The sequence below is a fragment of the Methylomarinovum caldicuralii genome (assembly GCF_033126985.1).
GTDB lineage: Bacteria > Pseudomonadota > Gammaproteobacteria > Methylococcales > Methylothermaceae > Methylohalobius > Methylohalobius caldicuralii.
The window spans coordinates 1,117,768-1,174,275 of sequence record NZ_AP024714.1 but is presented as its reverse complement, the minus strand read 5'-3'; the positions used below and the strand labels follow the sequence as shown (position 1 = coordinate 1,174,275).

Sequence of the window (56,508 nt, the reverse complement as noted above, 5' to 3'; positions counted from 1 at the left end):
GAACGCCGCTACGATCCGGTTCAACGGCAGCACCCGGTCCGCCAGACCGGCCTCGGCCACCGCCCGGGGCATGCCGTAGACCACACAGCTGGCCTCGTCCTGGGCCCAGACTTTCGCTCCCCGGGCTTTCAGGCGTCGGGCACCGGCGCAGCCGTCGGCACCCATGCCGGTCAGCACCACCGCCAGTACCCGGCCGCGGAAATGCTCGGCCACGGAGGCGAAAGTGACGTCGGCGCTGGGGCGGTAAATCTCCCCCTCCGCCGGCTTGCGCAGGTGGATACGGCCGCCGCCGTCCAAGGCCATCTGCATGCCACCCGGAGCCAGCAGGGCGGTGCCGGGACGCAACCGGTCGCCGTCAACAGCCTCCCGTACCTGGATGCGGGCCGTCTGGTCGAGACGCTCGGCGAAACCAGGGGTGAAATTCGCCGGCATGTGCTGCACCAGCAGCAACGGAAAGGGGGTGCGCTGCGGCAGGGCGGCCAGAACTTTCTGCAGGGCCACAGGGCCTCCGGTGGAGGCGGCGATCACCACCATCCCGGGGCGGCCGAGCGCCACCGGAACATCGCCCTGCATCTTCGGGGCGCTCTCCCGTATCGGGCGCCGGCGGACCACGGTCCGGATGCGCTGGCGCAGGATCAGCTTGGCGGTGCCCTGGTCGCTGTGGATGTCCTCCAGCCGTTTGGGCAGGAAATCCACCGCGCCGGCTTCCAGGGCGTCGAGGGTCGCCCTGGCGCCGGCGTGGGTCAGGGCGGAGAACATCAGAATCGGGACCGGATGCTGGCGCATGATCCGCCGGACCGCCTCGATGCCGTCCATGACCGGCATCTCCACGTCCATGAGCACCACGTCCGGCCGGATACGTCCGACCTTGCGCACCGCCTCGGCGCCGTTGGCGGCCGCGTCGGCCACGCACAGGTGGGGGTCCTCCTCGAGGATCTCGGTCAGGCGCCGGCGCATGAAGGCCGAGTCGTCCACCACCAGCACCCGGATCGGGGCGGCGGCGGAATGGGAGCCATTGCGGAAGACGGTCTCAGGCCGCATAACGTTTCATCAGGCTGGGGACATCCAGAATCAGGGCGATCATGCCGTCACCGGTGATGGTCGCCCCGGCCAGACCGTCGAGACCGTGGAGCTTTGCTCCCAAAGGCTTGACGACCACCTCTTCCTGGCCGATGAGATGATCAACCACGAAGCCCGCATGGCGGCCGCCGACGTTCACTACCACCACATGGCCGCCGTAACAGTCGCCGTCGCTGCAGCCCCCGTGGATGAGCCAGTGCTTGAGATGGAACAGCGGCAGGGCCTGATCGCGGACGATGACCACCTCCTGGCCATCCACGACGTTGGTCTTGTCCAGATCGAGATCCAGGATCTCCACCACGCTGGCCAGCGGCAGGGCGAAGGCCTGATCCTCCAGTTTCACCATCAGCGTGGGCATGATCGCCAGGGTCAACGGCACCTTGATGGCGATCTTGGTGCCCTTGCCCTTGACCGAATCCACCTCGACGCTGCCGTTCATCTGGTCGATGCGGGTCTTGACCACGTCCATCCCCACCCCGCGGCCGGAGATGTCAGAAATCTCGCTCTTGGTGGAAAAGCCGGGCATGAAGATGATCTGATAGCATTCCTTGTCACTCATGCGGGCGGCGCTTTCCCCGTCCATCAGTCCCTTCTCCACCGCCTTGCGCCGCAGCACTTCGGGATCCATGCCCTTGCCGTCGTCCTCGATGGTCAGCTCGATGTGGTCACCCTCCTGGGCGGCGGTCAGCAGCACCGTCCCTTCCCGGGGCTTGCCCGCCTTCTCGCGCTCGTCGGGCATTTCGATACCGTGGTCGACGGCGTTGCGCACCAGGTGGATCAGGGGATCGGCGAGGGATTCGACCAGGTTCTTGTCGAGATCGGTCTCCTCCCCCTGCATCTCCAGACGAACCTCTTTCTTGAGGCTACGCGCCAGATCCCGCACCACTCGGGGGAAACGGCCGAAGACCTTTTTGATGGGCTGCATCCGGGTCTTCATCACCGCCAGCTGCAGGTCCGAGGTGACCACATCCAGGTTGGCCACCGCCTTGGCCATCTCTTCGTTGTCCAGCAGCGCCCCCAGGGTCTTGAAGCGGTTGCGCACCAGCACCAGCTCGCCGACCATGTTCATGATCTCGTCGAGCCGCTGGGTATCAACGCGGACGGTGGATTCGCCCTGGGGCTTTTGCGGCTTGTGGGCATCCGCCCCGCCGACCACCTTCAGCCGCGGTTCCTTCTTGGCCGAGGCGGGTTTTTCCGCCGTGCTCTGTGGCGTTTTGGGTTTATCCTGGGCCGCAGGTTTGGGGGCGGGTTGCGCCGCCGGCGCGGCGGTTTTCTCCGGCGCGCCCCTGAATTTTCCCGGACCATGCAGCTGATCCAGAAGCGCTTCGAACTCCTCCTCGGTGATCTCGTCACTGTCACCGGCCTCGGGCTTTTGCGGTGCCGGCCCGGTCTTCTTCGGTTTGCCGGGGGCGCCACCCTCACCGTGAAGGGCGTCGAGCAACTGCTCGAATTCCTCCTCGGTGATCTCGTCATCGCCACCTGTCTGTTTCCCTTCCGCCGCCTCAAGCATGGCTTCGAATTCGGCCTCTACGGGATCGGCGGCAGCCTGTGTTTCAGCAGCAGGCGCTTCCACTTCGGATTCAGGGACTGAAGATTCCGGTGCGGGGGCTTCGGTTTCTTCCGATTCCGGCGTGGCGAAACCCAACAGGGTTTCCAGCAGCTCGGGATCGGCCGCCTCCGGCTCCTCTCCGGCGCGGATCTGCGCCATCATGTCGTTGATGACATCGAGGGCCTTGAGCACCGCATCCATCAGCGGCGGGGACACCTTGCGCTCTCCCTGGCGCAGCACGTTGAAGACGTCCTCGGCCTTGTGGCACAGATCCACCAGCGCGGTGATGCCGAGGAAACCGGCTCCGCCCTTGACGGTATGGAAGCCGCGGAAGATGGCATTGAGCAGATCGGCGTCTTCGGTGCTTTGCTCCAGATCCACCAGCTGCTCGCCGAGCTGCTCGAGAATCTCGCTCGCCTCCACCAGGAAATCCTGGAGGATTTCGTCATTGAGATCGATCGCCATCGATGCCTCCTTAGAACCCCAGACTGGAAAGCAGATCGTCCACCTCGTCCTGGCTGGTGACCGCCCCACTCTGATCCACCTCCGGCACCACCGGACCCTGGGCTTCGATCTTCTTGTCCGCTTGTTCCGCTTTCTTCTCGGTTTTGACCGCTTGCCCGCCCCCCTGTCTGGCGGCGAAGCGGATCAGCTCCACCAGACTGTTCTCGACTTCCTGCACCAGATCGATGACGCGGCGGATGATCTGACCGGTCAGATCCTGGAAGCTCTGGGCCATGAGCACTTCGTTGAGCTGCCCCTGCACCTGGCTCAGGCCGCTGTCGAGCTCGTCGAGGAAGGTACTGATGTCACGACTGAATTCCCTGAATTCCTCGAAGGACATCTCCCGTTGCAACAGGCGGCGCCAGCGCTGTGACAGCGAAGACGTCCTGGCGCTAAGATCATCGACCATCGGCAGCACCTGCTCCACCACGTTGAGAGTGGTGTTGGCGGCCTGCTCGGTCAGGGTGATGACGTATTTGAGGCGCTCGCGGGCATCAGGCATCTCCCGTTCGGTCAGATCCGCCAGCCTGTCGTCGAGCATGAAGCCGGTGAGGGCATCGTGGAGCTGGCGGGTCAGGCGGCCGATCTCCTGGAACAGCATGCTCTGACGCACCCGGCCGATCTCGTCCAGCACCCGGTCCGCCTCGTCCTCGTCCCCCTGTTCCAGCGCCGCCACCAACGCATTGGCCCGGGCCAGGCGCGCCTCCAGGGAAGCATCGAGTTTTTCCACCGCTTCCGTCATTGCCTCAGGCCTCCAGCCGTTCGAAGATCTTTTCCAGCTTTTCCTTCAGGGTCGCGGCGGTGAACGGCTTGACGATGTAACCATTAACTCCGGCCTGGGCGGCGGCGACGATCTGCTCGCGGCGGGCTTCGGCGGTTACCATCAGCACCGGGAGGTTGGCCAGCTTCTCGTCGGCCCGCACCGCCCGGAGCAGGTCGATGCCGGTCATGCCTGGCATGTTCCAGTCGGTGATGAGCAGATCGAAATCCCCGGCCTGCAGCTTGGGCAGGGCGGTCTGGCCGTCGTCGGCCTCGGCGACGTTGGTGAATCCCAGATCCCGCAGCAGGTTCTTGATGATACGGCGCATGGTGGAAAAATCGTCCACCACCAGGATTTTCATGTTCTTGTCCAAAGCCAAACCCCTCTGGTCCGTTAAACTTGCAGTTGTTGTCTCTAAATATAGACGGTTTTCCCGGTTCAGCCGCCGAGCCAGTCGCGCATCCGGGCCCGCAGCCGCAACAATGCCTGGCTGTTGATCTGGCACACCCGCGATTCGCTCACCCCCAGCACCTGGCCGATCTCCTTGAGGTTCATTTCCTCTTCGTAATACAGCGAGATCGACAGGCGCTCGCGTTCCGGGAGGCTGGCGATGGCGTCCGCCAGCGCCGCCTTGAAGCGCTCGCGGCTCAGCTGTTCCACCGGCAGGTCGGCATCGCCGCCGCTGTGGTCCTCGAGGAAGGCGTCGCCGGTTTCGCTCAACTCCTCAATGCTGAACAGGCGGCAGCCGACCGCGTCCCGGAGGATTTTGTGGTATTCGTCGAGGGAGATGCCCAGCTCTTCGGCCACCTCGGTATCGCGGGCGTCGCGGCCGGTGCGGCGTTCGATGCGGTACATGGCCTCGGAGATCTCCCGCGCCTTGCGGTGGACCGAGCGCGGGGTCCAGTCGTAACGGCGCACCTCGTCGAGCATGGCGCCGCGGATGCGGATACCGGCGTAGGTTTCGAAACTGGCGCCCTGGCTGGCGTCGTACTGGCGGCTGGCCTCCAGCAGACCAATCATGCCGGCCTGGATCAGATCGTCGATCTGCACGCTGGCAGGCAGACGGCCCTTGAGATGATGGGCGATCCGCTGTACCAGCGGCGTATAGCGGGACACCACGGTGTCGAAATCCAGCGCCTGTACCTGAGCGTAGGCGACCGCCCCTTTCATGCCGCGCCCTCCACGGCGTACTGGATCATGCGTTCGAAGAAAAAGGCCAGCTGACCGGAGGGGGTGTCCTGCACCGGCCATTGCTCGACCTTGTCGGCCAGCTTTTCGATCGCCCGGGCCGCGGGACTGGCGGGGAAGGCAGTGACCACCGGCCGCTGCAGCTGTACCGCCTGGCGCACTTTGTCGTCGTAAGGCACGGCGCCGAAGTAGTGCAGGGAAACGTCCAGATAGCGTTCGGTCACTCGGCACAGCTTGGCGAACAGCTCCCGCCCCTGGGCATCGCTGCGCATTTGGTTGCAGAGAATCTGGAAATGGTAGATGCCGTAATCGCGGTTGAGCAGCTTGATGAAGGCGTAGGCGTCGGTGAGCGAGGTGGGCTCGTCGCAGACCACCACGACGATTTCCTGACAGGCACGGGCGAAATTGACCACGGTGCCGGAAATGCCGGCGGCGGTATCGACGATCAGCACCTCCAGCGGCACCTGCAACTCACTGAAGGCTCGGATCAGGCCGGCCTGCTCCATCGACGACAGTTCCGCCATCTGCTGGAGACCGGAGGCTGCCGGCACGATCTTGATGCCCGCCGGGCCTTCCACCAGGATCTCGTCCAGGCTGCGCTGACCGGAAATCACGTGGGAGAGGTTGTAGCGGGGCTGCAAACCGAGCAGGATGTCCACATTGGCCAGCCCCATGTCGGCATCGAGCAGGGCGGTCTGGCGTCCCCGCAGGGCCAGCGCTACCCCCAGGTTCACCGCGACATTGGTCTTGCCGACCCCACCCTTGCCGCTGGCAACGGCGAAGACGCGTATCGGCCGCGTATCGCTCAACCGGCGAATGCCGGCGGCTTGATCTGTATTAAACGCTTGCATGGTTGACCCAACCCTCAAAGGCAAAATCCACGTCCGCCGGGGGATGCTCGTCTGCTGTCAACGTCGCAAAAGCCCTGGCGATCAGATCATCGCTGCGGGCGGGATGCAGATCCTCCGGCACCTGCTGCCCGTCGGTGACGAACGCGGCAGGCAGGCCGCGTTCCACCAGGGATGACAACACAGGCCCCATCACCCCTGCTTCGTCAAGTTTAGTCAAGATGCAGGCCTTGGGCTGGAAGCCGGCAAAGGCGTCCAGGGCCTCGTAGAGGCTGGGCAACTGGCTGGCGGCGGAAAGCACCAGATAGGTTTCGATGGCGACCCGGCTGTCGCGCAGCAGGGCGAACTGCTCCGCCAGCCGCAGGTCCCGCTGGCTCATGCCGGCGGTGTCGATGAGCACCAGTTTCTTGTCCATGAAACTGCGGACGATGGCCTGAAGCTCGTCCGGATTGCCCGCCACCCGCACCGGCACGCCGAGGATGCGGGCATAGGTGCTGAGCTGCTCGTGGGCGGCGATGCGGTAGTTGTCGGTAGTCACCAGGGCGATCTGGCGGGGACCGTGCTTGAGCCGGAAACGGGCCGCCAGCTTGGCGATGGTGGTGGTCTTGCCGACCCCGGTGGGCCCCACCAGGGCGACGATGCCGCCGTAGTCGAGCAGCGGGTCGTCCATCACTGGCAGTCGTTCCGCCAGCAAGCGGCGCACCAGGGCAAGGGCGTCTTCGACTTCCGCCTCGGCACCGGCCTGCTGAGCCAGGCTCATTGCCAGGGAGCGCGAGAACCCTTGTTCGTTCAGAAGCCGGAACAGCGCCAGCGGGACGGGATGATCGCGCAGGCTTTCCTGCCTGGCGTCGCGAGGCAGATGGCGGTCGAGCAGACGGCGCATTTGCTTCAGCTCCTGGCGGACCACTGCCAGAGCATCTTCCTGCTGCGTTCCTGCCGGGTGCTGACGCGGTTCATCCTGAAGGGAACCCGGCTGGCTGGATTCGGCAGACTGGACCTTGGGGAATTCCGGCTTGTAAATCCGCGCCTTGGATTTGGGCGCAGGACGTGTCCGGTCGGCCACCGGTTTCGTGTCGCGGGCGCTCGCCTTTGACTTGGGTGTGGCGCCTGCCCGTTTGCCCATCTCCGCCACCGCCGAATACCCTTTGGCGGAGAACGCCGGCTTGGGGGTCACCTTCCCCGCTCTGACCTTAGACGCCGGCTTGGTTTTGGATACCGCTTCGGGTTTGGGCGCCTTGGACACGGAATCGACGATTTCCACATCGAAGTCACGGGCGGCGACGATCTCCACCCCGTCATCGGTCTTGCGGTTCGACAGGATCACTGCATCCGGCCCCAGTTGCTCTTTGACCTGCTGCAGCGCCTGGCGGATGTCCGGCGCCAGGAAACGTTTGATCTTCATGCTTCATGCTCCCCCTTCTGGGCTCAGGCCCGCTGGCCGACGACGCCGACCACCTTGACCTGCTGATCTTCAGGCACCTCGTTGTAGGACAGGACGTGGAGGCCGGGAATGGTGTGGCGCACGAAACGCGCCAGCCACGACCGCAGCATCGAGGACACCAACAGCACCGCCGGCTTGCCGGCCGTCTCCAGCTTCCTTGCCTGTTCCTCGAGCAACTGGTGAATCCGTTGCGCCAGTCCCGGTTCCACACCGGCGCCTTCGGCGCCGGCACTCTGCAAAGTCTTTTGCAACAACTGTTCCAATTCGGGATCGAGGGTGATGACCGGCAGTTCTTCGGCCAAGCCGTTGATCTGCTGGACGATGGCGCGGCCGAGGGCGGCGCGCACCGCGGCGGTCAAAGCGTCGGGATCCTGACTGGTGCGCCCGTATTCCGCCAAAGTTTCGGCGATGGTGATCATGTCGCGGATGGGAATCTTTTCCTTGAGCAGGTTCTGCAAGACCTTCACCAGCAGGGTCAGCGGAATGGTGTCGGGCACCAGGCTCTCGGCCAGCTTGGGGGCGACCTTGGCCAGATTGTCGAGCCACTGCTGGGCCTCCTCGTGGCCGAACAGCTCGTAGGCGTGATCCTGCAGCACCTGGCTCAGATGGGTGGCGATCACCGTCTCCGGGTCCACCACGGTATAACCAAGCGCCTGGGCGTGGTCCTTCTGGGCCGGCTCGATCCACACCGCATCGAGACCGAAGGCCGGGTCCTGGCCCTCGATGCCCTGGACCGAACCGAACACCTGTCCCGGATTGATGGCCATTTCCCGGTCGGGATGGATCTCGGCCTCGCCCACCGTGACGCCGAGAATCTGCAGGCGATAGGCGTTGGGCGGCAGATCCAGGTTGTCGCGAATGTGCACCGGTGGGATCAGGAAGCCCAGCTCCTGGGACAGCTTCTTGCGCACTCCCTTGATCCGCCCCATGAGCTGCCCTCCCTGCTGCTTGTCCACGAGCGGGATCAGCCGGTACCCCACCTGGAGGCCGATGCGGTCCACCGGCATCACGTCCTCCCAGGTCAGCTCCTTGACCTCGGCCTCCCCACCGGCCGCCGGCGTTTCCGCCACCGGCCCCGCCTCCACCGCCGCCTGCCGGGCCCGCTGCATCAGCCACCAGGCGCTGCCGCCGAGCAGGGTCCCCAGCAGCAGAAACGGTAGGTGCGGCATGCCGGGGACCAGACCGAGCAGCAGGATCACCCCGGCGCTGATGGCCAGGGCCCGGGGATGATTGAGAAACTGGGCGCTAAACTGCTGCCCCACGTCCTCGCTGCCGCTGCCGACCCGGGTCACCAGAATCGCCGAGGCCACCGACAGCAGCAGGGAGGGAATCTGGGCCACCAGACCGTCACCGATGGACAGCAGCACGTAGCGTTCGGTGGCCTCCGCCAGGGGCATGTCGTGCTGCCCCATGCCGATGGCCAGCCCGCCGATGACGTTGATGAAGAGGATCAGGATGCCGGCGATGGCGTCGCCGCGGACGAACTTGCTGGCCCCGTCCATAGCGCCGTAGAAATCCGCCTCGCGGGCGATCTCCTCGCGGCGGGCGCGGGCCTCGTCGGCATCGATGAGGCCGGCGTTGAGATCGGCGTCGATGGCCATCTGCTTGCCGGGCATGGCGTCCAGGGTGAAACGGGCGCTGACCTCGGACACCCGGCCGGCCCCCTTGGTAACCACCACGAAGTTGATGATCACCAGAATGGCGAACACCACCAGACCGACGGCGAAGTTGCCGCCGATGACAAAGGCACCGAAAGCCTCGATCACCTTGCCGGCGGCATCGGGGCTTTCGTGACCCTCCAGCAGCACGATCCGGGTGGAGGCGACGTTGAGCCCCAGGCGCATCAGCGTCGCCACCAGCAGCACCGTCGGAAACACGGCGAACTCCAGCGGCTTGGCGGTGTAGATCACCACCAGCAGGATAATGAGCGACAGGGCGATGTTGAAGGTGAAGAACAGGTCCAGCACGAACGCCGGCAGCGGTATCACCAGCAGCATCAGGATCAGCAGCACCAACAGGGGCGCCCCCAGACCGGCACCGCCGAGCTGGCGCAGGCGGGACAGGATCGCAGTCCGATTCATCGTGTCGGTCTCCCGGGCTCAATCTCCGTAAACAGGGCTGGAACCGGGAGGGACGGGATCAGTCGGCCGCCTCCCCCTGGAGGAACTCGTCCGGAACCGGCAGGTCCTTGGGCGGCGGGGGGCGCTCGCCCGGACCCCTGGCGGCCTTGAGCTGATAGACGTAGGCCAACACGTGGGCCACCGCCAGATACAGCCCTTCCGGAATTTCCTGTTCCAGCTCTGTGCTGTAATACAAAGCCCGTGCCAACGGTGGCGCCGCCACCAACGGCACCCCGGCCTCGGTAGCCCTGCGGCGGATCTGGGCGGCGATCAGATCGACCCCCTTGGCCACCACCGTCGGCGCCCCGCCTTGGCTTTGGTCGTAACGCAGGGCGACGGCGAAGTGGGTCGGGTTGGTAACCACCACGTCCGCCTTGGGCACCTCGTCCATCATCCGCTGCTGGGCCCGCTCGCGCTGCAGCTGACGGATTTTCGACTTCACCTCGGGACGGCCTTCCGACTCCTTGAATTCGTCCTTGACTTCCTGCAGGGTCATCTTCAGCTTGCGGTGATGGTCCCAGAGCTGATAGGGAACATCGATGGCCACCAGCACCACCAGCCCCGCCGCCAGCAGCAGGCTGGAGAGCCAGAGAAAATCCAGACCGCGGGCCAGCGCCTGATGCAGATCTTCGTCCGCAAGGCGCAGGACCTCGTCCCCGAAGACCTGGAAAATCAGGGCCGCCACCGCCGCCAGCAGCACCACCTTGAGCAGCGACTTGAGCAGCTCCACCAGGCCGCGGACCGAAAACATGCGCTTGAATCCGGCCAGAGGATTGAGTTTGTCCAGCTTGGGGCTCAGACTCTCCCAGCTGACCACCCAGCCGCCCAGAGCGATGGGGGCGAGCAGCGCCACCACGGTCATCAGCCCCAGAAACGGGGCCAGCAGCAGCAGGCCGTCGAACAGGGTCGCCAGGCTGTGTTCGGCCAGGGCGCGGGGCTCGAAGACGTCGGCCCGGTCGAGACGGAAGTTGCCGCGCATGATCCGCTCCAACCGTGCCGCCATGTACTGGGCCAGCAGACCGCAGCCGGCCACCCCCGCCATCACCACCGCGAAGGTGTTGAGCTCCCGCGAGCGCGGAATCTGTCCTTTCCTGCGGGCGTCCTCGAGGCGTTTGGGGGTAGGGTCTTCTGTGCGTTCCTGGCCGCTGTCCTCCTCCGCCATGTCACACTCCCAGCAGTTTGCGGACCAGTTCGAAAGCGGCCGGCAGCCCGGCGGCGAAACGCTCCAGGACCTGCGGCAGGGTCAGCCAGATCAGCCCCAGCCCCAACAGCAGGGTGATCGGGAACCCCACCGAGAAGATGTTGAGTTGGGGGGCGGCGCGGGTGGCAACCCCCAGGGCGATGTTGACAAACAGCAGGGCGATGACGATGGGCAGCGACAGCAACACTCCAGCGCTGAACACGGTGGCGCTCCAGCGCACCAGCAGCCACAACTGGTCGCGGCTTACCGCCCCCAGCCCCGGCGGCAGAACCTGGAAGCTGGCGGCGATCATCTCGATCATCACCAGATGGCCGTCGAGCCCCAGAAACAGCAGGGTCGCCAACAGCAGATAGACCTGGGAGATGATCGGCACCTGGACCCCGAGCTGGGGATCGAGCATGGCGGCGAACCCCAGCCCCATGCTGTAGGCGATGTTCTGACCGGCGAACACCAGGGCGGCGAAGCTCACCTGGAGGACGAAGCCGATGGCCAGGCCGATCACGGTTTCCCGGATCGCCACCAGAACGGCCTCCAGGCCGATCAGCTCCACCCGGGGCGGCGGCGGCAGGAGCGGCAGCACCGCGACGGTCACGGTCACCGCCAAGATCACCCGCACCCGCATCGGCACCGAACGGCTGTTGAACACCGGCATCGCCGCCAGCAGGGCGCCGATGCGGATCAGGGGCCACAGGAAGCGGGCCAGCCAGTCGAACAGTTGGGCTTCCGTAAACGCCATCACCGCCTCCGGGATTGCCTTCGGGACCACCGCCAGGGTGCCGGTGAGGCGGGTCCGGGGGCGTACTCGGCCCGGACGGCCGAGTACCGAGCGTCCAGGGATGGATTCACCGCGTCCCCCGGACCCGGCTCCCCGGCACCTTCATAGCCCCTCGGCCGATCCACCATCGTCAGCCGATCAACGCCGGAATGTTCTCGAACAGCGCCCGGGTGTAGTCGGTCAGCAGGCGCAGCATCCAGTGGCCGGCCAGCACCAACACCAGCGCCACGACGATGAGCTTTGGCACGAAAGTGAGGGTCATCTCGTTGATCTGGGTCGCCGCCTGGAACATGGCGATCACCAGACCGACCGCCAGCACCGCCAGCAGGATCGGCGCCCCCAGCTTGAGGGTGACCCACAGCATGTCGTGGGCCAGGGTCATGACGGTGCTGCTGTCCATCTTCCCGCTAGACGGTGTAGAAACTGGCCGCCAGGGTTTCCATCACCAGGGCCCAGCCGTCCACCAGCACGAACAGCATCAGCTTGAACGGCAGCGAGATGATGACCGGCGACAGCATCATCATCCCCATGGACATGAGAATGCTGGCCACCACCAGGTCAATGACCAGAAACGGCAGGAACAGCATGAAGCCGATCTGGAACGCGGTCTTCAGCTCCGAGGTCATGAACGCCGGCAGCAGCAGGGTCAGGGGAACGTCGTCCATCGATTCCAGGTCCTCGCGCCCCGACAGCCGCACGAACAGGGCCAGATCGCTCTCGCGGGTCTGACGCAGCATGAACTTGCGCAGCGGCACCAGCGCCCGCTGCAGGGCCACGCCGGCCTCGATCTTCTCCTCCAGGTAGGGCTCGACCCCGCTCTTATAGGCCTTATCGAACACCGGCATCATGATGAACAGGGTCAGCAGCAGCGACACCCCCAGCAGGATCTGGTTGTTGGGGGTCTGGCCGGTGCCCAGGGCCTGGCGCAGGATCGCCAGCACCACCATGATGCGGGTGAAGGCGGTCATGGACAGCAGCAGCGCCGGCAGCACCGTCAGCGCGGTCATCAGCGCCAGCACCTGGATGGAGATGGTGTAGCGGGTGCCGCCGTCCGGCGCGGCGGTCACCTGCACCGCCTCCAGCCCGGGCGCCGCCCACGCCGCCCAGGGAAGGAGCAGCAGCAATCCCGTGATCGTCCACCTTTTCATGACGTCTGTCGCTTGTTCAGAACCTGTTGCAGCTGTCTGGCGAAAGGGGGCGTGGCCGGTTCCCCGGCATGGAGACGGCGTTCCCCTTCCAGAACGTGCAGGGTCTGCACCCTTCCCGGGGCCACCCCCAGCACCAACTGGGTCTCCCCCACCTCCACCACCAGCAGTTTTTCCCGGCCGCCGAGGGCGATCCCCCCCAGCAGCCGGATTTTCCCGCCGGCCGGCGCCTGCCACTGGGTCAGGCGCTTCAGACCCCACAGAGCGAGGAAAACCAGGAGCACCACCACCACCAGACCGGCCAGCCACTGCCCCGCCGCCACGGGCGGCATCCCGCCGGCCGGGGCAGCGGCGAGCGCGGGAGAAACCGTCATCATGGCGATCGGCCCCAGACTCCGCATCAGCGCAACCGCCGTACCCGTTCCGCCGGACTGATGACGTCGGTCAGGCGGATGCCGAACTTGTCGTTGACCACCACCACCTCGCCGTGGGCGATCAAGGTGCCGTTGACCAGCACGTCCATCGGCTCCCCCGCCAGGCGGTCCAGTTCCACCACTGAACCCTGGTTGAGCTGGAGCAGGTTGCGGATGCTCAGGCGGGTGCGGCCGATCTCCATGGAAATGGTCACCGGAATGTCGAGAATCACGTCGAGGTTGACATTGTCCTCGCCCTCCTCCCGGGTCTGCAGCGCCTGCCTCTGGTCCCCCTCCTGCTCCAGCGTTTCATAGTCGGCCCGGGTGATCTCCGGCGCCTCTTCCGCCTGGCCGGATTCGGCCTGCTCCGCCAGCGCCTCACCCCAGACATCCTCCAAGGATTCCTCGCTCCCGCCTTCCGGGTTCTGTTCTTCCTCAGGCGGATTTTCCTGGGATTCGAATTCTTCCTCACTCATCGGCGTCTTCCTCTGCTTCGATCTGATCGATAATCTGCGTCACCGGGGTGACATCGGGCCCCCGCTCCACCTTCTCCTGAATCTTGACCGCGTAATTGCCGTTGGAAACCCCGACCCGGCCATGGAAAAGCGGGACGTCCTCCGAAAACAGGGTCACCTGTTCGGGAATCTCCACCGGGATCACATCCCCCGGTTCGAAGTTCAGCACGTCCTCCAGCGTCAGCTGTTTTTCCAGCAGGATGCCGTAGACTTCCACCTGGGTTTCCATGACCTCGTAACGCATGGCCCGTTGCCAGCGATCGTCGATGTCGCCGCGCTCGCTCTGGATGGAATCGAGCAGTTCACGGATCGGCTCGATCATCGAATACGGCAGGCAGATGTGAAAATCCCCGCCCCCGCCTTCCAGTTCGATGTGAATGGTCGAGGTGACGACGATTTCCGGCGGGCTGACGATGTTGGCGAACTGAGGGTTGACCTCGGAGTTGAGATACTCGAACTGCACATCCATGACCGGCCGCCAGGCTTCCTTGAGATCCTTGAAAGCCATTTCCAACAGGATCTGGATGATCCGCATCTCCGTGGGGGTGAATTCGCGCCCCTCGATCTTGTTGTAGAACTGGCCGGTGCCGCCGAAATAGTTGTCCACCGCGGTGAACACCAGCGTCGGTTCCATGACGATCAGGGCCCTGCCCCGCAACGGCTTGAGGCGGATCAGGTTGAGATTGGTGGGAACGAACAGGCTGTTGATGAATTCGGAGAACTTCGACACCTGGATGCCGGTGAAGGTGACCTCGGCGGTGCGGCGCAACAGGTTGAAAAGACTGATGCGGAAATAGCGGGCGAAGCGTTCGCTCACCATCTCCAGGGTCGGCATCCGCCCGCGGACGATGCGGTCCTGACTGGTGAAGTCGTAAGAACGCACGCCCTCGGGGGAGAAATTGCCCTCTTCGTCCTCGGTCTTGACCTCGCCTTCGTCGACGCCGTGAAGCAGGGCGTCGATCTCGTCCTGGGAAAGCAGATCGTCCAGTGACATGGCCCTTACTGCATCACGAATTGGGTGAAGAAGACGCCCTCGACCTTGCCGCCGTCGCTCTGCAGATCGAGTACCTTCTGGATTTCCTCGGTGATCCCCTGACGCAGCGCCTCCTTGCCCTGGGCGCTGTTGAGATCCTCGGGCTTGTAGCGTCCCAGCAATAACAGCAGATTGTTGCGCATCATCGGGGCATGCTTTTGGATCGCCTCAATGGAATCCTCGTCGAAGGCCAGCGCGCTGAAACCGACCTGCAGATAGCGGGCCCCGCCCCCCGGGGGAAAATTGACGATGAACGGCTTGAATTCGTAAAAGTGGGCCTCCTTGGGGCTTTTGCCGGGCTTTTCCGCCTCCTCAGCGGCCGTTTCATCGTCTGCCGCTTTGGTCCCGCCGCTGAAAGGCGGCAGCCCGAGGAAGAACAGGGCCGCCCCACCGCCGCCCAGCAGCAGCACCAGCACTGCGGCGATGATGAGCCACTTTTTGGAGGACTTCTTTTCCTCCCCCAGATCCAGATCGTCGTTTTCTGCCATCGTTATGACCTCCTCGGAGAGTTCATAAGCATATTACGGGCCAACTTTACCGAAGCCCCTTCACGCCCAGACGATGGACGTCAAGCTCTCTACGAGCATAGCCGAATCCGGGCGCTTACCGGTTCTCGGTTGGGCAGCCCTCCACCGTTATGCCCTTGTTGACGGCGGGAGAAAATGACAAAATCCCGTCACCCGTTTCCCAATTTCATAGCGCCGTTCGTGTCCAAAAATTGACGACCATGCCCGCATCCGTACTCGTCGTCGAAGACGATGAAATCACCAGCCTGATTCTGACGACCCAGCTGCAACAATGGGGCCTGGAAGTCCAGGTGGCGACCACCGCCGAGGCAGCCTGCACCCGGATGCAGACGCAGGCGTTCGCACTGGCGCTGGTCGATCTGCAACTGTCGGCGCAACGGGGGGAAACGGTGGTGGAACGGCTGCGCAGGACCCAAGGTCCCAATCGAACGATTCCGGTGATCGCCATCTCCGGCAACCTGGACCCGGATGCCGAAAAACGCTTGAAAGCGGCGGGATTCGACGGCTCGCTGGTCAAGCCCATCACCCCGGAACGGCTGCGAAAAACGGTAGCGGCTTTCCTGCCGCTGCCGCAGGCAGACATCCCCAACTGCCCCCGCCCCCGAGCGCTGCAACGGAAATTCCTCGCCGAACTGCCTGCATCCCTGAATCAGATCGAGGATCTTTTGTACCGTCAGCAATGGGACGAAGCCCGGCCCCGTGTTCACCAGCTGCGGGGCGGCGCCGGCTTTTGCGGCTTTGCCGAACTCCACCGGCTCGCCGGGGAACTGGAAGCCGCGCTGGCGCAGGCGGATCCTTCACACGTCGAACGCATCTGGAACGAACTCAAGAAAACGGCCCGCCATCTCGACGATGGCGGGCCGGCCGCATCCCAAAGAGATTGAAACGAGCGGGCGCTCAGGAAGAAGCCATGCCGACCCGGTCCAGCAACTCCCTGGCCTCCTGCTGCTGTTTTTCGTTTCCGTGGCTGAGCACTTCCTCCAGAATGGCCCGGGCCGATTCCATATCGTCCATATCGACGTAGGCCCGGGCCAGATCCAGCTTGGTGTCCAGCTCGTCCATGTCGGTGAGGTCGAAGTGTTCCTCGTCCTCCTGGGCTGCTTCCTCTGCTTCCGCCGGTGTTTCCGGATTCCCCGAACCGGCTTCGTTGGCAACGGAAAACGCCAGCACGTTGTCGTCTTCTTCGGCGACCTGCTCCGGCCCGCGATCTTCGTCGTCCCGGTCCTGGTTCTGCAGCGCTTCCAGATTGAAATTCCCCAGGTCGAAATCCAGCCCCTGGGACAGTTCCTCATCCTCGTCGGCCACTGTCGTCGCTCCGGTCGCAGCCACTGATTCCCCGATGCCGGAAGGCTTCGCTTCTTCTTCCGGGGTAAGCGGCGTATCCCCGGCCGCTGAGGGGAATTCTGCGCCGCTATCGGTCAGATCGAAAGTCGCGACAGCCGCTTCAGGGCCGGCTTCGTCCTTATTGACCTTAGCGTCGGCCGCTGCGGCCGGGGCTGCATCGCCCCCGCTGAACAAATCGCTCCCGATCTCCAGTTCGCGGGCCATCTCCTCGACCTTGCTCCAGAATTCGGGATCCTGCGGGGCGCCGGCCTGCTGTAGCTCACGGACATACTTCTCGAAGGCATCGGCGTCTTCGTTGGCGTAGTAGATTTCCAGCAGCTTCAACTGCAGCGCACGATTGGCCGGCTCCTCCGCCAGGGCCTGTTTGATCAATTCCTCCGCCTGCTGATAACGCCCGTAGGCCAGATAGACATCGGCTTCGGCGATGGGATCGACGGCCTCGTTGTCTGCCTCGAGAATGTCGAAATCGCTCGGCGTGAATTCGCTGAGGAAGGAGCTTTCCGCCACCTCGACCCCGCTGACCGGCGTAACGGCCGCCGCTTCCGGCGCGGTGTCAGCGGCGGAAACCTCGGCCGGCTTCTCCTCGGCGTGGATCACAGCGGGCGCTGGCGCTGTGTCCATATCCACCAACAGGCTGTCCGCCTGGGCGTCCGCCAGGGCACGGCGACGCCAGATCAACCAGCCGGCCACGCCCAGCAGCAGCAGGCTGCCACCACCCAGAGACAGGTAGAGCGGATTACCCCAGCCGGATTCTCCGGCCTGGGCGGTCGAAACCGGCCGTGGTTTGATTTCAGGTCGCGGTTTGGTTTGGGGTTTTGGTTTCGGCGGTTGCGTGGCCGGTTCCGAATTGGCCGCGGCTTTCTCCACCGCAGCGGAGGGTTTGGGGGCCGCCGGTTTTTTCGCCTCGGACGCTGCAGGTTCCGGCGTCACCGCTTCCGCCGGTTGGGAAGGTGCCGGCTGGGAAGGCGCCGGTTGCGTGCGTCCGGCAGCGGCGACGCCGGCCAGGGCGGCATTCTTCATCTCCAGCAGCGCGTCGAGGCGAGTTTCCAGGGCGTCGAGACGGGCCTTCAGGGCTTCATTCTCGGACCGCAACGCCGCCAGCTCTTCAGCCGTGGCCGGATTGGCGGCCGGTTCCGGGCCTTCCACCACCGGGATGTCGACCGTCTCGGCCTTGGCGAGTTCGGTTTCCTTCGGCGCTTCCAGCTTCAGCTGGGGCTGCTTGACATCCTCTGCTGCTTCCTTCTGGGGCTCAGGTTCCGGCGCGCGCTGGGCGAGCCAGTTTTGATAATGGCGATGAAACGCCTGCCGCGCCTCCCTGGGGGAAAGGGAGAGGATTTCCTCGCGCTCCGGCACCTTCAGGGTTACGCCGGCCTTGAGTTCGTTGACGTTGTCGTGCTCGAACGCCCGCGGGTTCTTGCGGTACAGCGCCATGATCATCTGCTCGGTGGTGATCGCGGCGTCCGGCTTGAGCTTCTCGGCGATCTTCCACAGGGATTCGTTGCGCCGCACCGGCCCGTAAGCCATCGCCTGCCCCTGGCTCAGACCCGCGTTCACCGTGGCACTGGAACGGCTGCGCTGGACCGGGCCCGGGGTGATCCCGGGCGGAGTCTGGGCCACTTTGACCACATCGTCATAGGTGAGCGGCGGGTCCAGCAACACGGTGAATTCCCGCAGCATCTGTCCTTGGGGCCATTCAACCTGGACGAGGAAATCGAGGAACGGCTCCCGGATGGCGTCGGTGGAAGTGACCTGGACGACCAGACTGCCGTCGGGCTTGCGCAGCGGTTTGGAGAAGCGTAACCGGGTAAGGTCGTAAGGTCGGGAAAGTCCTGCTCTTGCGAAGGCCTGGGGTGACGCCAGATGCACCTGAATCTGGTCGGGATCCTCGCCCGGTGCGGCCAGAATCGGAATTTCCGCCAGCAACTTTTGATTCAAGGCGGAGTGGAGCTTGATCTCCCCCACGCCCAGTGCATTCACGCCGGCTGGCGTCAGAACGCCCATCACCGCCAGGGTCTTCGCGAATTTGCGCACTTTGGATCTCCTATTGAGCTGTTCTTGGCTTTCCTGTAAGAATAGCTTAAATATATTTTTTGACCAGCAACTCCGCAATTTGCACGCTGTTGAGGGCCGCCCCTTTTCTCACGTTGTCCGCCACCACCCACAGATTCAGCCCGCGGGGGTGGGAGATGTCCTCCCGGATCCGGCCTACATAGACCGGATCGCGGCCGGCGGCCTCGGTCACTGCGGTCGGATAACCGCCCGGTTCGCGTTTGTCGAGCACCACCACCCCGGGGGCCTGTTCCAGCAGGCAGCGGGCCTCGTCGGCGCTGATCTTGGTCCGGGTTTCGATGTGCACTGCCTCGCTGTGGCCGTAGAACACCGGCACCCGCACTGCGGTGGGATTCACCTGGATGGATTCGTCTCCCATGATCTTGCGGGTTTCCCACACCATCTTCATCTCTTCCTTGGTGTAGCCGTTGTCGAGGAAGACGTCGATGTGGGGCAGGCAGTTGAAGGCGATCTGCTTCGGATACACCTTGGGCTCGATGGGTTTGCCGTTGAGCAGGTAGGCGGTTTGCATCGCCAGTTCCTCAATGGCCTCCTTGCCGGAACCGGACACCGCCTGATAGGTGGCGACATTGATGCGCTCGATGCCGACGGCGTCGTAGATGGGCTTCAGGGCCACCACCATCTGGATGGTGGAGCAGTTGGGGTTGGCGATGATGCCACGGTTCTTGTAGCGGGCGATGGCATCGGGATTGACCTCCGGCACCACCAGGGGAATGTCGTCGTCGTAGCGAAACTGGGAGGTGTTGTCGATCACCACGCAGCCGGCCTCGGCGGCGATGGGGGCGTACTGGGCCGAAATCGCCGCCCCGGCGGAAAACAGGCCGATTTGGGCCTTCTTGAAGTCGAACTTGGCCAGATCCTGGACCACCAGGGTGCGGTTCCTGAAGCGGATCTTCTCCCCCTCGGATCGGGCGCTGGCCAGGGCATAGACTTCGCCCACAGGGAAATCCCGCTCGGCCAGGATCTCCAGCATCGCCTCGCCGACGGCGCCGGTGGCGCCGACCACGGCAACGTCGTAGGTTTTATCACTCATACCGACCTCCTAAGCCTGGGCCCGCAACGCCGCCACCACCGCATCGCCCATCTCCGCGGTGGACACCTTGCGGGTCCCTTCCGACCAGATGTCGGCGGTGCGCACGCCGCTGTCGAGGGCCGCTTCCACCGCCTTGTCGATGCGCGCGGCGATGTCCTCGTCATGGAAGGTGTAACGGAACAGCATGCCCAGCGACAGGATGGTCGCCAGGGGATTGGCAATGCCACGGCCTGCGATGTCCGGGGCGCTGCCGTGGATCGGCTCGTACATGCCCTTGCCCTTCTCGTCCAGGGAGGCCGAGGGCAGCATGCCGATGGAGCCGGTGAGCATGGCGGCGCAGTCGGAAAGGATGTCGCCGAACAGGTTGGTGGTCACCATGACGTCGAACTGCTTGGGCGCCCGCACCAGCTGCATGGCGGCGTTGTCCACGTACATGTGGCTCAGTTCCACCGCCGGGTAGTCCCTGCCCACCTCGGTGACCACCTCGCGCCACAGCTCGGTGCATTCGAGGACGTTGGCCTTGTCCACCGAGCACAGGCGCTTGCCCCGTTTCATGGCGGTGTCGAAGGCCACCTGGGCGATGCGGCGGATTTCCGACTCGTTGTAGATCAGGGTGTTGATGCCGACCCGCTCGCCGTCGTCCAGGGTCCGCACCCCACGCGGCTTGCCGAAGTAGATGCCGCCGGTCAGTTCGCGGACGATGAGGATGTCGAGGCCGGAAACCACCTCCGGCTTGAGGGTGGAGGCGTCAGCCAGCTGGGGATAGAGCACTGCCGGGCGCAGGTTGGCGAACAGGCCCAGCTCCGAGCGCAGCCCCAGCAGAGCCCGCTCCGGGCGCACCGAATAGTCCAGCGGCTCCCAGCGCGGCCCCCCGACCGCCCCCAGCAAAACCGCGTCGGCGGCCTTGGCCAGTTCCAGGGTTTCGGGGGGCAAGGGGGTGCCGGTGGCGTCGTAGGCGGCCCCGCCCACCAGGGCTTCTTCGGTTTCCACCGCAACATCGAATTCCTGGCGCAGGCAGTCGAGCACCTTCAGGGCTTCGCGGACGATCTCCGGGCCGATGCCGTCACCGGGCAAAACTGCGATTTTCTTGCTCATATTCTCTTTTTGGTTCAGGGTTGAATGGGTGCGAACAGCCACGGCGCCTCCTCGTGGCGCCGGTTCTCGTAGGCGCGGATGTCCTCGGCGAAGGCCAGGGTCAGGGCGATGTCGTCCAGACCCTTGAGGAGGCGTTCCTTGCGCGAGGGGTCGATGTCGAAACCGATCACGGTGCCGTCGGGTTTGGTGATGGTCTGGGTTTCCAGCACCACCTCCAGCTCGTAGCCGGGCCCCACTTCGCGGAACAACTGGTCCACCGTCTCGGCGTCGAGGACGATGGGCAGGATGCCGTTCTTGAAGCAGTTGTTGTAGAAGATGTCGGCGAAGCTCGGGGCGATGATGACGCGGATGCCGTAATCGGCCAGGGCCCAGGGGGCGTGCTCGCGCGAGGAGCCGCAGCCGAAGTTCTCCCGGGTCAGGAGGATCTGGCCGTGGGCGTATTCCGGCTTGTTGAGGACGAAGTCGGGGTTTTTGGGCCGGTTGCTGCAGTCCATGTCCGGCTCGCCCCGGTCCAGATAGCGCCACTCGTCGAACAGGAACGGCCCGAAACCGGTGCGGCGGATGGATTTCAGAAACTGCTTGGGGATGATGGCGTCGGTGTCCACGTTGGCGCGGTCCAGCGGGATCACCTGGGATTTGATTCGATCGAATGCTAGCATCAGAACTTCCTCACGTCGACGAAATGACCGGCAATCGCGGCCGCGGCCGCCATGGCCGGACTCACCAGATGGGTGCGGCCGCCGTAACCCTGGCGCCCTTCGAAATTGCGGTTGGAGGTGGAGGCGCAGCGTTCCCCCGGCTCCAGGCGGTCGGCGTTCATGGCCAGGCACATGGAGCAGCCCGGATCGCGCCATTCGAAGCCGGCCTCGCGGAAGACTTTGTCCAGCCCCTCGGCTTCGGCCTGTTCCTTCACCAGCCCGGAACCGGGCACCACCATCGCCAGTTTGATGGTGTCGGCCACCTTGCGGCCCTTGATGACCGCCGCCGCCGCCCGCAGGTCCTCGATGCGCGAGTTGGTGCAGGAGCCGATGAAGACCTTGTCCAGTCGGATGGCCTCGATCGGGGTGTTGGGTGCCAGGCCCATGTATTCCAGGGCCCGCTCCATGCCCTTGCGCTTGGTGGGATCCTTTTCCTGAGACGGATCGGGCACCCGGCCGCTGACCGGCACCACCATCTCCGGCGAGGTGCCCCAGGTCACCTGGGGTTCGATGGCGCCGGCATCCAATTCCACCACCTTGTCGAACTCGGCGTCGGGATCGCTGTGGAGGTTCTGCCAGGCGCTGACGGCCCGGTCCCACAGTTCTCCCTTGGGAGCCAGAGGGCGGCCTTCCAGGTATTCGATGGTGGCATCGTCCACGGCGATCAGCCCGGCGCGGGCGCCGGCCTCGATGGCCATGTTGCACACCGTCATGCGCCCTTCCACCGACAGGGCCTCAATGGCCTCGCCGGCGAATTCGATGGTGTAACCGGTACCGCCGGCGGTGCCGATCGCGCCGATGATGGCCAGGACGATGTCCTTGGCCGTCACCCCCGGCCCCACGTGGCCGTTGACCTTGACGAGCATGTTTTTGGCCTTCTTCATCCACAGGGTCTGGGTGGCAAGCACGTGCTCCACCTCCGAGGTCCCGATGCCGAAGGCCAGCGCCCCCAGGGCGCCGTGGGTGGAGGTGTGGGAGTCACCGCACACCAGGGTGATACCGGGCAGGGTGAAGCCTTCCTCCGGCCCCACCACGTGGACGATACCCTGGCGGTGGTCGCTCATGGAGAACACCGGGATGCCGAATTCGCGGCAGTTCTTTTCCAGGGTCTCCACCTGCAGGCGGGAAACCGGATCGGCGATGCCCCGGTCGCGGTCCTTGGTGGGCACGTTGTGGTCGGCCACCGCCAGATTGGCATCAAAACGCCAGGGTTTGCGCCCGGCCAGGCGCAGGCCTTCGAAGGCCTGGGGCGAGGTGACCTCGTGGATCAGCTGGCGGTCGATGTAAAGCAGGGAGCTGCCGTCCTCCTCGGTGCGGATGACGTGGGCGTCCCAGATCTTGTCGTATAAGGTTTTAGCCATGTTCTCGTCGTTGCGGTCAGGTTATTGTCGGTTCGACCGACGGGGAAAATCGAAGTTGCCTGAGGAGCTTGGATGCCGGTGCTTCCTTCTCAGGGACGCTGTGGATCCATCCGTGGACGCTCGAACCCGGCCGTCCAGGCCGGGCACGCCCTTCGAAGGAAGCACCGGCATCCGGTTTTGATCCATAATCCTTCAATCAGACTCCAGAATCTGGAAGATCCGGTCACGGATCTCGTCCACCGTGCCGATACCCGGCACCGTAGCGAACTTCACCTTGCCCTCGGCGGCGCGCCGTTTGTAGAAATCCACCAGCGGCGCGGTCTGCCGGTGGTAGACCTCCAGACGCTTGCGCACGGTTTCCTCCTTGTCGTCTTCGCGCTGGATCAGCGGCTCACCGGTGACATCGTCCTTGCAGTCCTCCTTGGGAGGATTGTAGAGCAGATGATAGACCCTTCCCGAGGCCAGATGCACCCGGCGCCCGCTCAGACGCTTGATGATCTCCTCGTCGGACACGTCGATCTCGATGACCCAGTCGAGCTGCACTCCCATTTTCTCCAGCCCTTCCGCCTGGGCGATGGTGCGGGGAAAACCGTCGAGCAGGAAGCCATTGGCACAGTCGGGCTGGGAGATGCGCTCTGCGATCAGTTTCAGGATGATGTCATCAGGCACCAGCTCGCCGGCGTCCATGATCGCCTTGGCTTTCCTGCCCAGTTCGGTGCCCTCGCGCACCGCCGCGCGCAGCATGTCGCCGGTGGAAATCTGGGGGATCCCGTAACGTTCACAGATGAACTGCGCCTGGGTTCCCTTGCCGGAACCGGGGGCGCCCAAAAGCATGATTTTCATGTTTTTCTCCTTACACCTTCATTCTCACGTGGCCGCGCACTGGAGCCGAGGAAGCGGAGGCTTGGCTGGAGGACGTACCCGGCCTGGATGGCCGGGTTTCGAGCGTCCAGGGACGGATTCACCGCGTCCCGGAAGCCAAGCCTCCGCTTCCGTCCTCAGACGGGTGCGATCACCTCGATTCCTCCCAGATACGGCCTGAGCGCCTCCGGCACCCGGATGCTGCCATCGGCCTGCTGGTAGTTCTCCATCACCGCGATCAGGGTCCGGCCCACCGCCAGCCCCGAGCCGTTGAGGGTATGCACCAGCTCCGGTTTGCCGGTTTCCGGATTGCGCCAGCGCGCCTTCATGCGCCGGGCCTGGAAATCACGGAAATTGCTGCAGGAGGAAATCTCCCGGTAGGTGTTCTGCCCCGGCAGCCACACTTCCAGGTCGTAGGTTTTGGCGGCGGAAAAGCCGGTATCGCCGGCGCACAGGATCACCTTGCGGTAGGGCAGCCCCAGCTTCTGCAGCACCCTCTCCGCATGGCCGGTCAGTTCCTCGTGGACCCGGGAAGATTCGGCCGGGGGCACGATCTGCACCAGCTCCACCTTCTCGAACTGGTGCTGGCGGATCATGCCGCGCACGTCCTTGCCGTAGGCCCCGGCCTCGGCCCGGAAACAGGGGGTGTGGGCCACCAGCTTCAGGGGCAGCTGGTCCGCCGCCAGGATCTCATCGCGGGCCAGGTTGGTGACCGGCACCTCGGCGGTGGGGATCAGATACCAAGGCGGATCGCGGTCGATGCGGAACAGGTCCTCCTCAAATTTGGGCAGCTGCCCGGTGCCGACGAGGGACTGGGCGTTGACCAGATAGGGAACATAGACCTCGCTGTAACCGTGCTCGCGGGTGTGCAGGTCGAGCATGAACTGGATCAGGGCCCGGTGCAGGCGCACCAGCGGCTCGCGGATCACCACGAAGCGGGCACCGGTGATCTTGGCCGCGGCGTCAAAATCCAGTCCCAGCCCGGCCCCCAGAGCGACGTGATCCCGGGGTTCGAAGTCGAAGGCTGGCGGCTCGCCCCAGCGGGCCACCTCGACGTTGTCGTCCTCGCTCTTGCCGTCGGGGACATCGTCGTCGAGCAGATTGGGCAGGCTGAGCAGGAAGGCCTGGAGCTGTTCCTGGACCTGATTCAGTTCCTGCTGGCAGGCATTCAGTTCCTCTCCCAGACGGGCGACCTCGGCCTTGAGCGGTTCGATGTCCTCGCCGCGGGCCTTGGCCTGACCGATGGCTTTGGAACTCGTGTTGCGCGCGTTCTGCAGCTTTTGGGTGCGGACCTGCAACGCCTTGCGCTTTTCCTCCAGGGCCAGATAGGCGCCCTTGTCCAGCTCGAAGCCGCGCCGCGCCAGCCGGCGTTCCACTTCGTCCAACGATTGACGGAGCAGATGGGGATCCAGCATCGCTTATTCCTCCACCCTACCTTGAGCCGCGGCGTTGACCCGCTCGCGCAGGTCCTTGCCGGGTTTGAAATGCGGCACGTGTTTGGCCGGCAGCGGCACCGGCTCGCCGGTGCGGGGATTGCGCCCCATACGCGGTGGCCGGTAACGCAGCGAAAAGCTGCCGAAACCGCGGATCTCGATCCGCTGGCCTGAGGCCAGGGCGTCGGCCATATAGTCGATGATGTGCTTGACCGCCAGCTCCACGTCCTTGACGTTGAGCTCGATCCCCTTTTCCCTGGCCAGGCGCTCGACCAGATTTTCGATCAGTTCGGATTTGTTCACGATTGCCGCCCCACAAAGAAAGAGGGGGCGCTGACGCCCCCTCGTCGTTTGGCCGGCAAGGGGCTCAGCCCTTGTCTTCCATCTGTTCCTTGAAGAGGTCGCCCAGCGTGGGGGTACCGACAGACTGCTGACTGTAACCCTTCAGCACCGCCTTTTCCTCTTCTTCTTCCTTGGCCTTGATGGACAACAGGATCATCTTGTTCTTCTTGTCCACGCCGATGAACTTGGCTTCGATCTCGTCGCCTTCCTTGAGCAGGGTGCGGGCGTCTTCCACCCGGTCGCGCTGGATCTCGGAAGCGCGCAGGTAACCCAGCACGCCGTCGGCCAGTTCGACCACGGCACCCTTCGCGTCGACTTCCTTGACCACGCCCTTGACGATGCTGCCGCGCTCGTGCTCGGCGAGGTAGTTCTGGAACGGATCCTGTTCCAGCTGCTTGATGCCAAGAGAGATGCGTTCGCGCTCGGGATCGATGGCCAGGATGACCGCCTCAATCTCGTCACCCTTCTTGAACTTGCGGATGGCTTCCTCACCCGGCTCGTTCCAGGAGATGTCGGACAGATGCACCAGGCCGTCGATGCCGCCTTCCAGACCGACGAAGATGCCGAAGTCGGTGATCGACTTGATCGTGCCCTTGATCTTCTCGCCCTTCTTGTGGGTGGCGGCGAACTCCTCCCACGGATTGGGCTTGCACTGCTTCATGCCGAGGGAGATGCGGCGGCGTTCCTCATCGATGTCGAGGACCATGACCTCCACTTCGTCGCCCACCTGGACCACTTTGGCCGGGTTGACGTTCTTGTTGGTCCAGTCCATTTCGGAGACGTGCACCAACCCTTCGACGCCATCCTCCAGCTCCACGAAGCAGCCGTAGTCGGTCAGGTTTGTGACCTTGCCGATCAGGCGGGTGCCCGGCGGATAGCGGCGGGCGATGTCCTTCCAGGGATCCTCGTTCAATTGTTTCAATCCCAGGGAAACCCGCTGCTTTTCCTCGTCGAAGCGCAGCACCTTGACCTCGACTTCGTCACCCAGCTGCACCACTTCCGAGGGGTGGCGCACGCGCTTCCAGGCCATGTCGGTGATGTGGAGCAGGCCGTCGATGCCGCCCAGGTCGATGAAGGCGCCGTAATCGGTGATGTTCTTGACGATGCCCTTGACCACACCGCCTTCCTTGAGCTTCTTGAGCAGTTCCTCGCGCTCGGCGCTGTATTCCTGCTCCACCACGGCGCGGCGCGACAGCACGATGTTGTTGCGCTTGGGATCAAGCTTGATGACCTTGAATTCCAGGTCCTGGCCTTCCAGGTGAGTGGTGTCGCGCACCGGGCGCACGTCCACCAGGGAACCCGGCAGGAACGCCCGCAGCGGACCGATTTCCACGGTAAAACCACCGCGCACCTTGCCGGTGATCCGGCCCTTGACGATCTCGCCCTTCTCGTAGGCTTCTTCCAGTTTCTCCCAGGCGCGCAGGCGCTTGGCCTTCTCGCGTGACAGCAGGGTCGCCCCCCGGCCGTCCTCGACCAGATCCAGGGCCACTTCCACTTCGTCGCCGACCTGGACTTCCAGCTCGCCGTTCTCTTTCTGGAACTGCCACTTGGGGATGATGCCTTCGGATTTCAGGCCGGCATCGACGATGACCGCATCCGGGGTGATGTCCACCACCTTGGCCTTCACCAGGGTACCCGGACGCATTTCGGTCTTGGCTAGACTCTCTTCGAATAATTCCGCAAAGCTTTCGCTCATGTTGATAACTTCCACGCCCGGCCGGGCCGGGTCTGTCAAAACGATCTAAATTTCGTTAGGTTGAACGACACCCCCGCTTCCCTATGAAGCGGAGGCCCCACGCGGACTCTTCAGCGCCTGCGGCAACCGGGCCAGAATCCGTTCGACTACTTCATCGACCGTGAGATTCGAGGAGTCGATGACGACCGCATCCCCGGCCGGCACCAACGGCGACTCCTTGCGCTCCCGGTCGCGCCGATCCCGCTCTTCCAAGTCCTTGATTATTTGGTCAAGATTAACATCCAATCCCTGGGCTTTCAACTGCAAAAAGCGGCGTCTAGCCCTTTCCTCGGCGCTGGCGGTGAGAAAGACCTTGTAAGGCGCGTCGGGAAACACCACCGTTCCCATATCACGGCCGTCGGCCACAAGCCCCGGGGGACGGCGGAAGGCACGCTGCTTCTCCAGCAGGGCCCGGCGGACCTTGGGATAGGCGGCGATCTTCGAGGCGATCCGCCCCACGTCTTCGGTAGCGAGGCGGTCGGTCACATCTTCACCGTCCACAATGACTTGGACGGCATCGTTGCAAACAAATTCCAGCTTCATATCGCTGGCGACCCGAGCCACGGCATCTTCGTCGTCCAGATCCACCCCGCGCCGCTGCACTGCCCAGGCCAGAGCCCGGTAGATGGCGCCGCTGTCTAGGAAATGCCAGCCCAGGCGCTTGGCGATGCGGCGGCTGACAGTCCCCTTCCCGGCCCCGCTGGGCCCGTCGATGGTGAGTACCGGGACGTCAGTCATGTTCCACCACCTCGATCGCCAGCCCCAGACGCCCGGCCAGCTCGGCAAAGCCGGGGAAGGAGGTGTTGACGTTGGCGCAGTCCTCGATCTCGATCGGCCCCGAGGCTCTGAGGGCGGCGATGGCGAAGGCCATGGCGATGCGGTGGTCGCCGTGGGAGTGGACCCGGCCGCTGCCGATGCGGCCGCCCTGGATGATCATGCCGTCGGGCGTGGGGCGGGCATCGATGCCGAGGATCTGCAGGCCGTCGGCCATGGACTGGATGCGGTCGCTTTCCTTGACCCGCAGCTCTTCGGCACCGGTCAGCACCGTCTCCCCCTCGGCGCAGGCGGCGGCGACGAACAGCACCGGAAACTCGTCGATGGCCAGGGGCACGAACTTTTCCGGGATGTGGATGCCCTTCAGGGGACGGTGCACCACCCGCAGATCCGCCACCGGCTCCCCCCCCACCATGCGGGGATTGAGCACTTCGATCTTGGCGCCCATCAGGCGCAGGATGTCGATGACGCCGGTGCGGGTGGGATTGATGCCCACGTGTTCCAGAATCAGCTCGGAGCCGGGGGCGATGCTGGCCCCCACCAGAAAGAACGCCGCCGAGGAGATGTCCGCCGGCACGTCCAGATCGGCGGCGGTCAGCCTGCCGCCGCCCCGCAGGCAGACCCGGTTGCCCTGCCGCCGCACTTCGTAACCCAGGCCGTCGAGCATGCGTTCGGTGTGGTCGCGGGTCGGCGCCGGTTCGGTGACGCAGGTTTCCCCTTCCGCATACAGCCCCGCCAGCAGCAGCGCCGATTTGACCTGGGCGCTGGCCACCGGCATGTCGTAGTGAATGCCGTGGAGCTTGCGGCCGCCGTGGATGTGGAGCGGGGCGGTGCCGTCGGGAGTGGTGTCGATCTCCGCGCCCATCTGCCGCAGCGGTTCGGTGACCCGGCGCATGGGACGGCGCGACAGGGATTCGTCACCGGTGAGAACGCTGTCGAAAGGCTGGCCGGCGAGCAGGCCGCAGAGCAGGCGCATGGAGGTGCCGGAATTGCCCAGATACAAAGGTTCACCGGGCGCCTTGAGACCGTGCATGCCGACCCCGCGGATGGTCACGCGGCCCTGCTCCGGCCCCTCGATCCTGACCCCCATCTGCCGGCAGGCCGCCAGCGTCGCCAGGGCGTCCTCGGCCTCCAGAAACCCCTGCACGCAGGTCTCGCCCTCGGCGATGGAACCGAGCATGATGGCGCGGTGGGAAATGGACTTGTCCCCCGGCACCCGGGCCTGGCCTTCCAGATGCCCGCCGGAGCGGGCGATGAAGTCGATGCGTTTGCTCATGTCTCTTTAACTGTGTCGATCCAAAAACCGTTGCCGGGCCGCGCGGGCCTCGGCGAAATAATCGTGGATGGCCTGGCGGTCGCCGCGGCTCAAAAGTTCGTCGAACCGCTGCAATTCCCCTTCGAACTGGCGCAGCAGCTTGAGAATCTCGTCGCGGTTGGCGAGACAGATGTCGGCCCACATCACCGGACAACTGCCGGCGATGCGGGAAAAATCCCGGAAACCGCCGGCGGCGTACTGGAAGATCTCGTCCTTCTCGTCCTTGCGTCCGAGCAGGTGGGTCAGGCAGTAGGCGATCACGTGGGGCAGGTGGCTGGTGGCCGCGAGCACGTGATCGTGATGCGCCACACTCATGTCGTGAACCTCGGCGCCCAGCCCCTGCCAGAAAGCCCTGACCCGTTCGAGCACGTGGACGTCGGTGTGGGGCAGCGGCGTCAGGATCACCTTCTTGCCGGCGAACAGATCCGGAAGCGCCGCCGCCACACCGCTCAACTCCCTCCCGGAGATGGGGTGGGCGGGGACGAAATTTTCCGGCACCCGGCCGAACACGCTTTCCACCGCCTGCACCACGCTGGCCTTGGTGCTGCCCACGTCGGTATAGAAGGCCCGGGGCGACCAGACAGGCTTCAGGGCTTCGAACACCGCGGCCATCCTGCCCACGGGCGTGGCGATCACCACCGCATCCGCTTCCTCCGCCGCCTTGCCGATGTCCCGGTAACCGCGGTCGATGATACCCCGCTTCTCCGCCTGCCGCAGCGCTTCCTCCTCCCGGTCGGCGGCGACGATCTCCCGGCACAGTCCCTGGGCCCGCGCCGCCAGGGCCACAGAACCGCCGATCAGGCCGATGCCGATGATGCAGAGGCGTTCGATCACCGCTATAAAACCTTTTCCAAGGCCGCGATGCAGGCCGCGTTCTCCGCCGCCGTGCCCACCGACACCCGCAGGTGGTTGGGAAGACCATAGTTGGCCACCGGGCGTACGATCACGCCCTGTCGCAGCAGGGCGTCGAAGACCGGCTGGGCCTCACGGCCCACATCCACGGTGATGAAGTTGCCGATGGAAGGAATGTAGTCCAGCCCCAGACGTTGGAAAGCGGCTTCCAGCTGCATCAGCCCTTCCCGGTTCGTATGGCGGGTCTTGCGCAGATGGTTCTCGTCGTCCAGGGCTGCCTCCGCGGTGGCCAGCGCCACATGGTTGACGTTGAAGGGCTGGCGCACCCGGTTGAGCAGCTCGGCCACCTGGGGATGGGAGACGGCGTAACCGACCCGCAATCCCGCCAGCCCGTAAGCCTTGGAAAAGGTCCGGGTGACGATCAGGTTGGGAAAGCGGTCGAGCCAGGCCAGGGCGTCGGGGTAGTCATCGCGCTCGACGTACTCGAAATAGGCCTCGTCCACCACGGCGATCACCCGTTCCGGCAGGGCAGCGAGGAAGTCTTCCAGTTGCTTGCGGGTGACATAGGTGCCGGTGGGATTGTTGGGATTGGCAATGAACACCACCGTGGTGTCGCCGCTCACCCGGTCGAGCATCGCCCCCAGATCGTGACTGTAGCGGGGCCCGCGGCTGCCGTCGTGGGCCGGGGCGATCCGCGCCCTGGCCCCCACCGCCTGGGTGGCGATGGGATAGACGGCAAAAGCGTGCTCGGAAAACACCGCACTGCGCCCCGGCCCCAAGAACACCCGAGCGATCAGATCCAAGACGTCGTTGGAACCGTTGCCCAGGGTGATCTGCTGCGGCTGCACGCCCAGCTTCCGCGCCAGCTTATGCTTGAGGGCGAAACCGCTGCCGTCGGGATAGCGGGCGGTTTCCGGCAATGCCCGGCGCATCGCATCCAAGGCTTTGGGCGAAGGCCCGAGGGGATTCTCGTTGGAGGCCAGCTTGACAATTTCCGCCGGCTCCAGCCCCAGTTCGCGGGCCAGTTCCTCGATGGGTTTGCCGGGCTGGTAGGGCGTCAGCCCCAGCACCGGCTGCACGGCAAGCATGTGGAAATCGATCATGTCAAATCACCGCCTTCGGATAAGATCCCAGCCATTTCACCATCTGCGCCTTCTGCTCCAGATTCCGCAAGGCCCGGGCCACCCCGGGGTCGTCCCGGTGGCCTTCGATGTCGATGAAGAAGACGTAATCCCACATGCCCCGCCGGCTCGGACGCGATTCGATCTTGGTCATGCTGATGCCGTGAGCGGCGAAAGGCTGCAGAACCTGGTACAAAGCGCCGGGACGGTTGCCGGTGGACACCAGCAGCGAGGTCTTGTCGTCCCCGGTGGGACCGACCTCCTGGCGGCCGATGACCAAAAAGCGGGTGGTGTTGTCCGGATCGTCCTCGATGTTGCGCTCGAGGACGTTGAGTTCGTAGATCCGGGCCGCCACCTCGCTGGCGATGGCGGCGCTGCCGGGGACGATGGCCGCCAGCCTGGCCGCCTCGGCGTTGCTGCTCACCGGCGTGCGCTTGACATTGGGGAGAAAACGGTCGAGCCATTCGCGGCACTGGGCCAGGGCCTGGCTGTGGGCCAGCACTTCCTGCACTTCGTCGAGGGACCGGCAGCGGCTCAGCAGGGCGTGATGAATACGCAGCACGACTTCACCGGAAATCAACAGCGAGGTGCCGAGGAAACTGTCCAGGGTGTGGGTCACCACCCCCTCGCTGGAGTTCTCCACCGGCACCACCCCGAAGTGGCAGGCGCCGGAGGCGACGGCGCGGAAGATCTCGTCGATGGCCGGGAAGGGCTGGACCTGAACCGACTGGCCGAAATGCTTGTAGGCCGCCTGCTGGGTGAAGGTACCCTCCGGTCCGAGGAAGGCCACCTGCAAGGGTTTTTCCAGCGCCAGGCAGGCGGACATGATCTCGCGGAAGATCCGCACCACGGTCTCGTCGTCCAGGGGACCGGGGTTGGCATCGCGCACCCGTCGGAGGATCCGGGCCTCCCGTTCAGGACGGTAGAAGTTGTCGCGCTCGCCGGCTTCCTGCTTGACCCGCCCCACTTCCTGGGCGATGCGGGCACGCTCGGCGATCAGCGCCAGGATCTCTGCATCGATGGCGTCGATACGCTCCCGCAACGGGCTCAGCTTGTCCTCCCCTGCCATCGCAAGGCTCCGCTTTAAGGAATCCGCCGCGCCGCCAGCACGCCGTCGATGGTGCGGATGGCATCGACCACGTCCTCGCCCACTTCCCCTTCGGCATCGATCAGCGTATAGGCTATCTCGCCCCGCGACTTGTTGAGCAGCTCGACGATGTTGATGCCCTTTTCCCCCAGGCAGGCGGAGATCTGGCTCACCATCGCCGGCACGTTGGCGTGGGGGATGGAAAGCCGGGTCGTCCCCGGCGCCCGCGTCATCACCGCCTCGGGGAAGTTGACCGAATGGCGGATGTTGCCGTTCTCGAGAAAGTCGCGGAGCTGGTCGGCCACCATCACCGCACAGTTCTCTTCCGCTTCGCGGGTGGAGGCGCCCAGATGGGGCAGGCAGATGGCTTTGGGATGGCGTTTGAGGGCGTTGGTGGGGAAATCGGTGACGTAGGCGTGGAGCTTGCCGGCATCGAGCGCCGCCAGCACCGCGGCCTCGTCCACCAGCCCCCCGCGGGAGAAGTTGAGCAGCACCGCCCCGTCCTTCATGGACGCCAGCCGGCCCTGGTCGATGCAGCCGCGGGTCTGATCGGTGAGCGGCATGTGGAGGGTGACGAAGTCGCAGATCCCCAGCAGCTCGTCGAGGCTGGAGGCCTGGATCACCGAAGACGACAACTGCCAGGCCCGCTCCACGGTGACGTAGGGATCGTAACCGCTGACGTTCATCCCCAGCGCCAAGGCCTTGTTGGCCACTCGCACGCCGATGGCGCCGAGGCCCACCACACCGAGCATCTTGCCCGCCAGCTCGAAACCGGCGAAACGCTTCTTGCCCGCCTCCACCTGTTTGTGGATCTGGTGGTCGTCGCCCTCCAAATGGCGGACGTAGTCCCAGCCCTGGCAGATGTTGCGCGCCGCCAGCAGCATGGCGGCGATCACCAGTTCCTTGACGGCGTTGGCGTTGGCGCCCGGGGTGTTGAACACCACGATGCCGCGCCGGCTGCATTCGGCCACCGGAATGTTGTTGACCCCGGCCCCGGCGCGGCCGATGGCCTTGACCGTCTCCGGCAGCGGCTCGTCGTGGAGGTTGTGGGAACGCAGGATGATGGCATCGGGATGCTGGATCTCCGAGGCCACTTCATAACGATCGCGGGGAAAGCGCTCCAGCCCGGCGATGGCGATGTTATTGTAGGTCCGGATCTTGAATTCAGCCATGACGTCGTTCGAACTCCCGCATGAATTGCACCAGTGCCTGCACCCCTTCCAGAGGCATGGCGTTGTAAATGCTCGCCCGCATGCCGCCGACGGAACGGTGGCCCTTGAGATTCACCAGACCTTCGGCCTTGGCCTCCTCGAGGAACAGGCTGTCCAGGGAAGGATCGGCCAGGGTGAAGGGCACGTTCATGCGCGAGCGGTAACGGGGATCGACGGGGTTGCGGTAGAAATCGGAAGCGTCGATGGCGCCATACAGCAGCCCGGCTTTTTCGACGTTGCGCTTTTCGATGCCTTCGACCCCGCCCTGGTCCCGCAGCCATTCCAGCACCAGCCCCAACAGGTACCAGCTGTAGGTGGGCGGGGTGTTGAGCATGGAGCCGGCTTCGGCCTGCCGGGCGTAGTCGAACACCTGGGGCGTGGCCGGATGCGGCGTGCGCAGCAGATCCTTGCGCACGATGACCACGGTGATCCCCGCCGGCCCCATGTTCTTCTGGGCCCCGGCGTAGATGACCCCGAAGCGGCTGACGTCCACCGGACGCGACAGGATGTCGGAGGACATGTCGCACACCAACGGCACGTCCACCTCGGGAACGAAGGGAAACTCCACCCCGCCGATGGTCTCGTTGCTGGTGTAGTGAAGATAAACCGCCTCCGGGTCCACGTCCCAGGCGGCCGGATCGGGGATGGTGGTCAACTTCTCCGCCTCGCTGCTGGCGGCGATCCTCACTTCACCGTATTTTTTCGCCTCGGCAGCCGCCTTCTTGCCCCAGGAACCGGTGAGGACATAGTTCATGACGCGGCGCTCGCCGAGCAGGTTCATGGGGATGGCGGCGAACTGGCCGGTGGCCCCACCCTGCAGGAACAGGCAGTGATAGTCGTCGGAAACCCCCAGCAGCTGCCGCAGCAACGCTTCCGTGTTCTCGGCGATCTGCCTGAAGTGCGGGCCACGGTGGCTCATTTCCATCACCGACATGCCGCTTCCCTGCCAGTCGAGCATTTCCTCCCGGGCCCGCTGCAGAACCGCCTCCGGCAGCATGGACGGGCCGGCGCTGAAGTTATAGACGCGCATTTATTCTTCTTCCTCCCATTGTTCGATCCGGTCGACCCCCACCAGCTTCTCCCCCTTGCCCAGGCGGATGATGCGCACCCCCTGGGTGTTGCGCCCCAGTACGGGGATTTCCCGCACCCGGGTGCGCACCAGGGTGCCGCCGGTGGTGATCAGCATGATTTCGTCGTCGTCGTGAACCAGCACCGCCCCCACCAGCCGGCCGTTGCGCTCCGACGGCTGGATGGCGATGACTCCCTGGCCGCCGCGCTTGTGGCGCGGAAATTCGTCGAGGCGGGTGCGCTTGCCGTAACCGTTCTCGGTCACCGTCAGCACCGTGCCTTCGGTGCCGATGATCATGGCGATCACCCGGTCGCCCTCCGGCAGCTTCATGCCCCGCACCCCACCGGCGGTCCGCCCCATGGAGCGGACCTCGGCCTCGTTGAAGCACACCGCCTTGCCGCCGCTGGAGAACAACATCACGTCCTGACTGCCGTCGGTGAGATCGGCCTTGACCAGCACATCCCCCGGCTTGAGATCGATGGCGATCTTGCCGTTGCTGCGCAGGTTCTCGAATTCCTTCAACGGGGTCTTCTTCACCACGCCCGCAGCGGTGGCCATGAATATGAAGCTACCGGCGGCAAAGTCGCGCACCGGCAGCACGGCGTTGATGCGCTCGTTCTCCTCCAGGGGCAGCAGGTTGACGATGGGCTTGCCGCGCGAGGTGCGGCCGGCCATCGGCAGTTCGTAGACCTTGAGACCGTAGACCTTGCCCTGGCTGGAGAAGCACAACAGCGTGTCATGGGTGTTGGCCACAAGGAGCTTTTCGACAAAATCCTCCTCCTTGGTGGCCGCCGCCGCCTTGCCCCGCCCGCCGCGGCGCTGGGCGCGGTATTCCGACAGGGGTTGGGCCTTGGCGTAGCCGGCGTGGGTCAGGGTCACCACCACCGCTTCCTCAGAGATCAGGTCCTCGCGCGAGAGGCTGCGCTCCTCCTGGTAGATCTCGGTGCGGCGCGCGTCGCCGAACTGGTCGCGCAGGGCGATCAGTTCCTCGCGGATCACTTCCAGCAGGCGCCTGTCGCTGCCGAGGATGGCCAGCAGCTCGTCGATCCTGGCCAAAAGGTCCTCGTATTCCTTGACGATCTTGTCCTGCTCCAGGCCGGTGAGGCGGTGCAGACGCAGGTCGAGGATCGCCTGGGCCTGCACCGGCGACAGCCGGTAACCGTCGGGACCGAGCCCATACTCCGGCGCCAACCCTTCGGGCCGGGTGCGGTCGGCGCCGGCCCGCTCCAGGTAAGCCTGCACCACCCCCGGTTTCCAGACACGGGCCAGCATCGCCTCCTTGGCTTCGACAGGGCTCGGCGAGGATTTGATCAGCTCGATCATCTCGTCGATGTTGGCCAGGGCCACCGCCAACCCTTCCAGTACATGAACCCGCTCGCGGGCCTTGCGCAGTTCGTAGAGGGTGCGGCGGGTCACCACCTCACGGCGGTGATCGACGAAGGCCTCGAGGATTTCCTTGAGGTTGAGACAGCGGGGCCGCCCGTCCACCAGCGCCACCATGTTGATGCCGAAGACGTTCTGCAGCTGGGTGTGCTGGTAGAGATTGTTGAGAATGACGTCGGGCTGCTCGCCGCGCTTGAGCTCGATGACCATGCGCATGCCGTCCTTGTCGGACTCGTCGCGCAGGGCGGCGATCCCTTCCAGCTTGCCTTCCTTGACCAGGCTGGCGATCTTCTCGATCAGGCGGGCCTTGTTGACCTGATAGGGCAGCTCGGTGACCACGATGCTCTGGCGGCCGCTGCCGCCGGCCGTCTCCACGTGGGAACAGGCCCGCAGATAGATGCGGCCGCGGCCGGTTTCGTAGGCCTGGCGGATGCCCTTGGCGCCGTTGATGATGGCGCCGGTGGGGAAATCCGGCCCGGGGATGTGGGCCATCAAGCCGTCGATGGTGATGTCCGGGTCGTCGATCAGCGCCAGGGTCCCGTTGATGACCTCGGTCAGGTTGTGGGGCGGGATGTTGGTGGCCATCCCCACCGCGATCCCGGCCGAACCGTTCACCAGCAGGTTGGGCACCTTGGCGGGCAACACCGCAGGTTCCGACTCGGATTCGTCGTAATTGGGGACGAAATCCACCGTCTCCTTGTCGAGATCGGCCAGCAGCTCGTGGGCGATGCGGGCCATGCGCACCTCGGTGTAGCGCATCGCCGCCGGCGGGTCGCCGTCCACCGAGCCGAAGTTGCCCTGACCGTCGATGAGCACGTAGCGCATCGAGAACGGCTGGGCCATGCGCACGATGGTGTCGTACACCGCCGAGTCGCCGTGGGGGTGATACTTACCGATCACGTCCCCGACCACGCGGGCGGACTTCTTGTAGGGCTTGTTCCAATCGTTGCCCAACTCGTGCATGGAGTACAGCACCCGCCGGTGCACCGGCTTGAGGCCGTCGCGCACGTCGGGCAGGGCCCGCCCCACGATCACGCTCATGGCGTAATCGAGATAGGACTGTTTCATCTCCTCTTCGAGGGAGACGGGCAGGATTTCCTTGGCGAATTCGCTCATATGACTTTCAGATTCCCAATTGCTGTCTGATCAGGCGGCACAGGGTGTTTTTGATCTCCCGATGCCTGGGTACGGGCGCCTGTTTCCCGTTTCGAGGATTGACGTAGAGGTCGTGTCTGCTGCCATGCCGTTTCAGTCGGCATCCTGCAGCTTCCAGTTCGCGGATGAACTGCTCACGCTTCACGCCACATCCAGGACGACTTCCTTGGTCTCCATGGGCGGAAGATCCTGGGAGGCGGCATCTTCTTCCAGCATCAGGCGATAGGCCTCCTGGAGATTCTCTTCCAGCTCTTCAAGCGTGGCCCCCTGACTGAACACGCCGGGCACCTCTTTCAAACGACCCACGTACCAACCCTCGTCACGCCAATATTCCAATGTAAAAGTACGCTTGGACATGACGCCTCCAATCAGAACAAATCAGGGAATTATAACACTCTGGGATTGGACGCGGAAAAACCGTACAAGTTCTGTGCAATCAATATTTTATGAAGTGCTCGCGGTAGTACTTCAGCTCCTCGATGGACTCGAGGATATCAGCCAGGGCTTCGTGGGCGTTCTTCTTTTTGAATCCCTCCTTCAGATCAGGCGCCCAGCGGCGCACCAGCTCCTTGAGGGTGGAGACGTCAAGGTTGCGGTAATGAAAATAGGCTTCCAGGTTCGGCATCCAGCGGGCCAGGAAACGGCGGTCCTGACACACGCTGTTGCCGCACATGGGGGATTCGCCCGGCGGCACCCAGCGCTTGAGGAATTCGAGGGTCTGACGCTCGGCCTCGCGTTCCCGCACCTGGCTCCTGCGCACCCGCTCGATCAGGCCGGAGGCCCCGTGATGCTCCTGATTCCACTTGTCCATCGCCGCCAGCCGTTCCTCCGGCTGGTGGATCGCGATCACCGGGCCGGTGGCGAGCACGTTGAGATCCTTGTCGGTGACGACGGTGGCGATTTCGATGATGACGTCATGGTCGGGATCGAGACCAGTCATCTCCAGGTCGATCCAGATGAGGTTGAGGTTTTCAGGGCTGTCGCTCATGAAGTCGGTATCCTTATGGTCTGTCGCTTGTCAGCGATTGTAGCAGAGGCTAAGCTTTGGCACTCGTTAGCCACTTGTGCGGTCCCCGACATGAACACGTTCACGCTGATTTTTCTCGCTGCCCTGTTCGCCTCCCTGGCCCTGGAATTCTGGCTTGCCAAGCGCCACGCCCATCACGTGCGCACCCATCGCGACCGGGTTCCCGAGGAATTCAGCGGCGTCATCACCCCGGAAACGCATCGCAAGGCTGCCGACTACACCCTGGCCAAACTCAAGGTCATCGAGGCCGGCCGCGCCTGGAACGCGGTCCTGCTGCTGATCTTCACCCTCGGCGGCGGCATCGACGCCATCGATCACGGGCTCGACCGCTTCGATCTCGGCCCCATCTCCCACGGCGTCACTCTGATCCTGACGGTGATGCTGCTCATGAGCCTGGCGGAGCTGCCGCTGTCGATCTATCAGACCTTCGTGGTGGAGGAGAAATTCAGCTTCAACCGCACCACCCCGGCCCAGTTCGTCAAGGACCTGCTGCTCCAGGGAGCGCTCTCGCTGGCCATCGGAGCACCGCTCCTGGCCCTGATCCTGTGGGTGATGGAAAGCGCCGGCCCCTGGTGGTGGGTGATCGCCTGGGCCATCCTGATGGGATTCTCACTGCTGATGAGCTGGGCTTATCCCACCCTCATCGCCCCCCTGTTCAACAAGTTCACGCCGTTGGAAGACGCCCAGCTGCGCGCGCGCATCCAGCGCCTGCTGCAGCGCTGCGGCTTCAAGAGCCAGGGCATCTTCGTCATGGACGGCTCGCGCCGCAGCGGCCACGGCAACGCCTATTTCACCGGCCTGGGGAGCAACAAGCGCATCGTCTTCTTCGACACCCTGATGGAGGCGCTGGAACCGGAGGAACTGGAAGCGGTGCTGGCCCACGAACTGGGCCACTTCAAGCGCAGGCACGTGATCAAGATGCTGCTCACCAGCGCGGTCCTCAGTTTCGCAGGACTGGCCCTGCTCGGCTGGCTGGCCCAGCAGCCCTGGTTCTACGAGGGCCTTGGGGTTTCGCGCCCCTCCAACGCCACCGCCCTGCTGTTGTTCATGCTGATCCTGCCGGTGTTCAGTACCTTCCTGCAGCCGGTGCTGGCATGGATCCAGCGCAAGTACGAGTTCGAGGCCGACGAATTCGCCGCCGCCCTCACCGGCGCCGATCCGCTGGTGCGGTCGCTGGTGAAACTCTATCGTGACAACGCCGCCACCCTGACGCCCGATCCGCTGTACGCCGCCTTCCACTACAGTCATCCGCCGGCGGCGATCCGCATCGCACACCTGAAACGGGCTGGCGGCAAACGGGAAACCGTGGCGGCGTGAGCGTCCCCCTGCGCAGCGGCCTGGTCGTCGCCCACTATGGCAGGGGCTGGGCCGTCGAGGACGAACAGGGGGACATTTTCCTCTGCCATGCCCTGCGGCGCGTGCCGGTCCCCTGCGTGGGCGACCGGGTGCGCTGGGAGCAGACCGATCCCGGCCACGGCCGTATCGTCGAGGTTCTGCCGCGCAAGACCCTGCTGACCCGGCCCGGCCGCGGCGGCCGCTTGCGGCCGGTAGCGGCCAACCTCGATCAGGTCCTCATCGTCATCGCCCCCGAACCCCCTTACGATCTGCTGCTGGTGGATCAGTACCTGGTGGTGTGCGAAAACCACGACCTGACGCCCCTGATCGTGGTCAACAAGATCGACCTGCTTGATCCTGCCCGCCGCCAGCGGCTCAACGACGATCTCGCCCCCTACCGGGCGCTCTATCCCGTCCTTGAAGTCAGCGCCAAGACCGGCCTTGGCATCACCGCTCTGCGGGACGCCCTGAAAGACAAGGCATCAATGTTCGCCGGCCAGTCCGGCGTCGGCAAATCCTCACTGCTGCGGACCCTGATTCCTGATCGCGACGTGCGCATCGGCGAACTGTCGGCCACCACCCGCCGCGGCCGCCACACCACCACCACGGCGATGCTGTTCCATCTGCCCGAGGGTGGCATCCTCATCGATACCCCGGGGGTGGCTGTCTTCGGTCTGGCCGGCATCGACTTCCGTCAGCTGGCCCACGGCTACCGGGAGTTTCGCCCCTACATCCCCCGCTGCCGTTTCAACGACTGCCGTCACGTGGACGATCTGGGGTGCGCGGTGCGCAAGGCCGTGGAACAGGGAGAGATCAGTCAGGCGCGCTACCGGCGCTATCTGAAGCTGCTGGGGAAACTGCCTGAGATTTCCTGAAAGCACCGGGCTAGAACCGCCGCCGTCCCTCGAAGGCGTAAGCCAGGGTGTTGGCGTCCAGGTATTCCAGTTCTCCGCCCACCGGCACGCCGTGGGCGATGCGGCTGACGGCGATTCCGTGGCGGCGCGCCAGTTCGGCGACGTAATGGGCGGTGGCCTCGCCCTCGACGGTGGAATTGGTGGCCAGGATCACCTCCTTCACCTCGCCTTCGCCCAGACGCCGTTCCAGACGGTCCAGCCCCAGATCCTCGGGACCGACGCCGTCGAGCGGCGACAGATGGCCGTGGAGCACGAAGAACAGCCCCTGGAACACGGTGGCCTGGTCAACGGCCAGGACGTCGGCGGGGGTCTCCACCACGCACAGCAGGCTGCGATCGCGGCGCGGATCGCGGCAACGGCTGCAGACTTCCTCCTCCGTCAGGGTGCGGCACACCCGGCAGCGGCGGATCTTCTCCAGCGCCTCGCCGAGACACTGGTGCAGCCGGCGGGCGCCGTCGCGGTCCTGCTGCAGCAGGTGAAAGGCCATGCGCTGGGCGCCGCGCGGACCGACCCCCGGAAGACAGCGCAAGGCTTCCATCAGGCGCTGAAGGCTGTCGCCGCGGTCCATCTCAGAAGGGCAGCTGCATCCCGCCCGGAAGCTGCATGCCACCGGCCAGCTCGGCCATCTTCTCCTGCTTCATCCGCTCCACCTTGTGGACGGCGTCGTTGACCGCCGCCGCCACCAGATCCTCGAGGATCTCCTTTTCCTCCTCCTTGAACAGACTGGGATCAATGGACAGGCGCAGCACTTCGCGCTTGCCGCTCATCACCACCTTCACCAGGCCGCCGCCGGCCTCGCCTGCCACCTCGGCCTGCTCCAGTTCTTCCTGGAGCTGCTTGAACTTCTCCTGCATTTCCTGCGCTTGCTGCATCAAGGCGCCTAGGGGATTTTTCATCGCTACCTCCTCAATTTCTCAATCTTTCCGCGGCCGAACCGAACCCGGCACGATGCGGGCATCGAAGGTTTCCTCGATCAGCTTGACCGTCTCGTCTCCGGCGATCGCCTGCTCCGCCGCCTGCTGCCTCGCCGCCTGCTCCCGCTCCCGCGCGGCCGCCGGGGTTTCCTGGTTCACCTCACCGATGCGGATCGCCAGCTTCACCGGCCGCTTGAGCGCTGCCGCCAGTGCTTCCGCCAGCCGGGCCTTGAGGCGGTCGCCGGCAAGATGTTCGAAGGCTGGCTCGAGCACCAGCTCGCAGCGGTCGCCTTCCAGCTTTTCGAGCACGCAGTGGTGGGCGAGTTCCTGGACCATCCCCGGCAGACGCATCCGCTGGACCAGGTCGTTCCAAGCGGGGAGCGCTTCCGGCGTGGGCATGGGCGTTTCTTCCTGCACCGCCGGCTCCTCCGCCACCGCGGCCGGCTTCCTCACCGGCATGGCGGGCGCCGCCCCCGGCGCTGCCGGCCGAAACGCCAGCATCCGCAGCAGCGTCATCTCCAAGCCGGTGCGGGGATCCGGCGCCCAGGGCAGGTCCTTCTGGCCCAGAAGCCCGATCTGGTAATACAGCTGCACGTCCTCCGGGCTCAACGCCTGCGCCTGGGCCAGCAGCCAGTCGCGGGCTTCGTCCTGGTCCACCGTTTCCGGCAGCTGCTGGGCCAGAGCGATGCGGTGCAGCAGACTCAACAGGGTCTTGAGCACTTCCCCGAAGTCGGCGGCCTGTTCGGCCAGTCGCCCGACCTCGGCCATCACCGCCCTGGCGTCCGCGGCCGCCAGCGCCTCCACCACCCCCTGGACGGCGCGACGGGTCACCCCGCCGAGCATTTCCGCCACCGCAGCCCCGCGCACCGCCTCGTCTCCATAGACGATGGCCTGGTCCAGCAGGCTGAGGGCGTCGCGCAGGCTGCCGTCGGCAGCCTGGGCCAGCAGCTTCAGCGCCTCCGCCTCGTAGGGCACGCGCTCGGCCGCCAGGATCTCCGCCAGCCGCCGCTCGATCTGGGCCGGACTCAAGCGGGTCAGGTTGAACTGCAGGCAGCGCGACAGCACCGTGACCGGTATCTTCTGCGGATCGGTGGTCGCCAGCAGGAATTTGACGTGGGGCGGCGGCTCCTCCAGGGTCTTGAGCAGGGCGTTGAAACTGTGTCCGGAGAGCATGTGGACTTCGTCGATCAGATAGATCTTATAGCGCCCCGCCGTGGGTGCGAACTGGGCGTTCTCCAGCAGTTCCCGGGTGTCCTCCACCCGGGTGCGGGAAGCGGCGTCCACTTCGATCAGATCGGCGAAGCGGCCTTCGTCCACCTCCCGGCAGGTCTGGCAGCGGCCGCAGGGCTCGCCGTCGCTGACCTGGTCACAGTTGAGGGCCTTGGCGAAAATGCGCGCCAGGGTGGTCTTGCCCACCCCGCGGGTGCCGGTGAAGAGATAGGCGTGGTGGATGCGGTCGTGGATCAGCGCCCCCTGCAGCACCTTGACCACGTGGGATTGACCGGTGATTTCGGAAAAACGCTTGGGACGCCACTTGCGGGCCAGGGCCAGATAGCTCATGGAGCAACCGGGAAGATAAAGGCGGCGGGCCGCGCCAGCCACACCCCGGCACACGAATCAGCTGCTACCGTTGCTCCCTTCCGGGCCTGGCGGGGTTCACAGCCTATCGTTGCGGGGGGACCGACGCGGCCCACCATGGAATCGTTCATGTGCCGGCATCGCGCCTGCAGGAAAGCGTCGTATTATCCTGGTCTGGAAACCGATTTGCAAGACGGCGCGGACGACAGGGCAATCGCATGAATATACCCCACGAAGACGATGGTTTAAGATTCGATTGACTTGCAGCAGATTAGAGACCTCTTCTCTGAGGAGCATGCTTTTTGTGGGAGGCACAAATGTTGGAAAAGCCCCTGGCGCTGAGCGAGGTGTTCGTATCGATTCCGGACCCGCGACAATCATCGAAGGTAACCTACGATCTGGTGGAAGTGCTGGTGGTTGTGGTGTGCGCGGTGATCTGCGGTGCCGATACGTTGGTGGAGGTTGAACTTTGGGCCAGGGAGAAGCTGGATTGGCTGCGTCGATATGTGCCCTTGCCGCATGGGATTCCGTCCCACGACACCCTGGGGCGGATTTTGGCGATGATCGATCCGGAAGCGTTCGGATCGGCCTTCCAGCGCTGGGCGGTGAGCGTGGTTCCGGCATTGGAAGGTCAGGTGATCGCCATCGACGGCAAGACCAGTCGGCGTAGCCGGTCCAAGGGGCAGGATCCCCTGCATCTGGTCAGTGCCTTTGCGGCTCAGTACCGGTTGGTGGTCGGTCAAGAGGCGGTGGCCGACAAATCCAACGAGAAGACGGCCATTCCCGCCCTGCTGGAGACCCTGGCCTTGAAAGGATGCGTGGTGACCCTCGATGCCATGGGGACCGATCCCAAGATTGCCAAGGCCATCCGTGACCGGGGGGGCCGACTATGTACTGGCGGTCAAGGACAACCAGAAAGGTCTGGCCGAATCGATCCGGGATTTCTTCCAGGCCTTCCAGGACGCGCCGGACAAAACCCCGCATCAGCAATGCGAGACGGTCGACAGGGCGCATGGTCGCCTGGAAGTGCGCCGCTGCTATGTGTTCGACCAGCTCGACAGCCTGGACCGGCCCCAGCGCTGGCCGGATCTGGCCTGCTTTGCCGTGGTCGAGTCCGAACGCACCGTCGCCGGCAAAACCACCCGGGAACGGCGTTTCTACATCAGCAGCCTGCCTGCCGATGCCGAACGGCTGGCCTCGGCGGTGCGCCAGCATTGGGCGGTGGAGAACCCGCTTCACTGGTGTATGGATGTCGTATTCAACGATGATCAGGTGCGCCTTCGAACCCGACATGCGGCTCATAACCTGGCGCTGCTCAAACAGATGGTGCTCAATCTCTTTCGCCTCGACCACACCAAACGCCGCGGGGGTATCAAGGCAAGACGGCTCCTGGCCGCCTCCAGTGACCACTATCGGGCTCAGTTGCTTGGATGGACGTAGCGTTCATGCGATTGCCCTGGCGCGGACGACTATCAATCCGCGGGCAACTTCGCTACGCTTTACAGGTCCGATATTCGATATCACAACATTTTTTTTGGAGGATCCATTCATGAGTCGAGTCCGCGTCATGCGCCAACCCCAGGTCGGGGTTCTGCAAACCAACAAAGTGCTGCGCAACACCTACGCCCTGCTGGCGATGACCCTGTTGTTCAGCGCCTTCACCGCCTGGCTGTCGATGGCCCTGAACCTGCCCCATCCGGGCCTGATCGTCACCCTGGTGGGATATTTCGGCCTGCTGTTTCTGACCCAGAAGTTCAGCAACAGCGCCTGGGGCCTGCTGTTCGTGTTCCTGCTCACCGGCTTCATGGGCATGACCCTGGGACCGATCCTGAGCCTGTACCTGAAATTCATTCCCAACGGCCATCAGATCGTGATGACGGCCCTGGGCGGCACCGGGCTGATCTTTCTCGGCATGTCGGGCTACGCGCTGGTATCGCGTCGGGACTTCAGTTTCCTGGGCGGTTTCCTGTTCGCCGGCATTCTGGTCGCCTTCCTCGCAGGCCTGGGGGCGATCTTCTTCCACCTGCCGGGGCTGGCTCTGGCGGTGTCGGCCATGTTCATGGTGCTGATGGCCGGGCTGATCCTGTTCGAAACCAGCCAGATCGTCCACGGCGGCGAAACCAACTACATCCTCGCCACCGTGACCCTGTACGTGGCCATCTACAACCTGTTCACCAGCCTGCTTCACATCCTGGGCTTTCTGGCGGGCGACGAGTAACCATCCCCACACCAGCACCCGAGGGCAGTCTTTGACTGCCCTTTTTTATTCCCGCCCTTGAATTTCTCTCCAAGGGTCACCACGTTACGCCAGCATCAGAAATTCAACAACAAGGAGAATCCACCAGTGATTATTACCCGCGAACACGCCCAAATGCTCGATCTCCTGCTGGCCGATCAGGAAGGCCGGCAGGCCCATACGCTGGTCGATCCGACCGAGTAACCGTTGCTGCTGGAGCTGGAAGCCGAAGGACTGGCACGCCAGGAAAAACCCCTGCACTGGACCCCGACCTACTGGGGCACCCGGATCGTCCAGGCGATCCGCCAGCTCCAGCGGCAGGGCCAACTGGCTCCGACCGCGGAATGGAAGGAAGGCTGGCGCTGGATAGGCAGCGAAATCATCACCCTGCTGAAAAGCGCCGAGCGCGCCGGTGGGGTCGGACCAATCGGGGAAGGACCATTGACCGAGCGTGGTCTTGCCGCTGTGCAGCACGATCCCAAACGCAAAACCGATATCCTGCAACTGACCGAAGCGGGAAAGACCGTCCTGGAAGCTTACCGAACCCTAGAGCCGGAACTGAACATCAGCGGAGCGCTGGCCGAGCGCATCCGTCATCTTCCGCTTGGCCCCACCGAATCGGCCCGTCTCAGCACCCCGGACCATGAAGAACACCTGCTCGAAGCCATGCGCCTGATCGCCTACAGCGCACCCGCTTCCGATATCTTCAATTTCACCATCCTGGGCCGGGCGGTAAAAAAACCCTGGAACTGGGCGGTTTCGGGCCGGCCGAGGCCCCGGTGCTGAGTGAGGAAATCCTGCGTCTTCTGGCGGAGCATACCAATGACGCCAACATCGCCGCCGACGCTTTGGCCGAACTCCAGTCCCTCGCCTATGTGGATGCGGAAGGCAATCTGCTGCCTGCCGGGGAATGGGCCCTGGAAGTCTATCGCCTGTGGCTCGATGGCGATGACCTGACCGTGTGGGGTTTTTCCATAGAGCAGGAAGAGGCCGAAGTGCTCAAGGCCGCGGCCGAATTGCTGGAAAAAACGGCCCAGAACCCGGAGGATCTGCCTACCTTCCCCCGTCTGCGACGGGAAATGATCGACCGCAAGATCCGGCAGTACAAGGCGTTGCTGGAACGCTACGGCCGCAAACTCGACGAGATGCCCGAGAAATATCGCCAGATCGCCTCGCGCTTCGCCGAAGCCAAGGATCTGCAGCGCTGGTATGACGACAACTTTGAACTGCGCGAGGCCCTTTACAGCCTCGAATCCTTCGCCCTGATCCGGACCACGGAAGACCCCAAGGGCCGTGAATATTTCGTCCCCACTGAACCGGGACGTCGGGTGCTGGCCGATCAGGAAACGCACCTGCGCGATGTGAGCGCCACGGCGGTCAAAACCGTCAGCCTGCCGCAGCGCACCTTCAGCGCCCCCAATCTGGAATGGTGGCAGGAAGCGCGCGAGCAATACCTGATCGGAAGCCAGGAACCCACCGAGTCCGGCTGTCTGTATGCCCGTCTCGCAGCCCAGGGGAAACGCTGGCCGCATCTGAGCCGCTACGAAATGACCGTGTTCCACCACATCCCCGAACAGGGCCTCAGCGTGGATGAAATCTATGCCGAACTGGAAAAGCGGTTACCGCGGGAACGGATCCGCTGGGCCCTGGAAAAACTGGAGGCACGCCATCTGATCGACGTGCTTCCCGACGGAAACGTGGTGGAAACCGAAGCCGGCGCCCTGCTCGACCGCGCCCTGGCCGGGGTGCCGGAAGGTTTCGGCAATCCGATCAATCCGGTCATCGTGCGCCTGCTCAAAGCCCTGGCGGAAGTGGGCACTCTGTATGTGAAAGAGCGCAAGGTACGGATTCTGCCGCGCAATTTGAAGGAAGCCATCCGGCGCAGCGGACTGCCGCGGGAAACCTTCGACAATGCCCTGGAAATGGCCCGCGCGGCGGGGCTTGTCGGCCGTGCCAACATCAACGAAGGCGGGCTGCTGGTGCTGGAAGCGCTGGAGAAGATGCAACCGCAAGGTTCCGGTAGCCTGCTGGAACCGCCGGTCGTATAATTCAAGACTCGATCGAAGTCGGAACCAACAGTTAAGGGAGGTAAGCCGATGAACGTACTTTTGACCGCTTCGCTGGCTGCTTTCACTCTCGTCGCTATTCTGGGAGTGACGATCGCTGCCGATCTGCTCCGCGGCCGGCCGGTGGAACGTCAATTCATCCTCACCCATGCCGGTTTTGCCGTCCTGGGCGCCCTGCTGGCCATCGGCGCCGCGCTGCAGGGGGACAAGCGCGTCTATGTCAACATCGCCCTGGTGGTGATCATCGTCCTCCTCGGAGTGATGGCCGGGCACAAGCGCTATCGGACCGGTCAGGTGCAGAAGGGACTGATTCTCGCCCACGCCACCCTGGCGGTGATCTGCTATCTGATCCTGGCGGCCAACACCTTCGGCATCGCTTTGGGGTTATCCTGACGCCCATTCCTGGAAAACCCGGCCTCGGCCGGGTTTTCTTTTGCCTCAATCTTCCTCGCCATGGGGCAGGTGCCCCCCCTTCCAGATGGAAATCAGCAGCCACACTCCGCCGATTCCGGCGCCGGCGAATCCCAGCACCCCGAGCAGCGGCAGGCCCCACAGGGTCGGGCCGCCGGGAACGGTCATGACGATGGCCGAGCCGATGATCAGCGAGGAAGTCACCATGCCCACGGCCAGTCGGCTGGCGGCGCGGTCGATGATCCAGCCGAAGTAGTCGAGCTGGTTGACGTCCACGTTGAAACGCAACGAGCCGGTCTTGAGGGCTTTGATGAGCTGGCGCAGGTCGTTGGGTAGCGCCTGGACGACGTCGAGCATGTCGGCGGCGGTGCGCCAGCCGCGCCTGAGGACGATGTCAGGCCGGTAACGGTTGAGCAGGGCCCGGCGTACGTGAGGGGTGGCGGCGGCGATGAGGTCGAAATCCGGGTCCACCTGGCGGCCCATGCCGTCGAGGGTGAGCAGCGCCTTGAACAGCAGGGCCAGATCCGGCGGCAGCGCCAGGTCGTAGCTGCGCATCAGATTGGTGAGATCGGTGAGGATGTTGGCGATCTTGAGCTGCTTGAGAGGCAGGCCGTGGTAGGTGTCGATGAAAACGTCCACGTCGGTGGTCAGGGCGTCCACGTCCACCTGGACGTCACCGGCCCAGTCGAGCAACACGTTGACCGCGGTACGGGCGTCACGGTCGATCACCGCCGCCAGCATGTCCACGATCTGGTAGCGGCGCGTTTCCGACAGCCGCCCGACCATGCCGAAGTCGATGAAGGCGATGCGATTGCCGGGCAGGAAGATCAGATTGCCGGGATGGGGGTCGGCATGGAAGAAACCGTCGATGAGGATCATCTTCAACACTGCATCGCAACCGCGCCGGGCCAGGATCTTGCGGTTGAGACCGGCGGCCTCGGCCAGCTGCAGTTTGTGCGCCGGAATCCCTTCGATGTATTCCTGAACGTTGAGGCGCTCGCAGCACCACTGCCAGTACATCTTCGGGATCACGATCCAGGGATCGCGGGCGAAGTTGCCGGCCATGCGCTCGGCGTTGCGGGCCTCGTTCTCCAGGTCCATTTCCCGGCGCAGGGAAGAAGCGAACTGATGGACGATCTCCACCGGCCGATAGCGCCGCAGCTCCCGGATCTCGCTTTCGGCGATACGGGCCAGGCGCTCGACCAGGCGCAGGTCGGCCTCGACGATTGCCTCGATGCCGGGGCGGCGGATCTTGACGATGACGCGTTCGCCGCTGTAGAGCCGCGCCCGGTGCACCTGGGCGATGGAGGCGGCGGCCAGGGACCGATATTCGAATTCGGCGAACACCTCCTCCACCGGGGCGCCGAGGTCTTCTTCCAGCTGCGGGCGCAGCTGCTCGAAGGGCAGCGGCGGCACCTGATCCTGGAGCTTCTCGAATTCGGCGATCCAGTCCGGCGGAAACAGGTCCACGCGGGTGGCGAGAACCTGTCCCAGTTTGATGAAAGTCGGCCCCATTTCCTCCAGGGCCCGGCGGATGCGCTGGGGGGTATCGAGCCGGACCAGCTCCTCCACCCCTTTCCAATGGAGCGCCTTGCCCGCCTGTTCGAACACGTGCGCCAACCCGAGCCGGCGCACGACTCCGGCAAACCCGTAGCGGAGCAGGATGACGCTCAGGTCGTACAGACGCCCCAGATCATGGACCGCGGTGACGGCCTCCAGCCACATCAGCTTTTTCTACGGTGCTCGTCTTCTCCGCCCAAACGCTTGGCCTGCCGGTCCAGGGCGTCGGCGATGCCGGCAAGGAAGCCGCTGGCGATGGCCGCCAGCTGGGAACCGGCCACCCGGGCGCTCTCGCTGACCGCCTTCAGCCCCCATTCCCCCGCTTCCCGGAGTTTGCGCGGCAGCTCCTCCATCACCTCCGCCAGATACTCGCCGATGGCAGTGCCGCTGTTGCGGGCGTGACGGACCAGGTCGTCGAGAATGGTGCGGAATTGCTCGGAGCCCCGTTTCGCCACCTCGGTGAGGGTGTCGAGATAGACCCGCTCCAGATTGCGCAACTGCTCCAGAGCCAGTTTGACGTCCTGTTCGGCGAATTCCTGGGCCCGGCTGGCGGCCTCCTCCAACGCCAGCTTAGAGGCCTCCGCCGCTTTGATAAGACCGTCCTCGAGGCCGCGCAGGACTTCCTCCAAGGCCTCCCGAGCCCGGGATCCGTGCTTCTCGATCCCGGCACCGGCCCCCTTCAGAACCGATTCGATCACCTGACGCACTTCCTCGGCATTCAGACGGCCTTCGGACAGGGCCTCGACGGTCAGGCGGCGGACGGTTTCACGGATGTCCTCCCCCTTGGCCACCGCCTCGCGCACCGAAGCCTCGAGCCAGGCCATGGCCTCTTCGCGCTGACGCTGGGACTCGGCCTGAGGGGTTTCACCCGCCTTGGGGGACTCGGCACCCGCTTGCGGTTGCGGTTTTGATTCGTGGGTATTGTCTTGGCTCATAGACTCGCTCCTTACAGGAATGGCAATCTCGCGGCTATGGTGGCCAAATCCCCGGCAAACTGCAAGCATACCGTCGTTTCGGAGTGTTACAATAACCGACCTGCATTCTGGGAATTGAAGGTCATGCTGAGAAACACCCTCCGTCGCCGCCTGCTGGGCTCGATGCTGGTCGGCTTCGGCGCGCTGCTGTTGTGGCTGGCTCCGGAACTGTGGGCCGGCAGCCTGGCCATCCTGATGGTCGCCATCGTCCTGGAAATCATCGGCATCCGCCTGGAACACGAGGACGGCTAGGCGCTTGCACCGCACCAGGCCGCGTTGGATAATGGCTTCCGTTCCACCTGACATCCCCTCCAGCCCATACCGCTTATGATCGATCTCAAGAACTATCCCCTGCTCAGCCGCATCGATTCTCCCGACGACCTGCGCCGGCTCAGTGAAGCCGAGCTGACGCAGCTGGCCGAGGAAGTGCGCCATTTCCTGCTGGAGAGCGTGAGCCGCTCCGGCGGCCATCTCGCCGCCGGCCTGGGCACGGTGGAACTGACCATCGCCCTCCATTACGTTTACAACACGCCCCACGACCGCCTGGTCTGGGACGTGGGCCATCAGGCCTATCCCCACAAGATCCTCACCGGCCGCCGCGACCGCCTGCCCACCATCCGCAAACGCGGTGGCCTGACGCCGTTCCCCAAGCGCAGCGAAAGCCCCTACGACGCTTTCGGCGTGGGCCATTCGAGCACCTCTATCTCCGCCGCCCTGGGGATGGCCATCGCCGCTTCCCTGGAAGGACGCGACCAGCGCGCGGTGGCGATCATAGGCGACGGCGGGCTCACCGGAGGCATGGCCTTCGAAGCCCTCAACCACGCCGGTGCCCTGGACGCCAACCTGCTGGTGATCCTCAACGACAACGAGATGTCCATTTCCCCCAATGTCGGGGCGATGACCAACTACCTGGCCAAGATCCTGTCGAGCAAGCTCTACACCACCGTACGCCAGGGGAGCAAGCAGATTCTGTCGCGGGTGCCGGAGGTCTGGGAGCTGGCCCGCCGCGCCGAAGAGCACGTCAAGGGCATGGTGGCGCCGGGCACCCTGTTCGAGGAACTGGGCTTCAACTACATCGGCCCCGTCGACGGCCACGATCTGGACACCCTGATCACGACCCTGCGCAACATCCGCGAACTGAAGGGGCCGCAGTTCCTCCACGTCATCACCAAGAAAGGCAAAGGCTATCTGCCGGCCGAGCGCGATCCGGTGACCTACCACGGCGTCTCCCCCTTCGATCCGTCCAAGGACCGCATGACCAAGGCACCCAGCAAGGGGCTGAGCTACACCCAGGTGTTCAGCCACTGGCTGTGCGACGCCGCCGAGCGCGAACCCAAGCTAGTCGGCATCACCCCGGCGATGCGGGAAGGTTCAGGGCTGGTGGAATTTTCCGAGCGCTTCCCCGAACGCTATTTCGACGTCGGCATCGCCGAACAGCACGCCGTCACCGTGGCCGCGGGCATGGCCTGCGAAGGGCTGAAACCGGTGGTGGCGATCTACTCCACCTTCCTGCAGCGCGGTTACGATCAACTGATCCACGACGTGGCGCTGCAGAACCTGCCGGTGGTGTTCGCCATCGATCGCGCCGGCCTGGTCGGCCCCGACGGCCCCACCCATGCCGGCGCCTACGATCTCAGCTTCCTGCGCTGCATCCCCAACATGATCGTCATGGCCCCGGCGGACGAAAACGAATGCTATCAGATGCTCAACACCGCCATCGCCTCAGGGCGGCCGGCGGCGGTGCGCTATCCCCGCGGCACCGGTCCCGGCGTCCGTCTGCAGCGAGACGCCACCACCCTGCCGCTGGGCAAGGGGGAGATCCGCCGCCGCGGCAAACGGGTGGCCATCCTCGCCTTCGGCGCCATGGTGGCGCCGGCCCTGGAAGCGGCGGAAGGTCTCGACGCCACCGTCGCCAACATGCGCTTCGTCAAGCCGCTGGACGAAGACCTGGTGGCGGAGCTGGCCCGCAGCCACGACTATCTGGTCACGGTGGAGGAAAACGCCGTCATGGGCGGCGCCGGCAGTGCCGTCAACGAATGCCTGGTGGCCCACGGCCTGCCATTGCCGGTGCTCAATCTTGGCCTGCCGGACCGCTACGTCGAGCACGGCAGCCGCGAGGAGCTGCTCAGCGAAGTGGAACTGGACGCCGACGGCATCCGCCGCAACATCGCGCATTTCCTCCAACAGCACGACAAGCTCAAGATCATCGCATGACCATGGACTGGCAGAGCCGGCTGCGGGAGAAGATCCGCAACATCCCCGACTTCCCCAAACTCGGGATTCTGTTCAAGGACATCACCCCGCTGGTGCGCGATCCGGCGACCCTGCGCCTGGCGGTCCACCACCTCATCCATCCCTTCGTCGGCGCCCCGATCACCGCGGTGGCCGGCATGGAGGCGCGGGGATTCATCTTCGGCAGCCTGGCGGCCTGGGAACTGGGGGTCGGCTTCATCCCCCTGCGCAAACCGGGCAAGCTTCCCTACGACGTCCAGAGCGTCTCCTACGCCCTGGAATACGGGGAAAACACCCTGGAGGCCCACATCGACGCCTGCGGCCCCGGCGACCGGGTGCTGCTGGTGGACGATCTGCTCGCCACCGGCGGCACCGCCAGGGCCAGCTGCGAGCTGGTGGAACGTCTGGGGGCCGAGGTCTACGCTCTGGCCTTCGTCATCGAGCTGGACGAACTGGGCGGCCGCCAGCGCCTGTCACCCTACCCGGTCCACAGCCTGCTGCATTTCTGAATCAACCGTACACCCGCCCTTTCCAGCGGCTGCGGATGCCGTGCCAGTAGCGCCAGGCAGAGCTCCAGGTCATCGCCAGATAGAAAGCGGCGGTCACCGGCAGCGGCAACGCCCACAGGGGTGACAGACGGTAGAAACGCACCGTGGGCAGCAAGGAAAGCGTCATCGCCCCCCAGGCCGCCGCCCCCCACAGCCGGGTTGCAGGAATGGCGGCCGCCAGCACCGGCACCAGGAACATCCACCCCAGCATCAGGGTGCAAACCCCCAGCAACAGCGGCGAATAACCCAACTGGGTATAGGCGGTGCGCGCCACCATGTTCCAGATCGTTTCCAGATCGTCGTAAGCCCGGTGGCTGACCACCCCGTGGGACAGACCGATCCAGGTGCGGTAACCCAGCGCCTTGACCCGGGTCGCCAGGGTGCAGTCGTCGATGAGGGCGTCCCGGAGACTGGCGAAAGCGCCACAGCGCCGCAGGGCCTCGGTGCGGACCAGAATGCAGCCGCCGGCGGCGGCGGCAACCCAGGAAATCCGGGGAGAATTGGCCAGGGCGAAGGGATAGATGTGCTTGAAAAAATAGACGAAGGCCGGCATCAGCAGCTTTTCCCACCGGGACCGGGTGCGCAGCAGGGCCATGATGGAGACCAGATCCCAGCCTTCCGCCTGTTTGGCCAGCAGCGCCGCCAGCATGCCGGGCTTGAGTTCGATGTCGGCGTCGAGCAGCAACACGTTCGGGGTTTCGATGTGCCGCAGGCCCTGCTCCAGGGCCCAGAGCTTGCCGCTCCATCCCGGCGGTAAAGGCGCGCCCGGCACCACGGTCAAGCGCAGGCCCGCCACCCCGCGGGCGACCTCGGCGGTGCCGTCGTCGGAGCCGTCGTCCACCACCACGACCCGAAGGCCCGGCACCTGCCCCGCCAGCGCCGCCAGGGTCTGGGCGATGACCGCGGCTTCGTTGCGGGCGGGAATGAGCACTGTCAGCGCGGCCGTATCGGCCATCCTTTCCGGCTGCGGCTCCAGCACTTCCCGGTTGCGCCACGGCTGCCATGGCAGCAGCAGCACCACAATCCAAAGCGCCGCAGCCAAAGCTGCGGCGCCCTCGAACCAGGCCATCGCTGAAATAAGACGGGATTACTCGACAGCTTCGGCCAGGGAGTCGGCTTCCCTGGCTTTGCGGGCCATTTCCGGGTCCGGCACCATCGGACCTTCGGTGCGCGGCCCCATCAGCGCCACCCAGGCCGCCTGCAGCGGATGGGCCATGGCGTCTTCCACTGCCGTGGGTTCGTAACCGCAGTGGGCCATGCAGTTGGCACACTTGGGATTCCTGGCGGTGCCGTACTTGTCCCAGGGGGTGGTTTCCATCAGCTCCTTGAAGGTCTTGGCGTAACCTTCGTCGGCGAGGAAATAGCACGGCTTCTGCCAGCCGAACACGTTACGGGTGGGATTGCCCCACGGGGTGCAGCTGTAGGCGCGGTTGCCGGCGAGAAAATCGAGATAGAAGGAGGAGTGGTTCAGACGCCACTTGGCCTGCCTTTCCTTGCCAATGCGGAACAGCCTCCGGAACAGTTCCTTGGTTTCGGAATTGCGGATGAAGACGTCCTGGCGCGGCGCTTTCTCGTACTGGAACCCCGGCGAAATGGTCACCGCCTCGATTCCGAGACCGTTGCAGAAATCGAGGAACTCGGCGATCTCCTCGGCCGACTCGCCCTGGAACAGGGTACAGTTGACCGTGACCCGGAAGCCGCGTGCCAGCGCCTCCCGAATGGCATCGACGGCGCGCTCGAACACCCCTTCCTGACAGACGGAGGCGTCGTGGCGCTCCTTCAGCCCGTCGAGGTGTACCGAGAAGGTCAGATAGGGCGACGGGGTGTAGTCCTTCATCCGCTTCTTGAGCAGGAGGGCGTTGGTGCACAGATAGACGAACTTCTTGCGGGCGATGATACCCTCGACGATCTGGGGCATCTCCTTGTGGAGCAACGGCTCGCCACCGGGGATGGACACGATGGGGGCACCGCACTCGTCCACCGCCTCCAGGCACTCCGCCACCGACAGGCGGCGTTTGAGGATTTCGTCGGGGTGGTCGATCTTGCCGCAACCGGCGCAGGCCAGGTTGCACTGGAACAGCGGTTCGAGCATCAGCACCAGCGGGTAGCGCTTCACCCCTTTGAGTTTCTGCGTGATCAGATAGCGGGCGACAGCGGCTTGTTGTTTCAATGGGATGCCCATTTTCTCTCTCCGTTTTGGTATTCTTCGGCGGCAGACCCGGGCGGCGATTTCCTACTATTTAGCTCTGTTTGGGCCGCAGAATCAAGCGCCGGGACGATCCGGCCTGTTGCATCTGCGCCACAGGAAAAGCCTGTCAGGTCGATGGAAACCTTGGCGGCCTAGTTTAGCGGCTTTAGGCGAAAAAACAACATCCCTCAGGGCAATCGCATGAACGCTACGTCCATCCAAGCAACTGAGCCCGGTAGTGGTCACTGGAGGCGGCCAGGAGCCGTCTTGCCTTGATGCCCCCGCGGCGTTTGGTGTGGTCGAGGCGAAAGAGATTGAGCACCATCTGTTTGAGCAGCGCCAGGTTATGAGCCGCATGTCGGGTTCGAAGGCGCATCTGATCATCGTTGAATACGACATCCATACACCAGTGAAGCGGGTTCTCCACCGCCCAATGCTGGCGCACCGCCGAGGCCAGCCGTTCGGCATCGGCCGGCAGGCTGGTGATGTAGAAACGCCGTTCCCGGGTGGTTTTGCCGGCGACGGTGCGTTCGGACTCGACCACGGCAAAGCAGGCCAGATCCGGCCAGCGCTGGGGCCGGTCCAGGCCGTCGAGCTGGTCGAACACATAGCAGCGTCGCACTTCCAGGCGACCATGCGCCTTGTCGACCGTCTCGCATTGCTGATGCGGGGTTTTGTCCGGCGCGTCCTGAAAGGCCTGGAAGAAATCCCGGATCGATTCGGACAGACCTTTCTGGTTGTCCTTGACCGCCAGTACATAGTCGGCCCCCCGGTCACGGATGGCCTTGGCAATCTTGGGATCGGTCCCCATGGCATCGAGGGTCACCACGCATCCTTTCAAGGCCAGGGTCTCCAGCAGGGCGGGAATGGCCGTCTTCTCGTTGGATTTGTCGGCCACCGCCTCTTGACCGACCACCAACCGGTACTGAGCCGCAAAGGCACTGACCAGATGCAGGGGATCCTGCCCCTTGGACCGGCTGCGCCGACTGGTCTTGCCGTCGATGGCGATCACCTGACCTTCCAATGCCGGAACCACGCTCACCGCCCAGCGCTGGAAGGCCGATCCGAACGCTTCCGGATCGATCATCGCCAAAATCCTCCCTAGGGTGTCGTGGGACGGAATCCCATGCGGCAAGGGCACATATCGACGCAGCCAATCCAGCTTCTCTTTGCCCCAAAGTTCAATCTCCACCAACGTATCGGCACCGCAGATCACCGCGCACACCACAACCACCAGCACTTCCACCAGATCGTAAGTTACCTTCGATGATTGTCGCGGGTCCGGAATCGATACGAACACCTCGCTCAGCGCCAGGGGCTTTTCCAGCATCTGTGCCTCCCACAAAAAGCATGCTCCTCAGAGAAGAAGTCTCTAATCTCCAAGTAATCTGCTGCAAGTCATCGAATCTTAAACCATCATCTTCGTGGGGTATATTCATGCGATTGCCCTGCAACATCCCTTGACCGTCCGGGCAAAACCTCTAGAA

The 56,508-nt window shown here is 64.4% G+C and carries 52 protein-coding genes, 1 other RNA gene and 2 pseudogenes (1 of these 55 only partly in view); 10 read left to right on the top strand and 45 right to left on the bottom strand.

The features are described from left to right. The 16 genes from MCIT9_RS06090 to MCIT9_RS06015 form a co-directional block, all read right to left on the bottom strand. Nucleotides 1-1,041: the 5' portion of a protein-glutamate methylesterase/protein-glutamine glutaminase gene (locus tag MCIT9_RS06090; protein WP_317706514.1), read on the bottom strand. It extends 12 nt beyond the left edge of the window; 1,041 of the gene's 1,053 nt are visible here — the first part of the coding sequence; the start codon lies at nt 1,039-1,041; its stop codon lies off the left edge, out of view. Continuing rightward, the gene (locus tag MCIT9_RS06085) at nt 1,031-3,094 is read right to left on the bottom strand and encodes a chemotaxis protein CheW (RefSeq protein WP_317706513.1); all 2,064 of its coding nucleotides are present in this window, start codon (nt 3,092-3,094) and stop codon (nt 1,031-1,033) included. Before MCIT9_RS06085 ends, MCIT9_RS06090 begins: the two co-directional genes overlap by 11 nt. A 10-nt stretch (nt 3,095-3,104) precedes the next feature. Beyond that, the gene (locus MCIT9_RS06080) at nt 3,105-3,875 is read right to left on the bottom strand and encodes a protein phosphatase CheZ (protein ID WP_317706512.1); all 771 of its coding nucleotides are present in this window, start codon (nt 3,873-3,875) and stop codon (nt 3,105-3,107) included. Between the two features lie 4 nt (nt 3,876-3,879). After that, a complete protein-coding gene (cheY, locus tag MCIT9_RS06075; protein ID WP_479724337.1) occupies nt 3,880-4,254 on the bottom strand; it encodes a chemotaxis response regulator CheY in 375 nt (124 codons plus the stop codon). 77 nt (nt 4,255-4,331) lie between these two features. Next, nucleotides 4,332-5,063, bottom strand: a complete 732-nt coding sequence (locus tag MCIT9_RS06070) for an RNA polymerase sigma factor FliA (RefSeq protein WP_317706511.1) — start codon at nt 5,061-5,063, stop codon at nt 4,332-4,334. Then, a complete protein-coding gene (locus MCIT9_RS06065) occupies nt 5,060-5,890 on the bottom strand; it encodes a MinD/ParA family protein (protein WP_422880199.1) in 831 nt (276 codons plus the stop codon). The genes MCIT9_RS06070 and MCIT9_RS06065 overlap by 4 nt, the downstream gene beginning before the upstream one ends. A gap of 28 nt (nt 5,891-5,918) precedes the next feature. Further along, entirely contained in the window at nt 5,919-7,331 is a 1,413-nt protein-coding gene (gene flhF, locus MCIT9_RS06060; protein ID WP_317706509.1) for a flagellar biosynthesis GTPase FlhF, read from the bottom strand. A 23-nt stretch (nt 7,332-7,354) separates the two neighbouring features. Then, entirely contained in the window at nt 7,355-9,451 is a 2,097-nt protein-coding gene (gene flhA / locus MCIT9_RS06055) for a flagellar biosynthesis protein FlhA (protein WP_317706508.1), read from the bottom strand. 58 nt (nt 9,452-9,509) lie between these two features. Next, the gene (gene flhB, locus MCIT9_RS06050) at nt 9,510-10,652 is read right to left on the bottom strand and encodes a flagellar biosynthesis protein FlhB (protein WP_317706507.1); all 1,143 of its coding nucleotides are present in this window, start codon (nt 10,650-10,652) and stop codon (nt 9,510-9,512) included. Nucleotide 10,653: 1 nt separating this feature from the next. Beyond that, nucleotides 10,654-11,427 carry a flagellar biosynthetic protein FliR gene (gene fliR, locus MCIT9_RS06045; protein WP_317706506.1) on the bottom strand — a complete coding sequence of 258 codons (774 nt, stop codon included), beginning with the start codon at nt 11,425-11,427 and terminating at the stop codon, nt 10,654-10,656. Between the two features lie 169 nt (nt 11,428-11,596). After that, on the bottom strand, nt 11,597-11,866 hold the full coding sequence (gene fliQ, locus MCIT9_RS06040) for a flagellar biosynthesis protein FliQ (protein ID WP_317706505.1): 270 nt from the start codon (nt 11,864-11,866) through the stop codon (nt 11,597-11,599). Nucleotides 11,867-11,873: 7 nt separating this feature from the next. Further along, a complete protein-coding gene (gene fliP / locus MCIT9_RS06035) occupies nt 11,874-12,614 on the bottom strand; it encodes a flagellar type III secretion system pore protein FliP (RefSeq protein ID WP_317706504.1) in 741 nt (246 codons plus the stop codon). Further along, nucleotides 12,611-12,985 carry a flagellar biosynthetic protein FliO gene (fliO, locus tag MCIT9_RS06030; RefSeq protein ID WP_317706503.1) on the bottom strand — a complete coding sequence of 125 codons (375 nt, stop codon included), beginning with the start codon at nt 12,983-12,985 and terminating at the stop codon, nt 12,611-12,613. The genes fliP and fliO overlap by 4 nt, the downstream gene beginning before the upstream one ends. A 26-nt stretch (nt 12,986-13,011) precedes the next feature. Beyond that, a complete protein-coding gene (fliN, locus tag MCIT9_RS06025) occupies nt 13,012-13,329 on the bottom strand; it encodes a flagellar motor switch protein FliN (protein WP_317706702.1) in 318 nt (105 codons plus the stop codon). 163 nt (nt 13,330-13,492) lie between these two features. Next, nucleotides 13,493-14,533 (bottom strand): flagellar motor switch protein FliM, encoded by a 1,041-nt coding sequence (fliM, locus tag MCIT9_RS06020; RefSeq protein ID WP_317706502.1) that lies wholly within the window; start codon nt 14,531-14,533, stop codon nt 13,493-13,495. A 5-nt stretch (nt 14,534-14,538) separates the two neighbouring features. Next, nucleotides 14,539-15,060: a flagellar basal body-associated FliL family protein gene (locus MCIT9_RS06015; protein ID WP_317706501.1), complete on the bottom strand. Its 522-nt coding sequence runs from the start codon at nt 15,058-15,060 to the stop codon at nt 14,539-14,541. Between the two features lie 239 nt (nt 15,061-15,299). Here MCIT9_RS06015 and MCIT9_RS06010 point away from each other — a divergent pair, with 239 nt between their 5' ends. Next, on the top strand, nt 15,300-15,983 hold the full coding sequence (locus MCIT9_RS06010) for an Hpt domain-containing response regulator (RefSeq protein ID WP_317706500.1): 684 nt from the start codon (nt 15,300-15,302) through the stop codon (nt 15,981-15,983). Between the two features lie 13 nt (nt 15,984-15,996). Here MCIT9_RS06010 and MCIT9_RS06005 read toward each other — a convergent pair whose 3' ends face one another. The 20 genes from MCIT9_RS06005 to orn form a co-directional block, all read right to left on the bottom strand. After that, nucleotides 15,997-18,474: a motility hub landmark protein FimV gene (locus MCIT9_RS06005; RefSeq protein ID WP_317706499.1), complete on the bottom strand. Its 2,478-nt coding sequence runs from the start codon at nt 18,472-18,474 to the stop codon at nt 15,997-15,999. A gap of 46 nt (nt 18,475-18,520) precedes the next feature. Beyond that, nucleotides 18,521-19,546 (bottom strand): aspartate-semialdehyde dehydrogenase, encoded by a 1,026-nt coding sequence (locus MCIT9_RS06000; protein ID WP_317706498.1) that lies wholly within the window; start codon nt 19,544-19,546, stop codon nt 18,521-18,523. A gap of 9 nt (nt 19,547-19,555) precedes the next feature. After that, nucleotides 19,556-20,641, bottom strand: coding sequence for a 3-isopropylmalate dehydrogenase (gene leuB / locus MCIT9_RS05995; RefSeq protein WP_317706497.1), 1,086 nt, complete (start codon nt 20,639-20,641; stop codon nt 19,556-19,558). 14 nt (nt 20,642-20,655) lie between these two features. Further along, on the bottom strand, nt 20,656-21,300 hold the full coding sequence (gene leuD / locus MCIT9_RS05990) for a 3-isopropylmalate dehydratase small subunit (RefSeq protein WP_317706496.1): 645 nt from the start codon (nt 21,298-21,300) through the stop codon (nt 20,656-20,658). Beyond that, entirely contained in the window at nt 21,300-22,700 is a 1,401-nt protein-coding gene (gene leuC, locus MCIT9_RS05985) for a 3-isopropylmalate dehydratase large subunit (protein WP_317706495.1), read from the bottom strand. The genes leuD and leuC overlap by 1 nt, the downstream gene beginning before the upstream one ends. Nucleotides 22,701-22,892: 192 nt before the next feature. Then, nucleotides 22,893-23,543 carry an adenylate kinase gene (gene adk, locus MCIT9_RS05980; protein ID WP_317706494.1) on the bottom strand — a complete coding sequence of 217 codons (651 nt, stop codon included), beginning with the start codon at nt 23,541-23,543 and terminating at the stop codon, nt 22,893-22,895. 155 nt (nt 23,544-23,698) lie between these two features. Continuing rightward, nucleotides 23,699-24,976, bottom strand: coding sequence for a serine--tRNA ligase (gene serS / locus MCIT9_RS05975; RefSeq protein WP_317706493.1), 1,278 nt, complete (start codon nt 24,974-24,976; stop codon nt 23,699-23,701). Nucleotides 24,977-24,979: 3 nt separating this feature from the next. Next, a complete protein-coding gene (locus MCIT9_RS05970; protein WP_340681282.1) occupies nt 24,980-25,297 on the bottom strand; it encodes an integration host factor subunit beta in 318 nt (105 codons plus the stop codon). 64 nt (nt 25,298-25,361) lie between these two features. After that, nucleotides 25,362-27,032 carry a 30S ribosomal protein S1 gene (gene rpsA, locus MCIT9_RS05965; RefSeq protein ID WP_317706492.1) on the bottom strand — a complete coding sequence of 557 codons (1,671 nt, stop codon included), beginning with the start codon at nt 27,030-27,032 and terminating at the stop codon, nt 25,362-25,364. 81 nt (nt 27,033-27,113) lie between these two features. Then, a complete protein-coding gene (cmk, locus tag MCIT9_RS05960; protein ID WP_317706491.1) occupies nt 27,114-27,809 on the bottom strand; it encodes a (d)CMP kinase in 696 nt (231 codons plus the stop codon). Continuing rightward, nucleotides 27,802-29,121, bottom strand: a complete 1,320-nt coding sequence (gene aroA / locus MCIT9_RS05955) for a 3-phosphoshikimate 1-carboxyvinyltransferase (RefSeq protein ID WP_317706490.1) — start codon at nt 29,119-29,121, stop codon at nt 27,802-27,804. The genes cmk and aroA overlap by 8 nt, the downstream gene beginning before the upstream one ends. A 6-nt stretch (nt 29,122-29,127) precedes the next feature. Beyond that, a complete protein-coding gene (locus tag MCIT9_RS05950; RefSeq protein WP_317706489.1) occupies nt 29,128-29,994 on the bottom strand; it encodes a prephenate dehydrogenase in 867 nt (288 codons plus the stop codon). Nucleotides 29,995-29,996: 2 nt separating this feature from the next. Then, entirely contained in the window at nt 29,997-31,115 is a 1,119-nt protein-coding gene (gene hisC / locus MCIT9_RS05945; RefSeq protein ID WP_317706488.1) for a histidinol-phosphate transaminase, read from the bottom strand. Between the two features lies 1 nt (nt 31,116). Further along, a complete protein-coding gene (pheA, locus tag MCIT9_RS05940) occupies nt 31,117-32,202 on the bottom strand; it encodes a prephenate dehydratase (RefSeq protein WP_317706487.1) in 1,086 nt (361 codons plus the stop codon). A 14-nt stretch (nt 32,203-32,216) separates the two neighbouring features. After that, entirely contained in the window at nt 32,217-33,392 is a 1,176-nt protein-coding gene (locus MCIT9_RS05935) for a phosphoglycerate dehydrogenase (RefSeq protein WP_317706486.1), read from the bottom strand. Continuing rightward, complete coding sequence (gene serC, locus MCIT9_RS05930) at nt 33,385-34,461, bottom strand: 3-phosphoserine/phosphohydroxythreonine transaminase (RefSeq protein ID WP_317706485.1); 1,077 nt, start codon at nt 34,459-34,461, stop codon at nt 33,385-33,387. Before serC ends, MCIT9_RS05935 begins: the two co-directional genes overlap by 8 nt. Continuing rightward, a complete protein-coding gene (gene gyrA, locus MCIT9_RS05925; protein ID WP_317706484.1) occupies nt 34,462-36,999 on the bottom strand; it encodes a DNA gyrase subunit A in 2,538 nt (845 codons plus the stop codon). It lies immediately after the preceding gene. Between the two features lie 7 nt (nt 37,000-37,006). Then, on the bottom strand, nt 37,007-37,183 hold the full coding sequence (locus MCIT9_RS05920) for a type II toxin-antitoxin system HicA family toxin (protein WP_317706483.1): 177 nt from the start codon (nt 37,181-37,183) through the stop codon (nt 37,007-37,009). Continuing rightward, nucleotides 37,180-37,395 carry a type II toxin-antitoxin system HicB family antitoxin gene (locus MCIT9_RS05915; RefSeq protein WP_317706482.1) on the bottom strand — a complete coding sequence of 72 codons (216 nt, stop codon included), beginning with the start codon at nt 37,393-37,395 and terminating at the stop codon, nt 37,180-37,182. The genes MCIT9_RS05920 and MCIT9_RS05915 overlap by 4 nt, the downstream gene beginning before the upstream one ends. A 79-nt stretch (nt 37,396-37,474) precedes the next feature. Then, entirely contained in the window at nt 37,475-38,026 is a 552-nt protein-coding gene (gene orn / locus MCIT9_RS05910; protein ID WP_317706481.1) for an oligoribonuclease, read from the bottom strand. A 90-nt stretch (nt 38,027-38,116) separates the two neighbouring features. On the opposite strand from orn, the gene MCIT9_RS05905 reads away from it, so the two are divergent. Then, on the top strand, nt 38,117-39,382 hold the full coding sequence (locus tag MCIT9_RS05905; protein WP_317706480.1) for a M48 family metallopeptidase: 1,266 nt from the start codon (nt 38,117-38,119) through the stop codon (nt 39,380-39,382). After that, nucleotides 39,379-40,275 carry a ribosome small subunit-dependent GTPase A gene (rsgA, locus tag MCIT9_RS05900; RefSeq protein WP_317706479.1) on the top strand — a complete coding sequence of 299 codons (897 nt, stop codon included), beginning with the start codon at nt 39,379-39,381 and terminating at the stop codon, nt 40,273-40,275. The genes MCIT9_RS05905 and rsgA overlap by 4 nt, the downstream gene beginning before the upstream one ends. A gap of 10 nt (nt 40,276-40,285) precedes the next feature. Here rsgA and recR read toward each other — a convergent pair whose 3' ends face one another. The 4 genes from recR to ffs all read right to left on the bottom strand — a co-directional run bounded on the left by recR (nt 40,286) and on the right by ffs (nt 42,914). Beyond that, nucleotides 40,286-40,882, bottom strand: a complete 597-nt coding sequence (gene recR, locus MCIT9_RS05895; protein WP_317706478.1) for a recombination mediator RecR — start codon at nt 40,880-40,882, stop codon at nt 40,286-40,288. Nucleotide 40,883: 1 nt separating this feature from the next. Further along, nucleotides 40,884-41,210 (bottom strand): YbaB/EbfC family nucleoid-associated protein, encoded by a 327-nt coding sequence (locus tag MCIT9_RS05890; RefSeq protein WP_317706477.1) that lies wholly within the window; start codon nt 41,208-41,210, stop codon nt 40,884-40,886. An 18-nt stretch (nt 41,211-41,228) separates the two neighbouring features. After that, nucleotides 41,229-42,788 carry a DNA polymerase III subunit gamma/tau gene (dnaX, locus tag MCIT9_RS05885; RefSeq protein ID WP_317706476.1) on the bottom strand — a complete coding sequence of 520 codons (1,560 nt, stop codon included), beginning with the start codon at nt 42,786-42,788 and terminating at the stop codon, nt 41,229-41,231. 29 nt (nt 42,789-42,817) lie between these two features. Then, an RNA gene (ffs, locus tag MCIT9_RS05880) (signal recognition particle sRNA small type) lies at nt 42,818-42,914 on the bottom strand. 209 nt (nt 42,915-43,123) lie between these two features. Between ffs and MCIT9_RS05875 the strand changes: the two are divergent. The 4 genes and pseudogenes from MCIT9_RS05875 (at nt 43,124) to MCIT9_RS05855 (ending at nt 47,501) form a co-directional block, all read left to right on the top strand. Continuing rightward, nucleotides 43,124-44,246 (top strand): annotated as a pseudogene (locus MCIT9_RS05875) (ISAs1 family transposase). Nucleotides 44,247-44,355: 109 nt separating this feature from the next. Further along, complete coding sequence (locus MCIT9_RS05870; protein ID WP_317706475.1) at nt 44,356-45,024, top strand: Bax inhibitor-1/YccA family protein; 669 nt, start codon at nt 44,356-44,358, stop codon at nt 45,022-45,024. 225 nt (nt 45,025-45,249) lie between these two features. Continuing rightward, nucleotides 45,250-47,090, top strand: a pseudogene (locus MCIT9_RS05860) (DUF505 domain-containing protein). A 48-nt stretch (nt 47,091-47,138) separates the two neighbouring features. Continuing rightward, nucleotides 47,139-47,501: a hypothetical protein gene (locus MCIT9_RS05855; protein WP_317706472.1), complete on the top strand. Its 363-nt coding sequence runs from the start codon at nt 47,139-47,141 to the stop codon at nt 47,499-47,501. 45 nt (nt 47,502-47,546) lie between these two features. On the opposite strand, the gene MCIT9_RS05850 is transcribed toward MCIT9_RS05855, so the two are convergent. Together MCIT9_RS05850 and MCIT9_RS05845 are read right to left on the bottom strand one after the other, a co-directional pair. Continuing rightward, entirely contained in the window at nt 47,547-49,244 is a 1,698-nt protein-coding gene (locus MCIT9_RS05850; protein WP_317706471.1) for an ABC1 kinase family protein, read from the bottom strand. Further along, nucleotides 49,244-50,014, bottom strand: a complete 771-nt coding sequence (locus tag MCIT9_RS05845; RefSeq protein ID WP_317706470.1) for a DUF6781 family protein — start codon at nt 50,012-50,014, stop codon at nt 49,244-49,246. Before MCIT9_RS05845 ends, MCIT9_RS05850 begins: the two co-directional genes overlap by 1 nt. Nucleotides 50,015-50,137: 123 nt before the next feature. Here MCIT9_RS05845 and MCIT9_RS05840 point away from each other — a divergent pair, with 123 nt between their 5' ends. The 3 genes from MCIT9_RS05840 to MCIT9_RS05830 all read left to right on the top strand — a co-directional run bounded on the left by MCIT9_RS05840 (nt 50,138) and on the right by MCIT9_RS05830 (nt 52,794). Then, nucleotides 50,138-50,305, top strand: a complete 168-nt coding sequence (locus MCIT9_RS05840; protein WP_317706469.1) for a hypothetical protein — start codon at nt 50,138-50,140, stop codon at nt 50,303-50,305. A 75-nt stretch (nt 50,306-50,380) separates the two neighbouring features. After that, nucleotides 50,381-52,267 (top strand): 1-deoxy-D-xylulose-5-phosphate synthase, encoded by a 1,887-nt coding sequence (gene dxs / locus MCIT9_RS05835; RefSeq protein WP_317706468.1) that lies wholly within the window; start codon nt 50,381-50,383, stop codon nt 52,265-52,267. Further along, nucleotides 52,264-52,794, top strand: a complete 531-nt coding sequence (locus MCIT9_RS05830) for an adenine phosphoribosyltransferase (protein WP_317706467.1) — start codon at nt 52,264-52,266, stop codon at nt 52,792-52,794. Before dxs ends, MCIT9_RS05830 begins: the two co-directional genes overlap by 4 nt. A gap of 1 nt (nt 52,795) precedes the next feature. Here MCIT9_RS05830 and MCIT9_RS05825 read toward each other — a convergent pair whose 3' ends face one another. From MCIT9_RS05825 to MCIT9_RS05815, 3 genes are all read right to left on the bottom strand, one after another. After that, nucleotides 52,796-53,902 carry a glycosyltransferase gene (locus MCIT9_RS05825; protein WP_317706466.1) on the bottom strand — a complete coding sequence of 369 codons (1,107 nt, stop codon included), beginning with the start codon at nt 53,900-53,902 and terminating at the stop codon, nt 52,796-52,798. An 18-nt stretch (nt 53,903-53,920) separates the two neighbouring features. Continuing rightward, the gene (gene hpnH, locus MCIT9_RS05820) at nt 53,921-55,015 is read right to left on the bottom strand and encodes an adenosyl-hopene transferase HpnH (protein ID WP_317706465.1); all 1,095 of its coding nucleotides are present in this window, start codon (nt 55,013-55,015) and stop codon (nt 53,921-53,923) included. 214 nt (nt 55,016-55,229) lie between these two features. After that, nucleotides 55,230-56,351 carry an ISAs1 family transposase gene (locus tag MCIT9_RS05815; protein WP_317705762.1) on the bottom strand — a complete coding sequence of 374 codons (1,122 nt, stop codon included), beginning with the start codon at nt 56,349-56,351 and terminating at the stop codon, nt 55,230-55,232. Between the last annotated feature and the right edge of the window lie 157 nt (nt 56,352-56,508).

Bases quoted from the DNA above. Each gene is read 5' to 3' on its own strand.
- MCIT9_RS05915 (WP_317706482.1), bottom strand. From the start codon at position 37,395: ATGTCCAAGCGTACTTTTACATTGGAATATTGGCGTGACGAGGGTTGG.
- fliQ (WP_317706505.1), bottom strand. From the start codon at position 11,866: ATGGACAGCAGCACCGTCATGACCCTGGCCCACGACATGCTGTGGGTC.
- MCIT9_RS06015 (WP_317706501.1), bottom strand. From the start codon at position 15,060: ATGGCAGAAAACGACGATCTGGATCTGGGGGAGGAAAAGAAGTCCTCC.
- recR (WP_317706478.1), bottom strand. From the start codon at position 40,882: ATGGACCGCGGCGACAGCCTTCAGCGCCTGATGGAAGCCTTGCGCTGT.
- MCIT9_RS05935 (WP_317706486.1), bottom strand. From the start codon at position 33,392: ATGGCTGAATTCAAGATCCGGACCTACAATAACATCGCCATCGCCGGG.
- serS (WP_317706493.1), bottom strand. From the start codon at position 24,976: ATGCTGGATCCCCATCTGCTCCGTCAATCGTTGGACGAAGTGGAACGC.
- pheA (WP_317706487.1), bottom strand. From the start codon at position 32,202: ATGGCAGGGGAGGACAAGCTGAGCCCGTTGCGGGAGCGTATCGACGCC.
- MCIT9_RS05890 (WP_317706477.1), bottom strand. From the start codon at position 41,210: ATGAAAAATCCCCTAGGCGCCTTGATGCAGCAAGCGCAGGAAATGCAG.
- gyrA (WP_317706484.1), bottom strand. From the start codon at position 36,999: ATGAGCGAATTCGCCAAGGAAATCCTGCCCGTCTCCCTCGAAGAGGAG.
- MCIT9_RS05815 (WP_317705762.1), bottom strand. From the start codon at position 56,351: ATGCTGGAAAAGCCCCTGGCGCTGAGCGAGGTGTTCGTATCGATTCCG.
- MCIT9_RS06010 (WP_317706500.1), top strand. From the start codon at position 15,300: ATGCCCGCATCCGTACTCGTCGTCGAAGACGATGAAATCACCAGCCTG.
- MCIT9_RS05855 (WP_317706472.1), top strand. From the start codon at position 47,139: ATGAACGTACTTTTGACCGCTTCGCTGGCTGCTTTCACTCTCGTCGCT.
- MCIT9_RS05905 (WP_317706480.1), top strand. From the start codon at position 38,117: ATGAACACGTTCACGCTGATTTTTCTCGCTGCCCTGTTCGCCTCCCTG.
- dnaX (WP_317706476.1), bottom strand. From the start codon at position 42,788: ATGAGCTATCTGGCCCTGGCCCGCAAGTGGCGTCCCAAGCGTTTTTCC.
- MCIT9_RS06070 (WP_317706511.1), bottom strand. From the start codon at position 5,063: ATGAAAGGGGCGGTCGCCTACGCTCAGGTACAGGCGCTGGATTTCGAC.
- MCIT9_RS05845 (WP_317706470.1), bottom strand. From the start codon at position 50,014: ATGAGCCAAGACAATACCCACGAATCAAAACCGCAACCGCAAGCGGGT.
- serC (WP_317706485.1), bottom strand. From the start codon at position 34,461: ATGCGCGTCTATAACTTCAGCGCCGGCCCGTCCATGCTGCCGGAGGCG.
- MCIT9_RS05870 (WP_317706475.1), top strand. From the start codon at position 44,356: ATGAGTCGAGTCCGCGTCATGCGCCAACCCCAGGTCGGGGTTCTGCAA.
- MCIT9_RS05840 (WP_317706469.1), top strand. From the start codon at position 50,138: ATGCTGAGAAACACCCTCCGTCGCCGCCTGCTGGGCTCGATGCTGGTC.
- fliR (WP_317706506.1), bottom strand. From the start codon at position 11,427: ATGGCGTTTACGGAAGCCCAACTGTTCGACTGGCTGGCCCGCTTCCTG.
- leuC (WP_317706495.1), bottom strand. From the start codon at position 22,700: ATGGCTAAAACCTTATACGACAAGATCTGGGACGCCCACGTCATCCGC.
- cheY (WP_479724337.1), bottom strand. From the start codon at position 4,254: ATGAAAATCCTGGTGGTGGACGATTTTTCCACCATGCGCCGTATCATC.
- leuD (WP_317706496.1), bottom strand. From the start codon at position 21,300: ATGCTAGCATTCGATCGAATCAAATCCCAGGTGATCCCGCTGGACCGC.
- MCIT9_RS06085 (WP_317706513.1), bottom strand. From the start codon at position 3,094: ATGGCGATCGATCTCAATGACGAAATCCTCCAGGATTTCCTGGTGGAG.
- hisC (WP_317706488.1), bottom strand. From the start codon at position 31,115: ATGATCGATTTCCACATGCTTGCCGTGCAGCCGGTGCTGGGGCTGACG.
- aroA (WP_317706490.1), bottom strand. From the start codon at position 29,121: ATGAGCAAACGCATCGACTTCATCGCCCGCTCCGGCGGGCATCTGGAA.
- orn (WP_317706481.1), bottom strand. From the start codon at position 38,026: ATGAGCGACAGCCCTGAAAACCTCAACCTCATCTGGATCGACCTGGAG.
- fliO (WP_317706503.1), bottom strand. From the start codon at position 12,985: ATGACGGTTTCTCCCGCGCTCGCCGCTGCCCCGGCCGGCGGGATGCCG.
- MCIT9_RS06080 (WP_317706512.1), bottom strand. From the start codon at position 3,875: ATGACGGAAGCGGTGGAAAAACTCGATGCTTCCCTGGAGGCGCGCCTG.
- dxs (WP_317706468.1), top strand. From the start codon at position 50,381: ATGATCGATCTCAAGAACTATCCCCTGCTCAGCCGCATCGATTCTCCC.
- cmk (WP_317706491.1), bottom strand. From the start codon at position 27,809: ATGACTGACGTCCCGGTACTCACCATCGACGGGCCCAGCGGGGCCGGG.
- MCIT9_RS05830 (WP_317706467.1), top strand. From the start codon at position 52,264: ATGACCATGGACTGGCAGAGCCGGCTGCGGGAGAAGATCCGCAACATC.
- MCIT9_RS05850 (WP_317706471.1), bottom strand. From the start codon at position 49,244: ATGTGGCTGGAGGCCGTCACCGCGGTCCATGATCTGGGGCGTCTGTAC.
- fliP (WP_317706504.1), bottom strand. From the start codon at position 12,614: ATGAAAAGGTGGACGATCACGGGATTGCTGCTGCTCCTTCCCTGGGCG.
- adk (WP_317706494.1), bottom strand. From the start codon at position 23,543: ATGAAAATCATGCTTTTGGGCGCCCCCGGTTCCGGCAAGGGAACCCAG.
- rpsA (WP_317706492.1), bottom strand. From the start codon at position 27,032: ATGAGCGAAAGCTTTGCGGAATTATTCGAAGAGAGTCTAGCCAAGACC.
- fliM (WP_317706502.1), bottom strand. From the start codon at position 14,533: ATGTCACTGGACGATCTGCTTTCCCAGGACGAGATCGACGCCCTGCTT.
- flhA (WP_317706508.1), bottom strand. From the start codon at position 9,451: ATGAATCGGACTGCGATCCTGTCCCGCCTGCGCCAGCTCGGCGGTGCC.
- MCIT9_RS06000 (WP_317706498.1), bottom strand. From the start codon at position 19,546: ATGAGTGATAAAACCTACGACGTTGCCGTGGTCGGCGCCACCGGCGCC.
- flhF (WP_317706509.1), bottom strand. From the start codon at position 7,331: ATGAAGATCAAACGTTTCCTGGCGCCGGACATCCGCCAGGCGCTGCAG.
- hpnH (WP_317706465.1), bottom strand. From the start codon at position 55,015: ATGGGCATCCCATTGAAACAACAAGCCGCTGTCGCCCGCTATCTGATC.
- MCIT9_RS05825 (WP_317706466.1), bottom strand. From the start codon at position 53,902: ATGGCCTGGTTCGAGGGCGCCGCAGCTTTGGCTGCGGCGCTTTGGATT.
- flhB (WP_317706507.1), bottom strand. From the start codon at position 10,652: ATGGCGGAGGAGGACAGCGGCCAGGAACGCACAGAAGACCCTACCCCC.
- leuB (WP_317706497.1), bottom strand. From the start codon at position 20,641: ATGAGCAAGAAAATCGCAGTTTTGCCCGGTGACGGCATCGGCCCGGAG.